51 protein-coding genes and 1 pseudogene (2 of these 52 running past the window's edge) are annotated in these 55,612 nt (G+C 68.7%); 34 read left to right on the top strand and 18 right to left on the bottom strand.

Annotated elements, in window-relative coordinates:
- Window positions 1-76, bottom strand: the 5' end (the start) of a protein-coding gene (gcvA, locus tag VXM69_RS04000; RefSeq protein WP_069704470.1) for a transcriptional regulator GcvA. It extends 818 nt beyond the left edge of the window; the window shows 76 of its 894 coding nt (coding positions 1-76); it begins with the start codon at window positions 74-76; its stop codon lies beyond the left edge, outside the window.
- A gap of 134 nt (window positions 77-210) precedes the next feature.
- On the opposite strand from gcvA, the gene VXM69_RS04005 reads away from it, so the two are divergent.
- Both VXM69_RS04005 and VXM69_RS04010 read left to right on the top strand, forming a co-directional pair.
- On the top strand, window positions 211-915 hold the full coding sequence (locus VXM69_RS04005; RefSeq protein ID WP_034188601.1) for an SDR family oxidoreductase: 705 nt from the start codon (window positions 211-213) through the stop codon (window positions 913-915).
- A 201-nt stretch (window positions 916-1,116) separates the two neighbouring features.
- Window positions 1,117-2,394 carry an epoxide hydrolase family protein gene (locus tag VXM69_RS04010; protein ID WP_034188412.1) on the top strand — a complete coding sequence of 426 codons (1,278 nt, stop codon included), beginning with the start codon at window positions 1,117-1,119 and terminating at the stop codon, window positions 2,392-2,394.
- A gap of 53 nt (window positions 2,395-2,447) precedes the next feature.
- Here the strand turns inward: VXM69_RS04010 and VXM69_RS04015 are convergent, their stop codons facing one another.
- Window positions 2,448-3,833 carry a PLP-dependent aminotransferase family protein gene (locus tag VXM69_RS04015; RefSeq protein WP_124608108.1) on the bottom strand — a complete coding sequence of 462 codons (1,386 nt, stop codon included), beginning with the start codon at window positions 3,831-3,833 and terminating at the stop codon, window positions 2,448-2,450.
- Window positions 3,834-3,996: 163 nt separating this feature from the next.
- On the opposite strand from VXM69_RS04015, the gene VXM69_RS04020 reads away from it, so the two are divergent.
- The 13 genes from VXM69_RS04020 (at window position 3,997) to VXM69_RS04080 (ending at window position 17,142) form a co-directional block, all read left to right on the top strand.
- Complete coding sequence (locus VXM69_RS04020; RefSeq protein WP_367189031.1) at window positions 3,997-5,283, top strand: hydroxymethylglutaryl-CoA reductase, degradative; 1,287 nt, start codon at window positions 3,997-3,999, stop codon at window positions 5,281-5,283.
- Window positions 5,284-5,363: 80 nt separating this feature from the next.
- On the top strand, window positions 5,364-5,861 hold the full coding sequence (locus VXM69_RS04025) for a hypothetical protein (RefSeq protein WP_034188410.1): 498 nt from the start codon (window positions 5,364-5,366) through the stop codon (window positions 5,859-5,861).
- Complete coding sequence (locus tag VXM69_RS04030) at window positions 5,861-7,240, top strand: tripartite tricarboxylate transporter permease (protein ID WP_301741185.1); 1,380 nt, start codon at window positions 5,861-5,863, stop codon at window positions 7,238-7,240. The genes VXM69_RS04025 and VXM69_RS04030 overlap by 1 nt, the downstream gene beginning before the upstream one ends.
- Before the next feature lie 258 nt (window positions 7,241-7,498).
- Window positions 7,499-8,542 carry an alpha/beta fold hydrolase gene (locus tag VXM69_RS04035; RefSeq protein WP_367189032.1) on the top strand — a complete coding sequence of 348 codons (1,044 nt, stop codon included), beginning with the start codon at window positions 7,499-7,501 and terminating at the stop codon, window positions 8,540-8,542.
- On the top strand, window positions 8,542-9,081 hold the full coding sequence (locus VXM69_RS04040; RefSeq protein ID WP_124608105.1) for a cytochrome P460 family protein: 540 nt from the start codon (window positions 8,542-8,544) through the stop codon (window positions 9,079-9,081). Before VXM69_RS04035 ends, VXM69_RS04040 begins: the two co-directional genes overlap by 1 nt.
- Window positions 9,082-9,367: 286 nt before the next feature.
- Window positions 9,368-9,694 (top strand): DUF4148 domain-containing protein, encoded by a 327-nt coding sequence (locus tag VXM69_RS04045; protein WP_367189033.1) that lies wholly within the window; start codon window positions 9,368-9,370, stop codon window positions 9,692-9,694.
- A gap of 84 nt (window positions 9,695-9,778) precedes the next feature.
- The gene (locus tag VXM69_RS04050) at window positions 9,779-10,570 is read left to right on the top strand and encodes an alpha/beta fold hydrolase (protein WP_367189034.1); all 792 of its coding nucleotides are present in this window, start codon (window positions 9,779-9,781) and stop codon (window positions 10,568-10,570) included.
- 76 nt (window positions 10,571-10,646) lie between these two features.
- Complete coding sequence (locus VXM69_RS04055) at window positions 10,647-12,047, top strand: amidase family protein (RefSeq protein ID WP_367189035.1); 1,401 nt, start codon at window positions 10,647-10,649, stop codon at window positions 12,045-12,047.
- 378 nt (window positions 12,048-12,425) lie between these two features.
- Complete coding sequence (locus VXM69_RS04060) at window positions 12,426-12,896, top strand: rhodanese-like domain-containing protein (RefSeq protein ID WP_049030959.1); 471 nt, start codon at window positions 12,426-12,428, stop codon at window positions 12,894-12,896.
- 28 nt (window positions 12,897-12,924) lie between these two features.
- A complete protein-coding gene (gene epsC, locus VXM69_RS04065) occupies window positions 12,925-13,866 on the top strand; it encodes a serine O-acetyltransferase EpsC (RefSeq protein ID WP_034188403.1) in 942 nt (313 codons plus the stop codon).
- A gap of 8 nt (window positions 13,867-13,874) precedes the next feature.
- The gene (locus tag VXM69_RS04070; RefSeq protein WP_034188402.1) at window positions 13,875-14,096 is read left to right on the top strand and encodes a helix-turn-helix domain-containing protein; all 222 of its coding nucleotides are present in this window, start codon (window positions 13,875-13,877) and stop codon (window positions 14,094-14,096) included.
- A gap of 138 nt (window positions 14,097-14,234) precedes the next feature.
- Entirely contained in the window at window positions 14,235-15,167 is a 933-nt protein-coding gene (locus tag VXM69_RS04075) for a family 2A encapsulin nanocompartment shell protein (RefSeq protein WP_034188401.1), read from the top strand.
- Window positions 15,142-17,142: a family 2A encapsulin nanocompartment cargo protein cysteine desulfurase gene (locus VXM69_RS04080; RefSeq protein WP_367189036.1), complete on the top strand. Its 2,001-nt coding sequence runs from the start codon at window positions 15,142-15,144 to the stop codon at window positions 17,140-17,142. The genes VXM69_RS04075 and VXM69_RS04080 overlap by 26 nt, the downstream gene beginning before the upstream one ends.
- A 69-nt stretch (window positions 17,143-17,211) precedes the next feature.
- Here VXM69_RS04080 and VXM69_RS04085 read toward each other — a convergent pair whose 3' ends face one another.
- From VXM69_RS04085 to VXM69_RS04115, 7 genes are all read right to left on the bottom strand, one after another.
- Complete coding sequence (locus VXM69_RS04085; RefSeq protein ID WP_367189037.1) at window positions 17,212-18,105, bottom strand: acetylglutamate kinase; 894 nt, start codon at window positions 18,103-18,105, stop codon at window positions 17,212-17,214.
- Window positions 18,106-18,154: 49 nt separating this feature from the next.
- Window positions 18,155-18,676, bottom strand: a complete 522-nt coding sequence (locus VXM69_RS04090) for a PTS sugar transporter subunit IIA (protein ID WP_367189038.1) — start codon at window positions 18,674-18,676, stop codon at window positions 18,155-18,157.
- A gap of 132 nt (window positions 18,677-18,808) precedes the next feature.
- The gene (locus VXM69_RS04095) at window positions 18,809-19,027 is read right to left on the bottom strand and encodes a hypothetical protein (protein WP_241013236.1); all 219 of its coding nucleotides are present in this window, start codon (window positions 19,025-19,027) and stop codon (window positions 18,809-18,811) included.
- Window positions 19,028-19,085: 58 nt separating this feature from the next.
- On the bottom strand, window positions 19,086-19,457 hold the full coding sequence (locus tag VXM69_RS04100; RefSeq protein WP_034188398.1) for a DUF6697 family protein: 372 nt from the start codon (window positions 19,455-19,457) through the stop codon (window positions 19,086-19,088).
- A 518-nt stretch (window positions 19,458-19,975) separates the two neighbouring features.
- Window positions 19,976-21,616: a chaperonin GroEL gene (gene groL / locus VXM69_RS04105; protein WP_034188397.1), complete on the bottom strand. Its 1,641-nt coding sequence runs from the start codon at window positions 21,614-21,616 to the stop codon at window positions 19,976-19,978.
- A gap of 12 nt (window positions 21,617-21,628) precedes the next feature.
- On the bottom strand, window positions 21,629-21,919 hold the full coding sequence (locus VXM69_RS04110) for a co-chaperone GroES (protein WP_034188396.1): 291 nt from the start codon (window positions 21,917-21,919) through the stop codon (window positions 21,629-21,631).
- Between the two features lie 149 nt (window positions 21,920-22,068).
- Window positions 22,069-23,028, bottom strand: coding sequence for a LysR substrate-binding domain-containing protein (locus VXM69_RS04115; protein ID WP_069704478.1), 960 nt, complete (start codon window positions 23,026-23,028; stop codon window positions 22,069-22,071).
- A gap of 184 nt (window positions 23,029-23,212) precedes the next feature.
- Between VXM69_RS04115 and VXM69_RS04120 the strand changes: the two genes are divergently transcribed.
- From VXM69_RS04120 to VXM69_RS04130, 3 genes are read left to right on the top strand one after another with little or no spacing between them, the layout of a single operon-like run.
- Window positions 23,213-24,334, top strand: coding sequence for a M20 aminoacylase family protein (locus VXM69_RS04120; protein ID WP_069704594.1), 1,122 nt, complete (start codon window positions 23,213-23,215; stop codon window positions 24,332-24,334).
- Between the two features lie 46 nt (window positions 24,335-24,380).
- A complete protein-coding gene (locus VXM69_RS04125) occupies window positions 24,381-25,163 on the top strand; it encodes an ABC transporter substrate-binding protein (protein ID WP_069704479.1) in 783 nt (260 codons plus the stop codon).
- A gap of 51 nt (window positions 25,164-25,214) precedes the next feature.
- Window positions 25,215-26,399, top strand: a complete 1,185-nt coding sequence (locus tag VXM69_RS04130; RefSeq protein WP_367189039.1) for a porin — start codon at window positions 25,215-25,217, stop codon at window positions 26,397-26,399.
- 44 nt (window positions 26,400-26,443) lie between these two features.
- Here VXM69_RS04130 and VXM69_RS04135 read toward each other — a convergent pair whose 3' ends face one another.
- Window positions 26,444-27,463 carry an NAD(P)-dependent alcohol dehydrogenase gene (locus VXM69_RS04135; protein ID WP_034188377.1) on the bottom strand — a complete coding sequence of 340 codons (1,020 nt, stop codon included), beginning with the start codon at window positions 27,461-27,463 and terminating at the stop codon, window positions 26,444-26,446.
- Between the two features lie 127 nt (window positions 27,464-27,590).
- Between VXM69_RS04135 and VXM69_RS04140 the strand changes: the two genes are divergently transcribed.
- The 7 genes and pseudogenes from VXM69_RS04140 (at window position 27,591) to VXM69_RS04170 (ending at window position 34,331) form a co-directional block, all read left to right on the top strand.
- Window positions 27,591-28,544: a LysR family transcriptional regulator gene (locus VXM69_RS04140; RefSeq protein ID WP_343726331.1), complete on the top strand. Its 954-nt coding sequence runs from the start codon at window positions 27,591-27,593 to the stop codon at window positions 28,542-28,544.
- Between the two features lie 8 nt (window positions 28,545-28,552).
- Window positions 28,553-28,975, top strand: a pseudogene (locus VXM69_RS04145) (SDR family oxidoreductase); the annotation flags it as partial.
- Between the two features lie 136 nt (window positions 28,976-29,111).
- Window positions 29,112-31,070 (top strand): arylsulfatase, encoded by a 1,959-nt coding sequence (locus VXM69_RS04150; protein ID WP_049031087.1) that lies wholly within the window; start codon window positions 29,112-29,114, stop codon window positions 31,068-31,070.
- Between the two features lie 16 nt (window positions 31,071-31,086).
- A complete protein-coding gene (locus VXM69_RS04155) occupies window positions 31,087-32,136 on the top strand; it encodes a formylglycine-generating enzyme family protein (RefSeq protein ID WP_049031086.1) in 1,050 nt (349 codons plus the stop codon).
- Window positions 32,133-32,945, top strand: coding sequence for a MetQ/NlpA family lipoprotein (locus VXM69_RS04160; protein WP_367189040.1), 813 nt, complete (start codon window positions 32,133-32,135; stop codon window positions 32,943-32,945). Before VXM69_RS04155 ends, VXM69_RS04160 begins: the two co-directional genes overlap by 4 nt.
- The gene (locus VXM69_RS04165) at window positions 32,939-33,928 is read left to right on the top strand and encodes a flagellin N-methylase (protein WP_367189041.1); all 990 of its coding nucleotides are present in this window, start codon (window positions 32,939-32,941) and stop codon (window positions 33,926-33,928) included. Before VXM69_RS04160 ends, VXM69_RS04165 begins: the two co-directional genes overlap by 7 nt.
- A 76-nt stretch (window positions 33,929-34,004) precedes the next feature.
- A complete protein-coding gene (locus VXM69_RS04170) occupies window positions 34,005-34,331 on the top strand; it encodes an antibiotic biosynthesis monooxygenase (protein ID WP_034188371.1) in 327 nt (108 codons plus the stop codon).
- A 10-nt stretch (window positions 34,332-34,341) separates the two neighbouring features.
- On the opposite strand, the gene VXM69_RS04175 is transcribed toward VXM69_RS04170, so the two are convergent.
- Entirely contained in the window at window positions 34,342-35,169 is an 828-nt protein-coding gene (locus VXM69_RS04175) for a hypothetical protein (RefSeq protein ID WP_367189042.1), read from the bottom strand.
- 155 nt (window positions 35,170-35,324) lie between these two features.
- Window positions 35,325-36,257 (bottom strand): LysR family transcriptional regulator, encoded by a 933-nt coding sequence (locus VXM69_RS04180; protein WP_011356169.1) that lies wholly within the window; start codon window positions 36,255-36,257, stop codon window positions 35,325-35,327.
- Between the two features lie 206 nt (window positions 36,258-36,463).
- Here VXM69_RS04180 and VXM69_RS04185 point away from each other — a divergent pair, with 206 nt between their 5' ends.
- The 4 genes from VXM69_RS04185 (at window position 36,464) to pdeR (ending at window position 44,948) form a co-directional block, all read left to right on the top strand.
- Entirely contained in the window at window positions 36,464-37,237 is a 774-nt protein-coding gene (locus tag VXM69_RS04185) for a putative hydro-lyase (RefSeq protein ID WP_034188369.1), read from the top strand.
- Window positions 37,238-37,321: 84 nt separating this feature from the next.
- Window positions 37,322-38,620 carry an MFS transporter gene (locus VXM69_RS04190; protein WP_034188368.1) on the top strand — a complete coding sequence of 433 codons (1,299 nt, stop codon included), beginning with the start codon at window positions 37,322-37,324 and terminating at the stop codon, window positions 38,618-38,620.
- Window positions 38,621-38,740: 120 nt separating this feature from the next.
- Window positions 38,741-42,385, top strand: coding sequence for a hydantoinase B/oxoprolinase family protein (locus VXM69_RS04195; RefSeq protein ID WP_367189043.1), 3,645 nt, complete (start codon window positions 38,741-38,743; stop codon window positions 42,383-42,385).
- A 559-nt stretch (window positions 42,386-42,944) separates the two neighbouring features.
- Window positions 42,945-44,948, top strand: a complete 2,004-nt coding sequence (gene pdeR / locus VXM69_RS04200; protein WP_034188366.1) for a cyclic di-GMP phosphodiesterase — start codon at window positions 42,945-42,947, stop codon at window positions 44,946-44,948.
- A 48-nt stretch (window positions 44,949-44,996) separates the two neighbouring features.
- Here pdeR and VXM69_RS04205 read toward each other — a convergent pair whose 3' ends face one another.
- Window positions 44,997-45,860: a crotonase/enoyl-CoA hydratase family protein gene (locus tag VXM69_RS04205; protein WP_034188365.1), complete on the bottom strand. Its 864-nt coding sequence runs from the start codon at window positions 45,858-45,860 to the stop codon at window positions 44,997-44,999.
- Window positions 45,861-46,280: 420 nt separating this feature from the next.
- Between VXM69_RS04205 and VXM69_RS04210 the strand changes: the two genes are divergently transcribed.
- Together VXM69_RS04210 and VXM69_RS04215 are read left to right on the top strand one after the other, a co-directional pair.
- On the top strand, window positions 46,281-48,206 hold the full coding sequence (locus VXM69_RS04210; RefSeq protein ID WP_367189044.1) for a DUF3857 domain-containing transglutaminase family protein: 1,926 nt from the start codon (window positions 46,281-46,283) through the stop codon (window positions 48,204-48,206).
- 69 nt (window positions 48,207-48,275) lie between these two features.
- Window positions 48,276-48,446 (top strand): hypothetical protein, encoded by a 171-nt coding sequence (locus VXM69_RS04215; RefSeq protein WP_167361897.1) that lies wholly within the window; start codon window positions 48,276-48,278, stop codon window positions 48,444-48,446.
- A gap of 59 nt (window positions 48,447-48,505) precedes the next feature.
- Here VXM69_RS04215 and VXM69_RS04220 read toward each other — a convergent pair whose 3' ends face one another.
- Window positions 48,506-49,555 carry an AraC family transcriptional regulator gene (locus VXM69_RS04220; protein WP_367189045.1) on the bottom strand — a complete coding sequence of 350 codons (1,050 nt, stop codon included), beginning with the start codon at window positions 49,553-49,555 and terminating at the stop codon, window positions 48,506-48,508.
- A gap of 70 nt (window positions 49,556-49,625) precedes the next feature.
- Here VXM69_RS04220 and VXM69_RS04225 point away from each other — a divergent pair, with 70 nt between their 5' ends.
- Window positions 49,626-50,828 (top strand): MFS transporter, encoded by a 1,203-nt coding sequence (locus VXM69_RS04225; protein ID WP_034188362.1) that lies wholly within the window; start codon window positions 49,626-49,628, stop codon window positions 50,826-50,828.
- A 49-nt stretch (window positions 50,829-50,877) separates the two neighbouring features.
- Here VXM69_RS04225 and VXM69_RS04230 read toward each other — a convergent pair whose 3' ends face one another.
- Window positions 50,878-51,756 carry an aldo/keto reductase family oxidoreductase gene (locus VXM69_RS04230; protein WP_367189046.1) on the bottom strand — a complete coding sequence of 293 codons (879 nt, stop codon included), beginning with the start codon at window positions 51,754-51,756 and terminating at the stop codon, window positions 50,878-50,880.
- A 101-nt stretch (window positions 51,757-51,857) separates the two neighbouring features.
- Here VXM69_RS04230 and VXM69_RS04235 point away from each other — a divergent pair, with 101 nt between their 5' ends.
- Window positions 51,858-52,757, top strand: a complete 900-nt coding sequence (locus VXM69_RS04235; RefSeq protein ID WP_069245831.1) for a LysR family transcriptional regulator — start codon at window positions 51,858-51,860, stop codon at window positions 52,755-52,757.
- Here the strand turns inward: VXM69_RS04235 and VXM69_RS04240 are convergent.
- The 3 genes from VXM69_RS04240 to VXM69_RS04250 all read right to left on the bottom strand — a co-directional run bounded on the left by VXM69_RS04240 (window position 52,691) and on the right by VXM69_RS04250 (window position 54,904).
- Window positions 52,691-52,996 (bottom strand): hypothetical protein, encoded by a 306-nt coding sequence (locus tag VXM69_RS04240; RefSeq protein ID WP_367189047.1) that lies wholly within the window; start codon window positions 52,994-52,996, stop codon window positions 52,691-52,693. The two genes, VXM69_RS04235 and VXM69_RS04240, sit on opposite strands and share 67 nt — an antisense overlap.
- Before the next feature lie 104 nt (window positions 52,997-53,100).
- Window positions 53,101-53,862, bottom strand: coding sequence for an isocitrate lyase/phosphoenolpyruvate mutase family protein (locus tag VXM69_RS04245; protein ID WP_367189048.1), 762 nt, complete (start codon window positions 53,860-53,862; stop codon window positions 53,101-53,103).
- Window positions 53,849-54,904 (bottom strand): saccharopine dehydrogenase NADP-binding domain-containing protein, encoded by a 1,056-nt coding sequence (locus VXM69_RS04250; protein ID WP_034188358.1) that lies wholly within the window; start codon window positions 54,902-54,904, stop codon window positions 53,849-53,851. Before VXM69_RS04250 ends, VXM69_RS04245 begins: the two co-directional genes overlap by 14 nt.
- Before the next feature lie 130 nt (window positions 54,905-55,034).
- On the opposite strand from VXM69_RS04250, the gene VXM69_RS04255 reads away from it, so the two are divergent.
- Window positions 55,035-55,612, top strand: partial view of a TetR/AcrR family transcriptional regulator gene (locus VXM69_RS04255; RefSeq protein WP_226251963.1) — the 5' portion only. Its footprint extends 4 nt past the window's final position; 578 of the gene's 582 nt are visible here — the first part of the coding sequence; its start codon is at window positions 55,035-55,037; its stop codon lies beyond the right edge, outside the window.

Here is a 55,612-nt window from a genome sequence, read left to right on the forward strand (position 1 = left end):
AATTGAGGTGCCGCGCGGATACCTCGAACGCGCGAAGCGCATTCAGCGGCGGCAGTCGGGAAGGGCGTGGCGGCATCGTCAGGCTGTAGAAAAACTATCGGCTGGCGGCAGAAATACTGGTTCGACAGTCGGATTCGATGCGCCTACATTACCACCATGGCGGGCCGAACGGCGGCTGCGCGGCAACGGAATCGGAACGAGGAGCAAATCGTGACTGTAGAAAAAGTGGCGTTGATCACAGCGGCAGGCAAGGGCATGGGCGCGGCGATCGCGCGCGAACTGGCGGCGACGGGCTATCGCGTCGCGCTGATGTCGCCGTCGGGCAGCGCGGTGGCGCTCGGCGAGGAACTCGGCGGCTTCGGCATCCAGGGCTCGGTGACGGAAGAAGCCGATATCGACAGGCTCGTGCAGGAAACGGTCGCCCGCTACGGCCGGATCGACGCGGTCGTGAACAACACCGGCCATCCGCCGAAAGGCGACCTGCTGGCGATCACCGACGACAACTGGCATGCGGGGCTCGACCTGATCCTGCTGAACGTGGTGCGCGTGATGCGCCGCGTGACGCCGATCTTCCAGAAGCAGGGCGGCGGCGCGGTGGTCAACATCTCGAGCTTCGCGGCGGATGCGCCCGAGCAGCCGATGCCGGTGTCGTCGGCGCTGCGCGCGGCGCTGAGCGCGTGGACGCGGCTGTACGCGGAACGCTATGCGGCCGAGAACATCCGGATGAACGCGGTGCTGCCGGGCTTCATCGACAGCTGGCCGGAAACGCCGGAGATCGTCGCGCGCATTCCGGCCGGCCGCTTCGGCAAGACCGGCGAGATCGCGAAGACGGTCGCGTTCCTGCTGTCGGACGGCGCGGGCTACATCACCGGGCAGAACATTCGCGTCGACGGCGCGATCGTCAAGGCGCTCTGAGCGTCGCGCGGGCGAGCGGGCGCGGCGCGGGCCGCTCGCCATGCAGCGACTACAAACGCGTACAAATCAGACAAATCCGGGATACATCAGACCTTTCAAATGGGCGACGCCGTGTGACGAGGGCGCGCCGGATCGAAAGCCTGGGCGCGATCCCGCGCGCGGCATGTTCACTTTCCACTTCACGAAAGGAGATGCCGAACGATGTCTTCCACACCGTTTTCCCCGCTGCGTCGCCACCTGCTGGCCACTTCCGTGGCCGCCGGCGTCTCGGCGATGCTGCCCACCGCGCTGCATGCCGCAACCGGCGCGAGCGGCATACGCCCGTTCACCGCGCACATTCCCGACGAAGCCGTGGCCGACCTGCGCCGCCGCATTGCCGCGACACGCTGGCCGGGCCGCGAGACCGTCGCCGACGAATCGCAGGGCGTGCGGCTCGCGCGCATGCAGGCGCTGTTGCGCTACTGGGGCACCGATTACGACTGGCGCAAGGGCGAGGCGCGCCTGAACGGTTTCCCGATGTTCATCACGGAAATCGACGGGCTCGACATTCATTTCATCCACGTGCGCTCGCGGCACGAGAACGCGATGCCGATGATCATGACGCACGGCTGGCCGGGTTCGATCTTCGAGCTGCTGAAGGCGATCGGCCCGCTGACCGACCCGACCGCGCACGGCGCGAGCGCCGACGATGCGTTCCACGTCGTCGTGCCGTCATTGCCGGGTTTCGGCTTCTCGGGCCGGCCGACGAAAACCGGCTGGGGCTCCGACCACATCGCGCGGGCATGGGGCGAACTGATGGCGCGGCTCGGTTATACGCGCTTCGTGTCGCAGGGCGGCGACTGCGGCTCGGTGATCTCGCACCGGATGGCGATGCAGCGCGTGCAGGGGCTGGCCGGGATTCACGTGAACATGCCGGCGACGGTGCCGCCGGATATCGCGACGCTGCTCGCGACCGATGCGCCCGCGCCGGCTTCGCTGTCGCCGAAGGAGCGGGCTGCGTACGAGCAGCTCGCGACGTTCTATCGCGACAACTGCGGCTACTCGGCGATGATGGTCACGCGTCCGCAGACGGTCGGTTATGCCCTTGCGGATTCGCCGTCCGGGCAGGCTGCGTGGATGTACGACAAAATTTCGCAATGGACGTACAGCGGCGGCGTGCCCGAACGCTCGATTCCGCGCGACGAGATTCTCGACGACATTTCGTTGTACTGGCTGACGAACACGGCGACGTCGGCCGCGCAGATCTACTGGGAGGATCACTCGAACAACTTCAACGCGGTGGATATCTCGTTGCCGGCCGCGATCACGGTGTTTCCGGGCGAGATCTATCAGGCGCCGCGCAGTTGGGCCGAGCGCAGTTATCACAACCTGATCTACTTCAACGAAGTCGACAAGGGCGGGCACTTCGCGGCATGGGAGGAGCCGGAGTTGTTTGCGCGTGAAGTGCGGGCCGGGTTCCGGCCGTTGCGGCGCGGGTAAGCGGGGTTGCACGACGAATGCGGGCCGGGCGGTGGTGCGGCCCGCATTCGTTTTCAGGCAACCGCCTGCAAGGCCTGCGCAAACCGCTTGTCCGCCAGATACGCAACGTTAAAGCGGCAATACTTCGACGGGCGATCGGCCTGCGGCGAAAACACCGCACCGGGCGCGAGGATCACGCCGCGCGCCAGCATCGCCTGCGCGAGCTGCATCGAATCGGGCCAGCCGGGCAGCGCGGCCCACAGATACAGGCTCTGGTCGCAGGACCGATAGACCTCCGCGCCAAGACGCCCGAGCGCATCGAGCGCGTTGCCGGTCGCGCGTCGCAGCTTCTCCTGAAGGTGATTCGTATGCCTGAGAAAGTGCCCGTCGCTGACGATCGCGTCGAGCGTGCGTTCGCAGTACTCGGAGCTGCTGACATGCGTCAGCATCTTCACGTCGGCCAGGTCGCTCGCAAGCGCCGCGTTGCACGCAAGGAACCCGACACGCAGCGCAGCCGACACCGATTTCGAGAAACTGCCGATATAGATGGTCCGGCGCAGCTGGTCGAGCGTCGCGATGCGCGTGAGCGAGCGCGGCCGCAGGTCGGCGAGCGCGTCGTCCTCGACGATGATCAGGTCGTGCGTATCGGCGAGTTGCAGAATGCGGTGCGCCTTGGCCGCGCTCGTATCGGTCGCGGTCGGGTTGTGGCCGACCGATTGCGTGAAGAACAGCTTCGGCCGGTGCGTCGCGACAAGTTCGGCCAGCTGCGCGACATCGGGGCCGTCGATCTCGCGCGGCACGCCGACGATGTTCGCGCCGCTCAGCTTCAGCTTGCCGAACAGCGGGTAGTAGCCGGGATCGTCGACGAGCACGGTATCGCCGGGGCGCACGAAGTAGCGCAGCACCAGGTCCATCGCCTGGTTCGCGCCGTGCGTGAGCACGATCTGCGCGGGCGGTGCCTCGATTTCGTAGCCGGCGAGCTTCTGCTGCAGCGACTGGCGCAGCGGCAGGTAGCCGAAGCGGCTGCCGTAGCGGAACAGCGACGCGGCGCTCGTGCGCATGATGCGCTGCTGGTACTGGTTCAGCCGCGTTTCCTCGAGCCATTCGATCGGCGGGAAGCCTTCGCCGAGGTTGAGCACATCGGGCTTCACGTGCAACTGCTCGCGCATCAGCCACACGATGTCCATCGCGCGGTCGAGCGAGCTCGGTTCGTCGATGTCGGGCGCGGCTGCCGCGCGACGCGTCACGAAGAAGCCCGAGCCGCGGCGCGGCTCGATCAGGCCGTCGGCCGCGAGCATCTCGAATGCACTGATCACCGTGTTCTTCGAGCAGCCGGACGCCTCGGCGTATTCCCTGATGGAGGGCAGTTTCGCGCCGGCCGGCAACACGCCTTCCTCGATCTGTCTGGCGAGATTGTCCGCCATCGCGCCAGACAGGCTGGCTCTTGCACGCTGTTTCATCGGCATGTTCCGTTGGGCCGGCCCACTGTCATGGGTACGGTTGGGTGACTGTCTGCGTCGTCTGTACCTTTTCAAAGGGTACAGCGTGACTATTATTCGGCTATCCGATGCCCGCCGCAAGCACCGACGGGCAATACCGCCACCCCGAGACAACCGACCCGTCATGCCCATCGATTCCGCCTTGCCGAACTTCCGCGCGCTCACGCCCGAGCAACGCCTGTCCCACCTGTCCCGCGCCGTCGGGCTCGACGATGCCGAGCATGCGCTGCTCGCGAAGCCGGGCGCGCTGCCGCTCGAGGTCGCCAACGGGATGATCGAGAACGTGATCGGCACGTTCGAGCTGCCGATGGCCGTGGCCGGCTACTTCCGGATCAACGACCGCGACGTGATCGTGCCGATGGCCGTCGAGGAGCCGTCGATCGTGGCGGCCGCATCGTATATGGCGAAGCTCGCGCGCGCGGCCGGCGGCTTCCGCACGTCGAGCAGCGGCCCGCTGATGCGCGCGCAGGTCCAGGTGATCGGCGTCGACGATCCGTACGGCGCGCGGCTCGCGATCCTGCGGCATGCGGCCGAACTGGTCGCACTCGCGAACAGCCGCGACAAGGTGCTCGTCGGCCTCGGCGGCGGCTGCCGCGACATCGAGGTTCACGTGTTTCCCGACACGCCGCGCGGCGCGATGATCGTCGCGCACCTGATCGTCGACGTGCGCGACGCGATGGGGGCGAACACGGTCAATACGATGGCCGAAACGGTCGCGACGCGCATCGAGGCGATTACCGGGGGCCAGGTACGGTTGCGGATACTGTCCAACCTCGCGGATCTCCGGCTGGCCCGTGCGGAGGTACGGTACGCGGCCGCCACGCTCGCGACCGACGCCTATTCCGGTGAAGACGTCATCGATCGCGTGATCGACGCCTACGTGTTCGCGGCGACCGACCCGTACCGCGCGGCGACACACAACAAGGGCATCATGAACGGCATCGACCCGGTCGTGGTCGCGACCGGCAACGACTGGCGCGCGGTCGAAGCCGGCGCGCATGCGTATGCGAGCCGCAGTGGCCGCTATACGTCGCTGACGACGTGGGAGAAGGCCGCGAACGGCGACCTCGTCGGCACGATCGAGATGCCGATGCCGGTCGGGCTGGTCGGCGGCGCGACGAAGACGCATCCGCTCGCGCGTCTCGCGCTGAAGATCATGAACGTGACTTCCGCACAGGAACTCGGTGAAATTGCGGTGGCGGTCGGGCTTGCGCAGAATCTCGGCGCGCTGCGCGCGCTCGCGACCGAAGGCATCCAGCGCGGCCACATGGCGCTGCATGCCCGCAACATCGCGGTCGCGGTCGGCGCGACCGGCGCCGACATCGACCGGATCGCGCAGCAGATGGTCGCGGCGAAAGACGTGCGCACCGACTTCGCGGTCGAATTGCTCGCGGGCCGCCGCGGCGGCTGACGCGCGGACTGCACGCCGCGTCACGCACGCGGCGCGCCACGCCGGCCAGGCCGGCGACATATCAATCCAGGAGGAGACACATGGAACAGACCGGTTCAAGCGCGCTCGCACGCGCGCCGCATCGTGCCGGGCCGTTGGCCGGTGCCGATGCGTCGGCCGCGACGCTCGTCGAGGTATGGGGCGACACGGTGGCGACGAAACATCTCGCGTGGTCGGTGCTGCTCGGCATCGCGATCAGCCTCGGAGCGTTCGAGATCGGCCGCGTCGTGCTCGCGTCGTTCGTCCACGACGTGGCGATCGCACGCGCTTACGCGATGCTGATCGGCCTCGGCGGCTGCCTGCTGGCCGGCACGATCTGCGCGGTGCTGTTCAAGCCGAAGCGCACGGTGATCGAACATGCGGCCGGCGGCGCCGAGCGTGACGCGGCATTGCGGCAGCTCGCCGAAGCGTCGGGCGGCCTGGGCTCGGCGAGCGACCTGTCGGCCAGCGCGCGTGCCGAGATGGAGGAACTCGGGCTGCTCGACCTGTTCGCGTCGTACGACGCATCGTCCGGACGCGCCCGCGCGGGAGGCCGCTGATGGACGCGCTGCTGCATGCATTGCCGGCCGCGTTCGCGATGGGGCTGCTCGGCGCGATCGTGTTCTCCGCCATTGGGCTGATCTCCGGCACCGACGAAACGACGACGATCGCGCCGCTCACGTTGCTCGTCGCACTGCTCGGCGTCCCGCCGGCCGGCGTGTTCACGTTCTTTCTCGCGGGCGCGGTGGCCAAGCACATCACGCATTCGATCCCGACCGCACTGCTCGGCATTCCCGGCGACACGATGGCCGCGCCGCTGCTGCAGCAGGCGACGCTGTTGCGCGCGCTGGGCGTGCCGCATATCGCGCTGCGCAAGATGATTTCCGGCGCGATCGTCGCCGCGTTCGTCGCGCTGCCGCTCGCGGTGCTGTTCGCGTCGCTGCTCGCGCCGTTCGGCGCGGCGATCGCCAAGGCCGCGCCGTGGGTGTTCCTCGCGGCGGCCATCGGCATCGCGTACTTCTCGGCGGGGCGCTGGGCGTCGGTGCTGCTGCTCGTGCCGTTCGTGGTGCTGGTGGTCGGGCTGCAGGCGCTGACCGGTCGTTACGGCGTGAAGCTGAGCGTCAGCTACTTTCTCGGGATCGCGATCGGGCCGCTCGTGGCCGACCTGTTCTCGATCCTGTCGCCGGCCGAGCGGCGGCGCATGCGCCGCGACGGGCCGTCGACGTTCGTGCTCGCGCCCGACGTGAAAAGCTGGCGCGGCTATTTCCCGAATCCGCTGCAGGTGCTCGACCGCGAGCAGGTCGCGTGGACGGTCGGCACGGCCGCGGTATCGAGCGCGACGTTCGTGTTCAGCCCGGTCGCGATGACGGTGCTGATGGGCGAGGTCGTCGGCGCGCGCGTGCGTCATGCGTACCAGCGGCTGACGACGGTGATCGCCGCGCGCAACGGCGTGACGGAGGCGACCTACATCGCCGAGGCGCTGATTCCGCTGATCGCGTTCGGGCTGCCGCTGAGCCCGGTGGCGGCCGGCCCGGCCGCGCCGCTGTTCAATGCGCCGCCGCGCTTCACGGTCGACGCGGCGAGCGGGCAGATCCACAACCTGCATACGTTGATGAGCTGGCCCGAGTTTCTCGGCTACGGGCTGCTGTCGATCCTGCTGGCCGCGCTGATCGCGTATCCGCTCGCGATGCACCACGCGCACCGCGCGGCATCGTTCGTCGCGCGCAAGCTGAGTCATGAAGCGATCATCGCGACCTTCGCGGGGCTGATCGTCGTGATCGGCGTGTGGGAAGGGCAGTTGCTCGGGCTGGCGGTGATCGTGACGATCGGCCTGTTCGGCGGGATGCTGTCGCGCCTGTTCGCGTTCAACACGGGCGTGCAGTTCATGGGCTACTACGTCGCGGTGCTCAGCGTGCCGGCGATCGCCAGGCTGTTCTGACGTACCGCCACACGGTGGCCGCGTGTGCCGCGCGGTCGCCCGAAAGCGTCGTTTCTCGCGCGATTTTTGAATCGCTGTGTGTCGGGTTCGCACGCGGATACGTTGGGATACAAAGCCTCCGGAGGGTTCGGATATAAAACCGGTGAAGCGATTCACACGGCGGCGCGGTGCCATGCGCCGCCGCTGCGAACGGCGACACCTGATTGCCCGCCTGTGCCGCGGGCCTCTTCCTTAGCGATCGACAATGGAGAACGAGTCATGCCCGATACCGTGAACACCCGCCGCCGCCTGATCCTGGGCTCGACGCTGGCGAGCCTGAGCCTGGCCGACCTCGGCTTCAGCGCGCTCGCGCATGCGCAGTCGGCGCCCGATGCATCGGGCGCGAAGCGCCCGGCCGGCAGCGCGTCGCTGGGCACGATCCACCAGATCGACGCGGGCGTGCTCAACGTCGGATATGCGGACCTCGGACCGAGGAACGGCCCCGTCGTGTTCCTGCTGCATGGCTGGCCGTACGACATCTACAGCTATGCGGACGTCGCGCCGCTGCTCGTCAAGGCCGGCTATCGCGTGATCGTGCCGTACCTGCGCGGCTACGGCTCGACGACGTTCCGCTCGGCCGACACGGTGCGCAACGGCCAGCAGGCCGTGACGGCCGTCGACATCGTCGCGCTGATGGATGCGTTGAAGATCGACAGCGCGGTATTCGGCGGCTACGACTGGGGCGCGCGCACGGCCGACATCATCGCGGCGTTGTGGCCGCAGCGCGTGAAGGCGCTCGTGTCGGTGAGCGGCTACCTGATCGGCAGCCAGGAGGCGAACCGCAAGCCGCTGCCGCCGCAGGCCGAATTCCAGTGGTGGTATCAGTTCTATTTCACGACCGAGCGCGGCGAGCTCGGTTATGCGGCGAATCGCGACGCGTTCAACAAGCTGATCTGGCAACTCGCGTCGCCGAAGTGGAAGTTTTCCGACGAGACGTATGCACGCACGGCCGCGTCGTTCCAGAACCCCGATCACGTGGCCGTCGTGATCCACAACTATCGCTGGCGCCTCGGGCTGGCGAAGGGCGAGGCGCAGTACGACGACATCGAGCGGCGCCTGGTGGCCGGGCCGGCGATCACGGTGCCGACGATCACGATGGAAGGCGACGCGAACGGCGCGCCGCATCCGGAACCGGCCGCCTACGCGAAGAAGTTCACCGGCAAGTACCAGCACCGGACGATCTCCGGCGGCATCGGCCACAACCTGCCGCAGGAAGCGCCGCAGGCGTTCGCCGATGCGATCCTGCAAGTGGAGCATCTGTGATGCGGGCACGCGTGAGGGTGTGGCGGCGCGGCGCGCGCCGTGCGCTCGTCGCGGGCGTACTGCTGGGTGGGGCGCTGTCGGCCGGCGGGCCGGCCGCGTTCGCGGAGCAGCCGAAGCCGGCGGCGGCATCGCCGATCTACGGCGTGACGATCCCGCCCGGCTACCGGAAGTGGGAAATGGTCGCGCCGGCCGAAGAGGCCGCACCGCTCGACGAGTTGCGCGTGGTGCTCGGCAACCCGGTCGCGATCCGCGCGCTCGAACAGGCGACGCTGCCGTTTCCCGACGGCACGATCCTCGTGAAGCTCGCGTACAAGCGCAGGCAGTCCGACGAGTTCGCGCCGGCGACGGTACCCGGCCAGGCGACGACCGTGCAGGTGATGGTGAAGGACGCGCGTCGTTATGCGTCGACGGGCGGCTGGGGCTTCGGGCGCTTCGTCAACGGCGTGCCGGCGGATATCGGCCAGCATCAGACGTGCTTTGCGTGTCACCAGGCGCGGGTGAAGAACCACGATTATGTGTTCACGCGACTCGCGCCCTGACGCGACGCGGCGGTGTGCGTTCGATGGAAAGGCGTGCCTTGCGAGGCACGCCTTTTTTCGTGGTGCGTGGCGCGCGTGGCGTGGCGGCATGCATCGGCGAGCGGGTTTGTATCGCACTGTATCTGCGGCCATTCCGGAAAAACTGGCATGCAGAAAGCACCGGTTCCGGAAACATTCGGGATACGTGGGCGGGTTCTACTGTCGACATGCAGCAAACGTTCGGTGCCAGACGTTCGCACCGGGCGCCCAGTGATCGACACCTCAACTTCCGTCAAGGAGAACCCTCATGAAAGCCGCTCGAATCCTCGCTGTCGCCGTCCTCGCCGTTGCTCCCGCGTTGTCGTTCGCCGATACCGGCCACGGCCTCACGCGTGCCGACGTGCGCGCCGACCTGGTCCGCCTCGAACAGGCCGGCTACAACCCGGCGCGTAGCGAACCGCACTACCCGGAAGACGTCATCGCCGCACTGCAGGTCGCGCGTTCCGACCAGAACGGCCCGTCGAAGTCGCAAGGCGACAACGTGGCCGATGCGTCGACGTCTGCCGGCCGTCGCGACGCGGCGCAATCGCGTGCCGCGCGAAACGCGGCCGACGACCTGTACGCGCATTCGTGACCCGCTGCCGCGCCTGTCGCAAGCAGGCGCGGCCTTCGTTGCAGCACTTCATTTGAACGACACGACAGAGAAAGGAGCATGGCGATGGCCGGTTTGATGAAACGCGTTCTGATGTCCGCCGCGGTGATCGGCGGACTGTCCGGTGCGGTCGCGGCGCAGGCCGCGCCGAAGGAAGACCTGAAGGGCACGAACGTCGTGCTCGTGCACGGCGCGTTCGCCGACGGGTCGAGCTGGAACCGCGTGATTCCGCTGCTCGAGGCGCGCGGTCTGCACGTGGTGTCGGTGCAGAATCCGCTGAGTTCGCTTGCCGACGATGCGGCCGCGACGAAGCGTACGATCGACGAGCAGAAGGGACCGGTCGTGCTGGTCGGCCATTCGTGGGCCGGCGTCGTGATCAGCGAGGCGGGCAACGACGACAAGGTGAAGTCGCTCGTGTACGTCGCGGCGTTCGCGCCCGACAACGGCCAGTCGATCGCCGACGTCACGCAGGGGCTGCCGGCCCCGGCGTGGGCCGGCGAACTGCGCCAGGACGCGGGCGGTTTCGCGCGGCTGTCGGACAAGGCGATCGCGCAGGATTTCGCGCCGGACCTGCCGCCCGCGCAGCAGCGCCTCGTCGCGGCGACGCAGGGGCCCTGGTACGGCGGGTGCATCTCGGAGAAGGTCGCGCAGGCCGCGTGGCATGCGAAGCCGTCGACGTTCGTCGTCGCGACGCAGGACAGGATGATCGATCCGGCACTGCAGGAAACGATGGCGAAGCGGATCGGCGCGACGCTCACGCGCGTGAACGGCAGCCACGTCGCGATGCTGAGCCAGCCGAAGGCCGTGGCCGACGCGATCATTGCGGCGGCCGAACGCGCGAAGCAGGCGGCGCAGTGAGTGAACACGGTGCCGCGCTTTCGCGAGGAAGCGCGGCGCCGCGCGCGTGTGTGATGTCTTTCCATCAGGAGAAGTCATGACCGAACTCTGGCAACTGCCGGCAACCGAACTCGCGAAGCGCGTGCGGCATCGCGACGTGTCCGCGCGTGAAGTGGCCGACGCCGTGCTCGATCGTCTCGATGCGGTGAATCCGGCGATCAACGCCGTGGTCGAACACCGCCGCGACGACGTGCGGCGGCAGGCGGATGACGTCGACCGCGCGATCGCGCGCGGCGACGATCCGGGCCCGCTCGCGGGCGTACCCGTCACCGTGAAGATCAACATCGACCAGGCCGATTTCGCGACGACCAACGGGACGCGCCTGCAGGAACACCTGATCGCGCACGCCGACAGCCCGGTGGTCGCCAACATCCGGAAGGCCGGCGGGGTTCTGCTGGGCCGCACCAATTCACCGACGTTCGCGCTGCGCTGGTTCACGTCGAATCTCGTGCATGGCCGCACGCGCAATCCGCGCAATCCGTCGTTGACGCCGGGCGGATCGAGCGGCGGCGCGGCGGCTGCGGTGGCCGCCGGGATCGGCCCGCTTGCCCTCGGCACCGACATCGGCGGCTCGGTGCGTTACCCGGCCTATGCGTGCGGCGTCCATGGAATCCGGCCGTCGCTCGGCCGCGTGCCGGCGTTCAATGCGTCGTCGCCGGAGCGTGCGATCGGCGCGCAACTGATGTCGGCGGCGGGGCCGATCGCGCGCACGATCGACGACCTGTCGCTCGCGCTGCGCGCGTTCTCCGCACCCGATCCGCGCGATCCGTGGAGCGTGGCGGCGCCGTTCGACTGGCGCGAGGTGCCGAAGCGTGCGGCGCTATGCGTGCGGCCGCGCGGCCTGGCGGTCGTGCCCGAAGTGGAGGCCGCGTTGCGCGATGCCGCGCGCCGGCTGGTCGACGCGGGCTGGAGCGTCGACGAGATCGACGAGACGCCGCCGCTGCGCGAGGCCGCGCTGCTGCAGGAACAGCTTTGGCTGGGCGACGGCTTCGATGCGCTGGCGAACGCGGTCGGGCAGGACGGCGATCCGGGCGCGGCCGCGGTGATCGAGGCCGTGCGCGGCAAGGTGCGCGATTTGCCCGCCGACGTGATCGGCCGCGCGCTGGTTCGCCGCACGACGCTGGCGCGGCAATGGCGGCTGTTTCTGGACGCGCACCCGGTGTTGCTGCTGCCGGTGTCGTCGGAACTGCCGTTCCCGGACGATCTCGACAGGCAGGGGCCGGACGGCTTCGACCGCGTGTGGGAGGCGCAGCTCACGTTGCGCGCGCTGCCCGCGATGGGGCTGCCGGGGCTGGCCGTCACGACGTCGGTCGTGAACGGCGTGCCGGTGGGCGTGCAGGTGGTGGCCACGCATCATCGCGAGGATCTGTGCCTGCTCGCGGGGCGCGATATCGAAGCGCGCGGTGCGCCGATTGTGCCGGTCGATCCGGTGGCCTGATTGATTTCACTGACGGGCGGATGCGTCGGCGAGGTGCGCTGGCCTCGTCGATGCATGGTGCCCCCCATGCCATTCTGGAATCCATGACAGCGCGCCGCATGCCGCGCTGATCGCCTCCCGCCTCCTTTCAATTTCCTTCGATGGCTGACATCGAACGGTCGTCGTCCTGCCTTTCCTGCCCGCCAGCGACCGCGCATGCATAGCGCGCGTCTGCTATTGCATTCCCCGCGGCGCTGATTAGGAAATGAATTTTTATTGGTTCTGCTTCCCCGGCGGCCCTCGCATAGTGGTGCTGACGGCTATAGACAGCACGCAAGCTGCGACGGCCGAATTCCCGGTGTTTTTGTTCATACGAATCAGCGAAAACAAGGAAGTGTCATGACGGTTGAACTGGAAGAACGAACCGCTGCGCAACAGGCGCTCGAAGACGCGCGCACGGCGGCCGCGGCGGCTGGCAAGTCCTATGCGGGCGGCGTGTCGCCGCAAACCGCGTGGGCGCTGTTCTCGGCAGGCGACGCATTGCTGGTGGACGTGCGCACGGCGGAAGAGCGGAAATTCGTCGGTCACGTGCCGGAATCGCTGCACGTGCCGTGGGCGACCGGCACGAGCCTGACGCGCAACCCGCGCTTCGTGCGCGAACTGGAAGCGAAGACCGGCAAGGACGCCGTCGTGCTGTTGTTGTGCCGCAGCGGCAACCGCTCGGCCCAGGCGGCCGAGGCCGCGGCGAAGGGCGGTTTCACACAGGTGTTCAATGTGCTCGAAGGGTTCGAGGGCGACCTCGACGAGCGGCAGCAGCGCGGTAGCCAGAACGGTTGGCGCTTCCGCGGCCTGCCGTGGGCGCAGGACTGATTCACGGCCGTTACGGGGAGAGGGCAGCATGGCCGCATTCGACATCGACGACATCGTTCAATCGCTGCAGACGGTGCGCCGCGCATGGCGCGAGAAGCAGCGGCGCTCGCTCGAACCCGGCGGGCGCGACCTGCCGGCGCGCGAGGCGCTTGCGCAGATCATCGGCGCGCTGAAGGGCGTGCTGTTCCCGATGCGGCTCGGGCCGCCCGACCTGCGGCAGGAGAGCGAGAACTTCCACGTGGCCCATGCGCTCGACGCGGCGCTCAATGCGCTACTCGCGCAAGTGACGCTCGAGTTGCGCTATGCGGCGCGTCACCGCCATACCGACGGGGCGCCGCCCGACAACATCGACGCAGTCGCGTCCCAAGCCGTGCAGGCCTTTGCCGCGCGATTGCCCGAGATCCGCCGGCTGCTCGACAGCGACGTGCTGGCCGCCTTTCACGGCGATCCGGCGGCCGGCAGCGTCGACGAGGTGCTGCTGTGCTATCCGGGCATCCTCGCGATGATCCATCACCGGCTCGCGCACGAGCTGTACGGCCTCGGCTTGCCGCTGCTCGCGCGGATCATCGCCGAGCAGGCGCATGCGGAAACGGGCATCGACATTCATCCGGGCGCGCGCATCGGCGCGGGCTTCTTCATCGACCACGGCACGGGCGTCGTGATCGGCGAGACGGCGATCATCGGCGAGCGCGTGCGCGTGTACCAGGCCGTCACGCTCGGCGCGAAGCGCTTCCCGCGCGATGCGGACGGCCATCTGGAGAAAGGGCTCGCGCGCCATCCGATCGTCGAGGACGACGTCGTGATCTATGCCGGTGCGACGATCCTCGGCCGCGTGACGATCGGACGCGGCGCGGTGATCGGCGGCAACGTGTGGCTCACGCAGGACGTGCCGCCCGGCGAAAACGTCACGCAGGCCGTGCTGCGCAGCGAAGCGAACGCCGCGCCGCGCGCGGCGGCGCGCGTCGCCTAGGAGGCGCGATGAGCGACCTCATCCATCACTTCGGCGCCAACGTGCGCAAGCTGCGCGAGGCGCGCACGTGGTCGCAGGAGCAACTGGCCGAGCATGCGGGGCTGAACCGCTCGTACGTCGGCGAGATCGAGCGCGGCGAGGCGATCGCGTCGATCGTCACCGCCGACAAGATCGCGCGCGCATTCGACGTGTCGATCTCCGCGCTGCTGCCGGGCGCGTACGTCACCTGAGGCTGCCTTATTTCGTTTCCCTTTCGGTTGTACGGGACCTGACGGCTATAGCATGTTGAGCCGGCAGGGGCGTGCTTCCGATAATCACCCAGCGTCATAAGCAATCCCGTTTTTCATCTTAAGAACCCGGAGCCACACATGTCGACCGTTGCAAGCGGCGCGGCTGCGCTGAGCGATCACGCCGCCCGCCAACTAGCGAACGCTACCAAGACCGTCCCCCAGCTTTCCACGATCACGCCGCGCTGGCTGACCCATCTGCTGCAATGGGTGCCGGTCGAGGCCGGCATCTACCGGCTGAACCAGGTGAAGAACCCGGAAGCCGTGCGCGCCGCGTGCACGCAGCTCGAGGACGAAAGCGTGCTGCCGCAGACCTTCGTGCCGTACGAGGAACAGCCGCGCGAATACTTCCTGAACGCGGTCAGCACGGTGCTCGACGTGCATACGCGGATCTCGGATCTCTACAGCAGTCCTCACGATCAGATCAAGGAACAGCTGCGCCTGACGATCGAGACGATCAAGGAACTGCAGGAAAGCCAGCTGATCAACAACCCGGACTACGGGCTGCTCGCGAACGTGACCGACGAACAGCGGATTTTCCCGCTGACGGGCGCGCCGACGCCGGACGATCTCGACGAGCTGCTGACGAAAGTGTGGAAGGAACCCGCTTTCTTCCTCACGCACCCGCTCGCGATCGCCGCGTTCGGCCGCGAATGCACGCGGCGCGGCGTGCCGCCGCCGACGGTCAGCCTGTTCGGCTCGCAGTTCCTCACGTGGCGCGGCATTCCGCTGATTCCGTCGGACAAGGTGCCGGTCGCGGACGGCAAGACCAAGATCCTGCTGCTGCGCGTCGGCGACAAGCGCCAGGGCGTCGTCGGCCTGTATCAGCCGGGTGTCGCGGGCGAGCAGGGGCCGGGCCTGTCGGTGCGCTTCATGGGGATCAACAACCAGGCGATCGCGTCGTACCTGATCTCGCTGTATTGCTCGCTCGCGGTCCATTCGCCGGATGCGCTGGCTGTCCTCGATGACGTCGAAATCGGCAAGTTCCATGACTATCCCGACACCTACCGTTAATCCCGGCCTGGCCGGCGGTGACGCGCAAGCGCTGCCGCACGCGCCGCTGCCGGCGGGGTTGCCCGACCCGGCGACGCTCGCGCGGCTCGCGTCCGAGTTCTTCGCGACGCCGCCCGGGCAGGCCACCGCGCCCGAGCTGTCGGCCGGCAGCGGCGCGGTCGGCGGCGTGCCGTCGGCGTTGCCGGCGGCCGCGCCGATCCTCGCGTCGGTCAGCAATCCGGTGCCCGGCGGCTCGCCGCTCGCGGGCCCGGGCGGGGCCGGCACCGGCGTGCCGGGGCTCGCGCTGCCGCAGGGCAAGGTGCCCGGCGCGAACCTCGCGCCGTCCGCGCCGACGCACGTGCTGTCGCTCGGCAACCGCGTGCCGGCGCTCGCGCCGCATGCGGCCGCGCAGAACGGGCTGCCCGACAACGCGGTGTCGATCGCGCCCGCGCTCGAACCGCGCGTCGGCGGCGCGGCGCTCGGCGTGCCGCAGGTGAATGCGCCGGCGCCGGAAGGCGCGGCGAAGGCGTCGCCGTACTACTTCACCGACGGTTCGCTGCAGGGCTGGCAGCGGACGCCGCAGGACATCGTCGTGCCGTCGAACGGCCTCGCGTCGCCGGAAGCGTTCGGGCTGCCGGGCGACGACGCTTTGCGCGAACTGCTCGCCGTGCATCGCGAAGTGCCGGTGTCGCGCGCGTCGGGCGCCGACGTGCCGCGCTACTTCGTCGACGATACGCATGCCGCCGAGCCGCAAGGTCAGTTGTATCGCGGCGCGCACCCGCCGTTCGACGTGAACGCGATCCGCCGCGATTTCCCGATCCTGCAGGAGCGGGTGAACGGCAAGCAGCTCGTCTGGTTCGACAACGCGGCGACGACGCACAAGCCGCAGGCCGTGATCGACCGGCTCGCGTATTTCTACGCACACGAGAACTCGAACATTCACCGCGCGGCGCATGCCCTGGCCGGCCGTGCGACGGATGCATACGAGCATGCGCGGGAAACGGTGCAGCGCTTCATCGGCGCGTCGTCGCCGGACGAGATCGTGTTCGTGCGCGGCACGACCGAGGCGATCAACCTGATCGCGAAGTCGTGGGGCGTGCAGAACGTCGGCGAGGGCGACGAGATCATCGTGTCGAATCTCGAGCATCACGCGAACATCGTGCCGTGGCAGCAGCTTGCCGCGCTCAAGGGTGCGAAGCTGCGCGTGATTCCGGTCGACGATTCGGGGCAGGTGCTGCTCGACGAATACCGGAAGCTGCTCAACGACCGCACGAAGATCGTGTCGGTCACGCAGGTGTCGAATGCGCTCGGCACGGTCGTGCCGGTGAAGGAGATCGTCGAGCTTGCGCATCGCGCGGGTGCGAAGGCGCTCGTCGACGGCGCGCAGTCGATCTCGCACATGCGCGTCGACGTGCAGGCGCTCGATGCGGATTTCTTCGTGTTCTCCGGGCACAAGATCTACGGGCCGACCGGGATCGGCGTCGTGTACGGCAAGCGCGCGATCCTCGACGACATGCCGCCGTGGCAGGGCGGCGGCAACATGATCGCGGACGTGACGTTCGAGCGCACGGTGTTCCAGCCGCCGCCGAACCGGTTCGAAGCCGGCACCGGCAACATCGCGGATGCGGTGGGGCTCGGCGCCGCGCTCGATTACGTGAACCGCATCGGTATCGAGAACATCGCTCGCTACGAGCACGACCTGCTGTCGTATGCGACGAGCGTGCTCGCGCCGGTACCGGGCGTGCGGCTCGTCGGCACCGCGCGCGACAAGGCGAGCGTGCTGTCGTTCGTGCTGAAGGGCTATGAAACCGAGGAAGTCGGGCAGGCGCTGAACGAAGAGGGCATCGCGGTGCGCTCCGGACATCACTGCGCGCAGCCGATCCTGCGGCGCTTCGGGCTCGAGGCCACGGTGCGTCCGTCGCTCGCGTTCTACAACACGTGCGACGAGGTCGATGTGCTGGTGCGTGTCGTGAAGCGGCTGGCGACGCGCCGTTGACGGTGATGTCGTTGTTGCCCGCCTGCGGCGGCCCTTGCGGGTCGCCGCAGGCGTTTTCCCGTTACGCGATCAGAATCGTACGACCGGCTTCTTCTCCACGCTGAACCCGTCACGCAGCACGCACGCCGAATCGGCGAAGTATCGGCGGGTTTCCGACAGCAGGTCGGTGTTGCCGCGCCGACAGAACACCACACCCGATCCTTCCTCCGTCAGCAGTTCGTCGATCAGCGATTCGGGTTGCCCGATATCGGCGAGGTGGACATTCTGCACGCCGTGCGCAAGCGCATCGAGCGCGTCCCGCACGCAGGGCGCCGCATCGGCGGCCGGATGCTCGGCGAGCCATTGTTCGAGTTCCATGATGCCGTACAGCCCGGCGAGCTCGCCGAGTTCGCGCAGCCATGCCCCGTCGACCATCATCACCAGCGTGACGGCACCGGTGCATTGCGCGAACAGGCTGCCGAGCCGTTCCGGGCGCAGCACGTGCGCGTGGCCCGCGTCGTCCGGTGCGACCGGCATCACGACGGGCACGAGTCCGTTTTCCAGGAAGGCGTTCAACGCGGTGCCGTCGAACCGTGCGACCGCGCTTGCCTGCGTGCGGTCGGGTGCCGCGCGGGCGACCAGCAGGCCGCCGTCGTGACCGTCGATGCCGATCGCCCTAGCACCGTGACCGCCAATCAGGCGCACCAGTTCGTGATTGACGCCGGCCATCGCGGCATGCGCGGCCTCGACCGATTGCGTATCGGCCGCGGCCGGCCCGCCCTGGACGACGACCGGACGAACGCCGGTGAGCGCAAGCAGCGCGACATCCTGTGCGAAGGCCGCACGGGTGCGTGCATCGCTCGCGGCGCCGCCATCGACGATGACGACGGTCTGCCCGTGCAGCGCCTGCATGAACGGCAGCGAGCGAGCCAGGCCGGCTGCGCGTCGCGACATGAGAGTGGGACTTTCAGGGTCTTGGAACATTGGAGTCCGAATGAATGGAGGGAGGTGCCTGTCGCCGTTCGACGCGGCGTCAGTGTGTGCGTTGCATCAGCAGGTGAAGCTCGCCGGGCGTTCGCGCATCGCGCGACGCGTGCCGGAACGCGCGCTCGCTGAAACACCGTGCCGCGTCGGCGAGCAGTTCGAGGTGCGTGCGGTCGTCCGCCCGCGGCAGGACCAGCACGATGAATTCGCCCACGGGCTTGCGGTCCGGCGCGTTGAACGCGAACGGATAGAGCGCGCGGACGAACAGCGCGACCGCCGAGTCGAGCCCGTCGACCCGCGCGTGCGGAATCGCGACGCCCTGGCCGAGACCGGTCGAGCCGAGCTGCTCGCGCCTGGCGAGTTCGGTCCGGATCCGTTCGGCGGATACGCCGCCGCTGCGCGCGATATGGCGCGCGACGAGGTCGAACAACTGGGTCGCGCTTTCGGCCGGGACGTCGAGCAGGATGTTGTCCACCGGGCAGGCGTCGGCGAGCCGGGCTTCGGACGGCGTGCCGCCGCGCGGGCGGGGAAGGTCGGGTTGGCCGCCCACGGCGGCCTGCTGCGTTTGCATGCGGATTGCTCCGTGTCGGGATGACAGGGAAATCCTAGACAAAGCCGCGTAAAGACGGTGTCAGAGACCGGGGGGCCGGTATTAAAATTTCGTATCGACCGTCGATGGAACCGGACCCGCTACGGACGAGGCTTACGTACCCGACAAAACGAACGGCAGCGTGGTCAGCAGGAAGACCGAAATGCCGACGACCGGCGCGCCGAACGCGATCGCCGCGAACGCCACGGCGGCGCTGGTCAGCACGAGCGTTCTCGATATCCGGCGATGCCGGTCGTGCGCCGTTGTCCTGCTGTCGCGGATTGCATCGGTCCGCGCGCCGATCACGTGTTTCCAGAACGTCAGGCCCAGCATGATTGCTCCTGTATGAAAGACGAACGGGACGCGGCGCGCGATGCGCCGCGCAAGCGTGTCAGCTGCGCTCGAGCTTGAGCACGCGCGAGATCTGCGCGGCGGTGAAGCCGCTGTTGCGCACGTAAGGCGCGCAGTCGAGCGGCGCCGTGAGCGATTCGCTGACGACGTACCGGCCGACGAAGCGGTAGGCGTCGGTTGCCGTCCTGATGAACACCGGAATCGCATCGCGTTGCGCGGCGAGCGTCCTGCCGGCCGAGCGCGCGGACGCGCTGCCGTCGCAAAGGATCACGTCGGGCGCGTGCGGATTGAGGTCCGTGCGAAGGCAGGCGGCCACGACCTTGCCGTTCTTCGTCGGCAGGAAACCCTGCTTGCTGCCGCCGCAGGCGGTGTGGATGAATTCGCGTGTGTACTGCTTGTCGATCTCGAACATGACCGGGCTCCGGTAACGGAAATTTCTCTGAAAAAAATTCAGGTATGCGTAGTAAATGAGTTGGACCGGCGGATCGATGACGCTTCGTTGTACAGGATGTGCCGCGCACACGCTCGAGCGCATGCATTCCCGATGCGCGGTGATCGCATCGACGTCGTGTTCAGGCGTGCACGGAGAGGACTACGGCGCGCACCGTCCGCCAGGCGGCAGGACGATGGCTCGGGAGGGAGGCACAGGCGTCCTGCCTGTCAGGCAGAAAAGCAACTCGGAGGACGAGGACTTCGGAGGCGCATGTCGCGTGCTCGGTGGTGGATGGCGAACCCATTCTAGTGAACGTATTCGCCGGCGCAAGTAAAAAGGTCGTAAAGGCGTGAGAGCGGTGTGTCGGTGCCCGGTTCGACCTGCCGGCCACCGCATTTCGCCGCTTCCATGCAACAACGCGTGACGACTTGCGTCGCCACGCGTTACGCGTCCTGCCCGGCTGCGCGCGCCGGTGAACCGGCGCGCACGGCCCGTCGTCAGAAATCGAAGCCCGGCCCGCCCGCACCCGGGCCGCCCGGTGCGGCAGCCGGCGCCGCATCCTTCGGCGCTTCGAACACGGTCGCATCGGTCGTCAGCAGCAGCCCGGCCACCGACGCCGCGTTTTGCAGCGCCGTGCGCGTGACCTTGGTCGGATCGAGCACGCCCGATTCGACGAGATCGCCGTACTCGCCCGTCTGCGCGTTGTACCCGAAGTTGCCCGTGCCTTCCGCGACCTTCGCGACGACGACGCTCGCTTCCTCGCCCGCGTTCGTGACGATCTGGCGCAGCGGTTCCTCGAGCGCGCGCAGCACGATCTTGATGCCCGCATCCTGGTCGGCGTTCACGCCTTTCAGTTCGCGGATCGCCTGCCGCACGCGGATCAGCGCGACGCCGCCGCCCGGCACGATGCCTTCCTCGACGGCCGCGCGCGTCGCGTGCAGCGCGTCGTCGACGCGGTCCTTCTTCTCCTTCACCTCGATTTCGGTCGCACCGCCGACCTTGATCACGGCAACACCGCCGGCCAGCTTGGCCACGCGCTCCTGCAGCTTTTCACGGTCGTAATCGGACGTCGCCTCGTCGATCTGCACGCGGATCTGCTTCACGCGCGCCTCGATGTTCTTCGCATCGCCCGCGCCGTCGATCACGGTCGTGTTTTCCTTGCCGACCTCGATGCGCTTCGCCTGGCCGAGCTCGGCGAGCGTCGCCTTCTCGAGCGTCAGGCCCGTTTCCTCCGCGATCACCTGCCCGCCGGTGAGGATCGCGATGTCCTCGAGCAGCGCCTTGCGGCGATCGCCGAAGCCCGGCGCCTTGACCGCGACCGTCTTCAGGATCCCGCGGATGTTGTTGACGACGAGCGTCGCGAGCGCTTCGCCTTCGACGTCTTCCGCGATGATCAGCAGCGGCCGGCCCGATTTCGCGACCTGTTCGAGCACCGGCAGCAGATCGCGGATGTTCGAGATCTTCTTGTCGTGCAGCAGGATGTACGGGCTTTCGATCTCGGCGATCTGCTTGTCGGGATTGTTGATGAAATACGGCGACAGGTAGCCGCGGTCGAACTGCAGCCCTTCGACGACGTCGAGCTCGTCGGCGAGCGACTTGCCGTCCTCGACGGTGATCACGCCTTCCTTGCCGACGCGGTCGATCGCCTCGGCGATGCGCTGGCCGATCGATTCCTCGCCGTTCGCGGAGATCGTCGCGACCTGCGCGATTTCCTTGCTCGTGGTGGTCGGCTTGCTGATCTTCTTCAGCTCGTCGACGGCCGCCGCGACGGCCTTGTCGATGCCGCGCTTCAGGTCGAGCGGGTTGAGCCCGGCCGCCACGTATTTCTGGCCTTCACGGACGATCGCCTGCGCGAGCACCGTGGCCGTCGTCGTGCCGTCGCCGGCGGCATCGCTGGTGCGCGACGCGACTTCCTTCACGAGCTGCGCGCCGATGTTCTGCAGCTTGTCCGCGAGTTCGATTTCCTTCGCGACCGACACGCCGTCCTTCGTGACGACGGGCGCGCCGAAGCTGCGTTCGAGCACGACGTTGCGGCCCTTCGGCCCGAGCGTCACCTTCACCGCGTTCGCGAGGATGTTCACGCCTTCGGTCAGTCTTGCCCGTGCGACGTCGCTGAAAATGATTTCCTTGGCTGCCATGATTGCGCTCCGTTATTGATTGACGACCGCGACGATGTCTTCCTCGCGCAGCACGAGAAACTCGTTGCCGTCCACTTTGACGGCCTGGCCCGCGTACTTGCCGAACAGCACGCGCTCGCCGATCTGCAAGTCGGGCACGATGCGCTGGCCGTCGGCATCCTTCCGGCCGGGGCCAACGGCGATCACTTCGCCCTGGTCGGGTTTTTCGGCGGCGCTGTCGGGGATCACGATGCCCGACGCGGTGGTGGTTTCCTGGTCGAGTCGCTTCACGATCACGCGGTCGTGCAAGGGGCGTAGGCTCATCTTTTCGTCCTGTGCTGATCTGTCGGAATTGGCTGGCACTCTTCAACAGAGCGTGCTGACGAGTATAAAAACGGGCAGCGGCGCGATCCAATAACGGATTCGGAAAAGCATTTGCGCGGATGCGCTATGGGCGAAGCGGCAAGTGGCCGTCAGATCAGCAGCGATACCGTCCTGAACAGCGCGAGATCCTCCTTGCGCGCCGAGCGCGCGTGCCGGCGGATCACGTACAGCAGGCATTCGATGAAGCAACGTGCGGCATCGCTCAGCGTGCTGCTGCGGCGCGTGACGATCCCGAGGTCGCGCGGCTCGAACGTCTCCGTCAGCGTCAACGGCCGCATCCGTCCGCCGAACGGCGGTACCGCCGCGAGGATCGTCGGGCACCACGTGCACATGTCGGCCTGTTCGAGCATCGTCTGCAGCATCGCGACCGACTGCGCGCGCACGATGCGCCGCTCGTCGATCCGCGCGCCGTGGCGCGTGAACAGGTAGTCGACGAGCGCGGCCTGCCCGTCGGCCGCGAAATTCAGCACCCAGTCGTGGTCGAGCAGATCGTGGATCGACCGTGCGCGTTCGCGCGGATGGCCGGCGCGCACCATGACCGCCGTGTCGTAGCGCAACATTGGCTCGAACGCGAATTCCTGCGTGCCGCCCGGCTGCACGTGTCCGAGCGCGAAGTCCATGCTGCCGTCGCGCAACAGCGGCTGCGCAACGGCCATCAGCGCTTCGTAGAGTTCGAGTCGCACGTCGGGCATCCGCTCGCGAAAACGCAGTACCGTTTCCGCGAGGAACGTCACCGTGAGCCACGGTGTGACGCCGACGCTCAGCCGGCCCTCGACGCGGCCGCGCATGCGCTCGAGATCGCTCCGCGCATGCTCGAGCTGCTTCAGCACGAGCTTCGCATGCGTGAGCAGCGTTTTCCCGTAGTCGGTGAAGCCGATGCCTTCCGGCGCACGCACGAGCAGCGGCAGGCGCTCGCTCGCTTCCAGCTCGCGCAGCGCACGCGTGACGGCCGCTTGCGACAGCCCGAGCGCGCGTGCCGCACCACGGATGCTGCCGGCCTCCGCGCTCGCGACGAGTGCCTGCAACTGATGCAGCTTGATGGTGCTCATGACGCGATACCCGACAACGAAAGGTTGTCATCATAACGAAACCGCGGCTGTTCGCCTGGATTTTCGCTGCATACGATCCGGTCACGATCGATCATTCGGGCGATCGGCAACCGGAACGTGTCAGGGGGAATCGGGGTTGGAACGGAACCATATCCATCCGGAAATATCGGCGATCGAGGCGGAGATGATCGCGCTGCGGCGCAGGCTGCATGCGCATCCGGAGCTCGGCTTCGACGAGCATGCGACGAGCGCCATCGTCGCCGATTGCCTGACAACATGGGGTTATCAGGTCACGCGCGGGCTCGGCGGCACCGGCGTGGTCGGCACGCTGACGCGCGGCCCCGGGAAACGGCTCGGGTTGCGCGCGGACATGGATGCGCTGCCGATCCGCGAAACGACCGGGCTGCCGCATGCGAGCCGGCATGACGGCGTGATGCACGCGTGCGGCCACGACGGCCATACGGCGATGCTGCTCGCGGCGGCCCGCTGTCTTGCCGGGCGGGCGCGCTTCGCCGGCACGCTGAACCTGATTTTCCAGCCGGCCGAGGAAGGGCTCGGCGGCGCGAGGCGGATGATCGACGACGGACTGTTCGTACGATTTCCGTGCGACGCCGTGTTCGCGATGCACAACGTGCCGGGCTTGCCGGCCGGTGTGCTCGGTTTCTGCGACGGCCCGGCGATGGCGTCGGCCGACGAGGTGCGCGTGCGTGTGATCGGGCGCGGCGGGCACGGCGCCGCGCCGCATACGACGATCGACCCGGTGGTCGTGTGCGCGTCGATCGTGATGGCGTTGCAGACGGTCGTGTCGCGCAACGTGAATCCGCAGGAGCTGGCGATCGTTTCGGCCGGCTCGATCCACGCGGGAACCGCATCGAACGTGATTCCGCCCCACGCGGACCTGACGCTCAGCGTGCGTGCGTTGTCGCCGGACGTGCGTGCGCTGCTGGAGCGGCGCATCCGCGAGATCGTGCACGGACAGGCCGCGAGCTATGGCGCGACGGCCGAGATCGACTACCGGCACGATTATCCGGTGCTCGTCAATCACGCGGCGCAGACGGCCTTCGCGCGCGAGGTGGCGCGCGAATGGGGCGGCGATGCGGCGCTGATTCCGCATCTGCGGCCGATCGCGGCGAGCGAGGATTTCGCATTCATGCTGGAGGAATGCGCCGGCAGCTACCTGTCGATCGGCAATGGCGACGGGGCGTCCGGATGCGGGCTGCATCACCCGGGCTACGACTTCAACGATGCCTGCCTCGCGACGGGCGCGAGCTACTGGATCGCACTCGCCGAGCGATATCTCGGATGACGCGGCCGCACGATTTCGATTCACGATTCACACAAGGAGACAGGCAATGAAACAGTGGATGGCGGTACTCACGGTCGCGCTGGCGGCAGGCGCGGCGCATGCCGGCGACTGGACGGGCAGGGAGATTCGGCTCGCGGTCGATCCGACTTACCCGCCGCTCGAATACAAGCTGCCGGACGGCACGCTGACCGGCTTCGGGATCGACATCACGAACGCGTTGTGCGCGGAACTGCATGCGCGCTGCGTGTGGGTCGAGTCGAGCTTCGACGGGATGATTCCGGGGCTGCTCGCGCGCAAGTTCGACGTGATCGCGTCGTCGATGACGATCACGCCGAAGCGGATGCAGCAGATCGCGTTCACGAACCGCATCTCGAACGCGCCGGCGCGGCTGATCGCGCGCAAGGGCTCGCCGCTGCTGCCGACGGCCGAATCGCTGAAGGGCAAGCGCGTCGGCGTCGAGCAGGGTTCCGCGCAGGCCGACTATGCGGTCGCGAACTGGCAGCCCGCGGGCGTGCAGATCGTGTCGTACCCGAACCAGGACCAGGTGTATGCCGACCTGGTAACCGGGCGGCTCGACGCGGCGTTCCAGGCGTCGATCGCGGCCAGCGACGGGTTTCTGAAGAAGCCGCAGGGCAAGGATTTCATGTTCGCCGGCGCGCCGATCGACGACGTGAAGTACTTCGGGCAGGGCGACGGCCTTGGCTTGCGCAAGCAGGACAACGACCTGCGCGACGCGTTCAATCGCGCACTCGCGACGATTCTCGCGAACGGCACGTACGGGAAGATCAACCGGAAGTATTTCGACTTCGACATCTACGGCGCGAAGTAAGCAGCGGCGTACCGAAATGACGCATTCGAAAAATATCAATAAGGATTACGAATGAACTGGAGATCGATTGTTGTTGCGCTGCCGGCGCTGTGCGCGGCGCCCGCATTTGCGCAAGGCAGCGTGACGCTGTATGGCCTCGTCGATGCAGGCATCGACTATACGAACAACGTCGGCGGCCATGGCGCGTGGCAGATGGCGAGCGGCTTCGCGCAGGGCAGCCGCTGGGGGATGAAGGGGACGGAGGATCTGGGCGGCGGCTACAGCGCGCTGTTCCAGATCGAGAACGGCTTCAACGTGAACAGCGGCACGCTGGCGCAGGGCGGCCGCCTGTTCGGGCGCCAGGCCTACGTCGGGCTCGGCAGCACGCGTTTCGGCACGCTGACGCTCGGCCGGCAGTACGACTCGGTCGTCGACTATCTCGCGCCGACGACCGCGAACGGCAGTTGGGGCGTTTATCCGTTCTCGCATCCGCTCGACAACGACAACACCGGCAACACGTTCCGCACGAACAACACCGTGAAGTATGCGAGCCCGGACTTCTCCGGCTTCTCGTTCGGCGGCACGTACAGCTTCAGCAACGACCCGGGCTTCGCGAACAACAGGCAGTGGAGCGTCGGCGCGCAGTACGAGCAGGGCGGGTTGCTCGTCGGCGCGGCCTTCCTGAACGCGGACAACCCGGGCGCGACGTCGGGTGGCGCGATCGCGGGCTCCGGGGCGGTCGGCGCGGATGCGAACTTCGTGTCGGCGCGGCTGCGGATCTTCGGCGCGGGCGTCAACTACACGGCAGGGCCCGCGACGATCGGATTCGCATACACGAACAGCAACGTCACTCGACCGACCGCGAACGTCGGCTACCTGTTCGGCGACGAGACGATCGAGCCGTCGACCGGGCCGCTCGCGGGCGGCACGGTGACGTCGATCAAGTATCAGAACTTCGAGATCAACGGCAAGTACCAGTTCACGCCGGCGTTGTTCGTCGGCGCGCAATACGTGTACACGACGGTCCGCTACGACGCGACCACCGGCACCGCGAAACCGAAAATCCATTCGTTCGGGCTGATGGCCGACTACAGCCTGTCGAAACGCACGGACGTGTACCTGACGGGCGCGTACCAGCGGGTTGCCGGCGATGCGACCGGTTCGTCGCTGGATCACGCGTATATCCCCGGCGCGGCCGATCTGTCGTCGAACGGAAAACAGTTGATGGTGCATGCGGGGATCCATCACAAGTTCTGACGGAACGGGCGGGAACGCAGGCGGCCGCCCGCCGCCTGCGTTGCTTACGACGCGACGCGGATCACGACTTTCCCGAAATGCTGCCCCGACTGCAGGTACGCATACGCCTGCGGCGCTTCGTCGAAGCCGAACACGCGATCGACCACCGGCTTGATGCGCTTCGCATCGACGAGCCGCACGACGTCGTCGAGCATCGCGCGGCTGCCGACCATGAACCCGTGCAGTCGCCGGACGCCGCCGATCAGCGACAGCAGCCCGAGTTCGGGCCCGCCGAAGCTGCTGAGGCCGCCGATCACCGACACGATGCCGCCCATCTTCGCCGCCGCCACCGAGCGCGGCAGCGTATCGCGGCCGCCGACTTCGACGACCAGATCCGCGCCCGCGCCGTCGGTGAGCCGCAGCACCTCGTGTTGCCACTCGGGCGTGGCGCGATAGTTGATCGTTGCGTCCGCACCGAGCGCGCGGGCGCGTTCGAGTTTCGCGTCGCTCGACGAGGTCACGATCGTGCGCAGCCCGGCCGCATGCGCGAGCTGCAGCGCGATGATCGACACGCCGCCCGTGCCGAGCAGCGCGACGGTCGCGCCCGGCGCCAGTCCGCCGTCGACGAACAATGCGTTCCACGCGGTGATGCCCGCGCACGACAGCGTCGCGGCTTCGTCGTAGTCGAGATGAGGCGGGATGGCGACCAGCGCGGCTTCGTCGGACACGAAGCGTTCGGCGAGCACGCCGTCGAAATGGGAACCGGCCGATCCGGAGACTTTCTGCGGCGTGACCGGCCCGTCGATCCAGCGCGGGAAATACGTGTTGATCACGCGGTCACCCGGCTTGAACCGCGTGACGTCTCGGCCGATTTCGACGACTTCGCCGGCGCCGTCCGCGACCGGGATCAGCGCTTCGGTGCCGATGCCGAGATAGTCGCCGCGCGCGAACATCAGGTCGCGATAGTTCAGCGAGGCCGAGTGGATCTTCACGACGACGTCGGTCGGCCCGACCGGGTGCTGCGTCGCGTCGATGCGCCGGAGCCCGGCAATGCCGTCGCCCGGTTTGATTTGCCATGCATGCATGTTCGCTCCTGTTCAGAGATAGTCCGGACTATCATAGTGTTGCGCCGGGGGACGCATTGGCGAGAATTTGGCCAATGATTGTCGCTAGTACGGACACAAACCAGTCATTCCACCGGAGCGGACTTGCATGGATGAGCGGTTGAGGGGCGTTGCCGAATTCGTCGACGTCGTGGAGTCGGGCAGCTTCGCGGCGGCGGCGCTGCGCCTGGGCATGACGCGCTCGGCCGTCGCGAAGATCGTCGCGCGGCTCGAACAGCGTCTCGGCGCGCGGCTCCTGCAGCGCACGACCCGCCAGATCGGGTTGACCGACGAAGGGCTCGTCTATTACGAGCAGTGCCGGCGGCTGCTGGCCGAACTCGGCGAGACGGAAGCCGCGCTCGACGCGGGCCGCCGCGAGCCGGCCGGGCGCGTGCGGATCAGCGTGCCCGTGCTGTTCGGCCGGCAATGCGTGGCGCCCGTCGTGCGGCGGCTCGTCGAGCGTCATGCGCGGCTCGAAATCGACATGTCGTTCAGCGATCGCGTGGCCGACCTCGTGAACGACGGTTTCGACATCGCGGTGCGCATCGGCGTGCTGGCCGACACGAGCGCGCTGGTCGGCCGGAAGCTGGGCGTGCAGCGCATGGGCATTTGCGCATCGCCCGCGTATCTCGCCCGTCACGGGCGGCCGTCGGGGCTTGACGAACTGGCGGCGCACGTCGGCATCGCGTATTCGCGCGGCGGGCAGCCGACGCCGTGGCGGGTCATCGGCGCGGACGGCGCCGTGCACGATCATCGTCCGTCCGGCCGCCTGAGGTTGGACGACCTGCTGGCGATCGCCGATGCCGCCGCCGCCGGGGCGGGCCTCGCGTGGTTGCCGTGCTGGCTGATGGCGCCGTATGTCCGTGACGGCCGTCTCGCGCTCGTGATGGACAGCGACAGCGTGTCGGGTGCCGAGGTGTACGCGGTGCGGCCGGCATCGCGCCACGTGCCGTCGAAGGTGCGGGTGGTCGTCGACGCGCTGATGGACGAGATTCCGGGCATGCTGGCGTCCGATGACGCAGATGGCGAGCGCGTGCCGCAGCGCGGCGCTCATGCTTCGTAGCGGCCCCGCACGTCCGGGCGGCGATCCAGGTCACGCGGCACGTTGCCGACGCGATGAAGGCGCTCGGCTACGGGCGCATCGTCAACATCTGCAGCCGCGCGATTTTCGGCAGCCTCGATCGCACCGCGTATTCCGCCGCGAAGAATGCGCTGGTCGGCTGCACGCGCACCTGGGCGCTGGAACTGGCCGAGCATGGCGTGACCGTCAACGCCGTGGCGCCGGGCCCGATCGAGACCGAACTGTTCCGCCAGACGCGGCCGGTCGGCAGCGAAGGCGAGCGCAGGGTGCTCGCGACGATTCCCGCGCGCCGGCTCGGCACGGCCGACGACGTCGCGGCGGCGGTCGCATTCTTCCTGTCCGACGAAGCCGGCTTCGTCACGGGGCAGGTGCTGTCGGTGGACGGCGGCGGCAGCCTCGGCGGGCGCGGCTGAAGCAGGGCGGCGCGATACGTGCCGGGCGGCGCGCATCGCATATTCCTGCATCCCGTTAGCATGTGACGAATCCGACTTTGGCCGCCGCGCGCGCGCGGCTAAGATCGCCGATCCCGTAGATCGAGCGTCAACAATAATGAAAAAGTCCGCGTCGCCGTTGCATGCTTTCCGTTTCCGTGTCGTCTGTGCCGCGATTGCCGGCGCGGTGTCGCTCGCCTCGTGCGGCGGCGTCGACAGCAATTCGCCGCCGCCGCAGGCCAACACGACGCCGCCGCAGGCCGCGAAACGCCCGAACATCCTGTACATCATGGCCGACGACCTCGGCTATTCCGACATCCATGCATTCGGCGGCGAGATCAACACGCCGAACCTCGACGCGCTCGTCGCATCGGGCCGCATCCTGTCGAATCACCACACGGGCACCGTCTGCGCGATCACGCGCGCGATGCTGGTGTCCGGCACCGATCACCATCTCGTCGGCGAAGGCACGATGGGTGTGCCGACCGACGAGCGGCGCGGCTTGCCCGGCTACGAGGGCTACCTGAACGACCGCGCGCTGTCGTTCGCGCAACTGCTGAAGGACGCCGGCTATCACACGTATATCGCGGGCAAGTGGCACATCGGCTCGGGGATCGTCGGCAGCGCGACGGGCAGCGGGCAGACGCCCGACCAGTGGGGCTTCGAGCGCAGCTACGTGCTGCTCGGCGGCGCGGCGACGAACCACTTCGCGCACGAGCCGGCCGGCTCGTCGAACTACACGGAAGACGGCCGCTACGTGCAGCCGGGCCAGCCCGGGCAGCCGGGCGGTACGGGCGGCAGCCCGGCCGTGTTCTATTCGACCGACTTCTATACGCAGAAGCTGATCTCGTACATCGATTCGAACCAGCGTGACGGCAAGCCGTTCTTCGCGTATGCGGCCTACACCTCGCCGCACTGGCCGCTGCAGGTGCCCGAACCGTGGCTGCACAAGTATGCGGGCGTGTACGACGCCGGCTACGACGCGATCCGCAACGCGCGGATCGCGCGGCAGAAGGCGCTCGGCCTGATTCCCGCCGACTTCAAGCCGTTCGACGGCCTGCCCGAAACGACGGCCGCGTCGCCCGCGACCGCGAACAACGGCACCGCGAACGCGAAGTACATCAGTGCCGTGCATTCCGCCGCGGACGGCTACAGCGATTACGGCCCCGGCAAGGTCGACAAGCTGTGGTCGAGCCTGTCGCCGGCCGAGCGCAAGGCGCAGGCGCGCTACATGGAGATCTACGCGGGGATGGTCGAGAACCTCGACTACAACATCGGCCTGCTGATCCAGCACCTGAAGGACATCGGCGAATACGACAACACGTTCATCATGTTCCAGTCGGACAACGGCGCGGAAGGCTGGCCGATCGACAGCGGCGCGGACCCGACGGCGACCGATACCGCGAACGCGCAGGAGCCGGTCTATTCGGCGCTCGGCACCGACAACGGCAAGCAGAACGCACAGCGCCTGCAGTACGGGCTGCGCTGGGCCGAAGTGAGCGCGGCGCCGTACCGGCTCACGAAGGGCTATTCGGCCGAAGGCGGCGTGTCGACGCCGACGATCGTGCGCCTGCCGGGCCAGTCGCAGCAACTGCCGACGCTGCGCGCGTTCACGCACGTGACCGACAACACGGCGACGTTCCTCGCGATCGCGGGCGTCACGCCGCCGTCGCAGCCGGCGCCGCCGCTCGTCAACACGCTGACGGGCGTCGACCAGAACAAGGGCAAGGTGATCTACAACAACCGCTACGTGTACCCGGTCACGGGCCAGTCGCTGCTGCCGGTGCTCACGGGCTCGGCGACGGGCGAGGTGCACACCGCGCCGTTCGGCGACGAAGCGTACGGCCGCGCGTACCTGCGCAGCGCCGACGGCCGCTGGAAGGCGCTGTGGACCGAGCCGCCGCTCGGGCCGCTCGACGGTCACTGGCAGCTGTACGACCTCGCGTCGGATCGCGGCGAGACGACCGACGTGTCCGCGCAGAACCCGTCGGTGATCAGCACGCTCGTCGACCAGTGGAAGACCTACATGAGCAACGTCGGCGGCGTCGAGCCGCTGCGTCCGCGCGGCTACTACTGATCGCGGGGACGACACGATGCGGTTCCGCTTCTGGACGACCGGCGCGGCGCTTGCCGCCACGCTGTTCGCCGCCGCGTTCGCGGTGGGCTATGCGAATTCGGCGGCGCCGGCAGGCGGCGCGTTCGACGACCTGAATCGCGGCCGCGCGCTTGCGCCGCTCGGTTCGGAACACCAGTGCGAACGCTATTCGGGGCTGCCGGCGAAGTGGCGCGACGATCCGCAGGCCGGGATGGTGCACCTGCGCGGCGGCGCGTTCGTGTTCGGCAGCACGCGCGGCTATGCGGACGAGCGTCCGGTCGGCGACGGCCGCACGCGCGTCGGCGGCTTCTGGATCGACCAGACCGACGTGACGATCGCGCAGTTCGCCGCGTTCGTGCAGGCGACCGGTTACGTGACCGAAGCCGAGCAGCAGGGCGGCGCGGCGGTGTTTCATGTGCCGACGCGCGACGAGATGAATGCGCGCGACCTTGCGTGGTGGTCGTGGGTGAAGGGCGCGTCGTGGCGCCATCCACGCGGGCCCGGCAGCGACGTGGAAGGGCGCGGCAACCTGCCCGTCACGCTCGTCACGCAGCGCGACGCGCTCGCGTATGCGCGCTGGCTCGGCCGCGACCTGCCGACCGAAGCGGAATGGGAATACGCGGGCAAGGCTGGCCGCGACGACGCATCGCTCGATGCGGCGCCGCGCGACGCGCGGGGCAAGCCGGCCGCGAATTACTGGCAGGGCGCGTTTCCGGTGCTCGACACGGCCGAGGACGGGCATGCGGGGCTCGCGCCCGTCGGCTGCTACGCGGCGAACGGGTTCCGGCTCTACGACATGATCGGCAACGCATGGGAATGGACGAAGGACGCGTACACGGGCCCGCACCAGTCGCATACGAACGGCGACACGGCGGCCGTCGCCCCGCCGACGCGCCGGCACGATACGCCGATGGTCATCAAGGGCGGCTCGTTCCTGTGCTCGCGCGATTACTGCGTGCGTTATCGCGCGTCGTCGCGCGAACAGCAGGAAGCCGATCTCGGGGCGTCGCATATCGGCTTTCGCACGATCCTGAGGGACGCGTCATGACGAAGGGTTTCGTGCGCTGCGTGGTCGTATGGCTGCTGGCCGCGTGGGGTGTCGCGCATCAGGGATCTGCAGTGGCGGCCGACACCGCTGCGCCGGCGGTACGCGTCGGCGTCACGCGCGGCGTGCATGCGCAGATCCTGGACGAAGTGAAGCGGGTTGCCGCCGCGCGCGGGCTGGGTGTCGACGTCGTCGAATTCGACGATGCGTCGCGCATCGACGCGGCGCTTGCCGACGGCCGGATCGACGCGGCCAGCTTCGAGGATGCGCAGCAGCTCGCGGCGACGCGTGCGCGCAAGCGCTACGCGCTGACCGAAGTCGCGCCGACCGTCACGCTGCCGATGGCGTTCTATTCGCGCAAGCTGAAAAGCCTGAACGAACTGCGACCGGGTGCGACGGTCGCGCTGCCCGCCGATCGGCGCGGGATGGCACGCGCGCTCGTGCTGCTGCAGAACGACACGCTGGTGACGTTGCGCGAACAGGCCGGCCTGCACGCGACGCTGCGCGACGTGACCGGCAACCGGCTCGGGCTGAAACTCGTCGCGCTGCGCCGCGACCGTCTGTATGCGGCGCTCGATACGGCCGCGTTCGTCGCGATCGACAGCGAGGACGCCGCCCGCGCCGGGCTGCAACCCGCGCGCGACAGCATCAGCCTCGAGGACGCCCGCTCGCCGTATGCGAACGTGCTGACGGTGCGCGACGCCGATCGCGCGAAACCGTGGGTCGCGCAGCTCGTCGCCGCGTATCACTCGGACGACGTCGCGCGCTTCATTCTCACGCGCTACCAGGATTCGGTGCGGCGGCCGTGGTAGAGACCTATTCGCTTGCCTGCCACGCATGCGGACGCTGCTGCAACAGCGCGCCGGCGCTGTCGTTGCGCGAACTGTTCCGGCATCGTCATCGCTTCGTCGGCGCGCTGACGATCCGTCGCGTGCCGAAGCGGCGGATCGGCGAACGCTGGCGTGCGGGCGGGCGCGAGCACGTGCTCGATGCGGATGATGTCGCGGCGTCCGATGCGCTGGCCGACCGGCTGTTCCATCGCATCGGCGGCGTGAACGGCGAATGGATCGCGGTCACGCTGCAGGGCTACGACTATCCGTCGCTCGGCCGTTGCGCGGCGCTGGCCGACGACGGCCGTTGCAGCGTGCAGGCGAGCAAGCCGTCGATCTGCAGCGCGGTGCCGCTCGATCCGATGCTGCCGGACCGGTTGCAGTCGCGCGTGCTCGCCGCGCGGCGGGACGACGCGGCATGGCTGGGCGCGAACTGCATCATCGTCGAGGCGGGCGCCGCGCAGGCATCCGTCGACGCTGCATTCCCGATTCCGCTGGTGACGGCCGGGCAGGTCGCGGATCGCGCGGCGCTCGACGCACATCGCGATGCGCTCGCGTTCGAGCGCGCGGTGTGGCGCGACGCCGTGTTCGCCGCGTTGAGCGATGGCGGGCAGGACGTGCGTCATGCGCTGTCGCGGCTCGCGCCGGGCGGCTACCTGACCGTGTCGATCGTGCCCGTGCTGCTGGCCGTCGCAGCGGTTTCCGCGCATTGCCGCGCGCTGTGCACCGACTTCATCGACGCGCAGCTTGCATTGATCGGTGCCAACATCGAAGCGGCGCTCGTCCGCCGGCGTGCCGACGACCGGCCCGCGACGCAGGAGTTGCGCGGTTTCGCGCAGGCGCTTGAACGCGCACGACACGCGCTGGCCGCGATGCCTTCGCCTGCTGTCGGAACGCGTGACGACGCGCCGCGCATCGATGCATGGCTCGACGACCGGCTCACCGCCGGCCCGCTCGCCGCGTAAGCGCCGCATGACGATCGCGGCACGCCGTGCGTGCCGTACACTTGGCGCTCTTTCAACCGTTCTCGATGGAGCGTGCATGTACGCGTCGACCTTTATTTTCCGTGCCGGGCGATACGACGACGAATTCCACCGGCTCGACCGGCAGATCGCCGACATGGCGCGCGCGACGCCCGGCTATGTCGGCGAGGAAACGTGGGAGAACGCCGAAGCGGGATTGATCCAGAACGTCTACTACTGGGAATCGGAGGCGGCGCTGCAGCAGTTGATGCAGCATCCCGCGCACCTCGAGGCCAAAGCGAAGCAGGCTCGCTGGCTCGACGGCTATCGCGTCGTGATTTCGAAGGTGCTCCGCGAGTACGGTGACGGCAAGCTGACGCAGCCGCACGCGGGGCAACCGGCGTAAGCGTCGCCGCTCAGGCGGTCGCTTCGGTTTCACCCGGCGTGGCCGGGTCGCCCGCCGTGCGTTCCCAGATCGGGAACGTCGCGTTCTGGATCGACGTCTGCGCGTCGACGACCTTGCGGTGATCGATGCCGGGCAGGTCGAGCAGCCGGTCGACCGCCGCCTTCGCGCCTTCGGCATCCTGCGGGAATCCGCACGCGAACTGCTTGCGCGTATCGAACAGGAGCCACCAGACGTCCGACACGAACGGGCCCTGGTCGTTGGTTTCGATCACGACCGCACCGAGGTCGGACAGCGCGATCCCGCGCGTTGCACCGGTCTGGTCGGTCGCTTCGATGCGCGTGCCGGCCGCCGTGACGGTCCAGCCCGTTTTCCGGCCGGGCGGGCGGGCTGGTGACGGCGCGGCGGCGACCGCCGCCATGGCCGCCGCGCCGTCCTTCCGCTGGCGCCCGTCGATCCACGGCAGCGCGGCGCCGCCCGCCATCGCCACGATCCACAGGTAGTACCCGGCACCGAACGTGGTGATCTTTTCGTAGTTCGCGTCGGTCGGGATCGTGTGCCACCCGATCGCAAATACCACGACCACGGCGAGCAGCGCGGACACGGTGCGGTTCGGCCTGATCAGCGCGGCGATCAGCAGCGGATTGCCGAGCCACGCGAACTGCAGGTCGAGGATCGCGAGCCCGCCGAGCGCGAGCACCGTGTACCCGTGCCACCAGCTCACCGCGCCCGCGGCATTCGGCGGTTCGGCCGCGACGGGCAGCAGCAGCGACGCGACGTACAGCGCGACGATCACGGCGCGCGCGAGATTCAGGCGGGTGGAGGCGGAGCGGATTGGCATGTTGCCCTCTGGTCGTGCAGGAGCATGCGAAGCGATGAATGCCGGCCGGCCGTGCCGTCATTCTCGATGGAGGGCGCGATGGTGCGGACGCGCCGAAGGCGATTGTGGGCGATTCCCGCGGCGATGTCGAACGCGCGTCATCGGCCGCTGCAACGTCACAGCGCTTCGACCAGCAACCGCTTGCTCTTCTCGCAGTACTCGTGACACGCGGCTCGCGCGGCGATCGACGCGCCGTGCACGAATCGCGGTGCGTCCGCGCGTCGCGACATCGACACGACGATCGACGGCGGCGACGGCTGCAGCGGCAGCTCGACCACTTCGCCGCTCTCGATCAGCGCGTCGACGAACAGCACCGGAATCGCGGCGACGCCGAAACCGTCGCGCACCAGCTGCACGATCACCGAGATCGACGGCGAGCCGGTGATGCGCGTGTCCGACAGCGGCACGCCGTGCGCATGCGCGAGCGTGCGCACGATGTCCTCCAGCGCGCGATGGGGCGCGGTGCCGCGCCCGTACGTGAGGATCGGCTGGCGCAGCACCTGCCGCGCGAGGCCCGTGCGCGTGTTCGGCAGCAGCCCCGCGCGGGCGATCCAGCGCACCGGGTAGTTCGCGAGCGCGTCGCACACGACCGACGCCTCGTCGCTGCCCTCCACACGGATGATCAGGTCGAGCTCGCCGGCCATCAGCCGGCGCTGCAGCACGACGCTCACGTCGACGGTCAGGTCGATCTCCAGCTGCGGGTAGTCGGCCGCGAGCCGCCGCATGTAGTGCGGCAGCCAGCTGTGCACGACGGTCTCGATCACGCCGAGCCGCAGCTTGCCGCGCAGCGCGCTCTCGCCCGAGGCGGCCGCCTGCAGTTCCTGCGTGGCCTCGACCACGGCCTTCGCATAGCCGAGCAGGTACTCGCCGTTCGGCGTGAGCCGGAATTCGCGACTGTCGCGATCGACGAGTACCGTCTGCAGTTCGTCCTCGAGCGCCTTCAGGCGCTGCGAGATCGCGGCCGGCGTCGCATGCAGCGCGGCCGCCGTCGTGCGGAAGTTGCGCAGCTTCGCGAGCGTGACGAAGGTTTCGAGAAAACGCGTGTTCATGGCGGATCGGGCGAAGGGGCGATGCGCAGCTTGCCGCTGAGGAAAAGTGAACGGGACCGGGGGAAACCCGAGGGTGCGTTAAGAAATTCTATACAAGAAGTGCAAAAAAACTCGTTGGCGGTCAATTTTTTTCCTTTCTATTCTTCGCCGTAACCGATGACACATCACCGTCATCCCGACGACAACCCGATCCTCGACAGAACCTCATGACGCCTTCCGAATTCCGCCAGTCCGTGCGCAGCGGCGCATTCCGCGGCCCGACCGCCGGCCATTGCGGCCCGTTCGCGCAAGCGAACCTCGCGATCCTGCCCGACGCGTACGCGCACGATTTCCTGCGCTTTTGTCAGGCGAATCCGAAAGCCTGCCCGCTGCTTGGCGTCGGCGAACCGGGCGCGTTCCGGATCGACGCGCTCGGCGAGGATCTCGACATCCGCACCGACGTGCCGAGCTACAACGTCTACCGCGACGGCCGCCTGACCGAGCGCGTCGAGTCGCTGGAAGCGCTGTGGCGCGACGATTTCGTCGTGTTCGCGATCGGCTGCTCGTTCTCGTTCGAGGACATGCTCGCCCGCGAGGGCATCGGCCTGCGCCACGTCGAGGAGGGGCGCAACGTGCCGATGTACCGCACGTCGATCGCGAACCGCCGCGCGGGCATCTTCGGCGGCCAGCTGGTCGTGTCGATGCGGCCGATGCGCGGCGCCGACGCGATCCGCGCGGTGCAGATCACGAGCCGGTTCCCGGGCGTGCACGGCGCGCCGATCCATATCGGCCACCCGCGTGCGCTCGGCATCGCCGATCTGGACGCCCCCGAATTCGGCGACGCGGTGACGATCCGCGACGACGAACTGCCGGTGTTCTGGGCATGCGGCGTGACGCCGCAAACCGCGCTGATGGACGCGAAGCTGCCGATCGCGATCGCGCATACGCCCGGCCACATGCTGATGACCGACATCACGAACGCATCGCTGGCCGTTTTCTGAATTCAGGGGCCGATGGACGGCCCAAGCCCGATACCCCGCACGCCCGATCGCCATTCGAACGCGCATAACGACAGGAGCACCACCATGGAAAGCAAGACCCTCGCGGCACCCGCCGCGGAGCCCGCGAGCCGAGCGCGCAGCGGCCTGTTCTCGTGGTACGCGGACGCACAGTCGCGCGAGCGCCGCGCATTCTGGAGCTGCAAGGTCGGCTACATGCTCGACGGGATGGATACGCAGATGCTGTCGTTCGTGATTCCGACGCTCGTCGCGACGTGGGGCATCTCGCTCGCGGACGCCGGCTTCATCGGCACGGTCACGCTGCTCGCGTCGGCGGCGGGCGGCTGGATCGCCGGCATCCTGTCCGACCGGATCGGACGCGTGCGCACGCTGCAGCTCACGGTGCTGTGGTTCGCGGTGTTCACCGCGCTGTGCGGGCTCGCGCAGAACTACCACCAGCTGCTCGCGGCGCGTGCGCTGATGGGCTTCGGCTTCGGCGGCGAATGGACGGCCGGCGCGGTGCTGATCGGCGAAGTGATCCGCGCGCGCGACCGCGGCAAGGCGGTCGGGCTCGTGCAGTCGGGCTGGGCGATCGGCTGGGGGCTGTGCGCGCTGCTGTATGCGCTGCTGTTCTCGGTGCTGCCGGCCGAGCAGGCGTGGCGCGCGCTGTTCCTCGTCGGGCTCGCGCCCGCGCTGCTGGTCGTCGCGATCCGCCGCTACGTGAAGGAGCCGGACGTCTACGAGAAGGAGAAGGCCGCGCAGGCACAGGTGGCCGACGCGCCGCGCCTGACCGAGATCTTCGCGCCGAAGCTGATCACGACGACGCTGCGCGCGGCGCTGCTGACGACCGGCGCGCAGGGCGGCTACTACGCGATCACGACGTGGCTGCCGACCTTCCTGAAGACCGAGCGTCACCTCACGGTGATGGGCACCGGCGGCTATCTCGCGATGATCATCTTCGGTTCGTGGGTCGGCTACCTGACGAGCGCGTACCTGACCGACCGCCTCGGCCGCAAGCCGAACTTCATCCTGTTCGCGGTCGGCTCGATGGTGATCGCATTCGCGTACACGTCGCTGAACCTGACCAACGCGTCGATGCTGTGGCTCGGCTTCCCGCTCGGCTTCTTCGCATCGGGCATCTTCTCGGGGATGGGCGCGTTCCTCACCGAGCTGTTCCCGACCCGCGTGCGCGGTTCCGGCCAGGGCTTCTGCTACAACGTGGGCCGCGCGATCGGTGCGCTGTTCCCGTTCCTGATCGGTGCGCTGTCGAAGCAGTACGGGCTCGGCACGAGCATCGGCATCTTCGCGGTCGCCGCGTACGGCGTGGTGATCGTCGCCGCGCTGACGCTGCCCGAGACCCGCGGCCGCGAACTCGACGCCGCGTAAGCGGACGGGCGGCCCGCCCTTCGTCCTGCTTCCCCTTTCATCGAGACCGTGACACGGCGTGCGACGCGCGCCGTGCGGCGGCGCTCGTCCCTCGATTCAACGACGCCTCGACCCGACATCATGACTGACCGACACCTTTCCTCCGTTCCCTCCGACGCCGCGCGCTGGCAATTCTGGATCGACCGCGGCGGCACCTTCACCGACATCGTCGCGCGCCGGCCCGACGGCACGCTCGTCACGCACAAGCTGCTGTCGGAGAACCCCGAGCAGTACCGCGACGCGGCCGTGGCCGGCATCCGCCACCTGCTCGGCCTCGCGGCCGGCGAGCCGATCACGCCCGCGCGCGTCGACATGGTGAAGATGGGCACGACGGTCGCGACCAACGCGCTGCTCGAACGCAAGGGCGAACGCACCGCGCTCGCGACGACGCAGGGCTTTCGCGACGTGCTGCGCATCGCGTACCAGAACCGGCCGCGCCTGTTCGATCTCGACATCGTGCTGCCGGACGCGCTGTACGAGACCGTCGTCGAGATCGACGAGCGCGTCGGCGCGCATGGCGACGTCGTCGTGCCGCTCGACGTTCAGGGTACCGAAGCGTCGCTGCGCCGCGTGTTCGACAGCGGCGTGCGGGCGCTCGCGATCGTGCTGATCCACGGCTACCGCTACACCGCGCACGAACGCGCGCTGGCCGAGCTGGCGCGCCGCATCGGCTTCACGCAGGTGTCGGTGTCGCACGAGGTGTCGCCGCTGATGAAGATGGTGTCGCGCGGCGACACGACCGTCGTCGACGCGTACCTGTCGCCGATCCTGCGCCGCTACGTCGAGCAGGTCGCGCACGAGATGCCGGGCGTGAACCTGCAGTTCATGCAGAGCAGCGGCGGCCTGACGCGCGCCGACGCGTTCCAGGGCAAGGACGCGATCCTGTCGGGGCCGGCCGGCGGCATCGTCGGGATGGTGCGCGCGGCGCGCGCGGCCGGCTTCGGCCAGGTGATCGGCTTCGACATGGGCGGCACGTCGACCGACGTGTCGCACTACAACGGCGAGTTCGAGCGCGAGTTCGAGACGCAGGTGGCCGGCGTGCGCATGCGCGCGCCGATGATGAGCATCCATACGGTCGCGGCCGGCGGCGGGTCGGTGCTCGGCTTCGACGGCGCACGGCTGCGCGTCGGGCCCGAATCGGCAGGCGCGAACCCGGGGCCGGCCGCGTACCGGCGCGGCGGCCCGCTGACGGTCACCGACTGCAACGTGATGCTCGGCAAGATCCAGCCCGATTACTTCCCGCGCGTGTTCGGCCCGCACGCGGACGAACCGCTCGACCGCGACGGCGTGGTCGCGAAATTCGCGGCGCTCGCCGACGAGATCCATGCGGCGACGGGGCGGCGCGAGACGCCCGAGGCGCTGGCCGAAGGCTTCCTGGAGATCGCGATCGGCAGCATGGCGAACGCGATCAAGAAGATCTCGGTGCAGCGCGGCCACGACGTGTCGCGCTACGTGCTGACGACGTTCGGCGGCGCGGGCGGCCAGCACGCGTGCGGCGTGGCCGACGCGCTCGGGATGACGCAGGTGTTCGCGCATCCGCTCGCGGGCGTGCTGTCCGCGTACGGGATGGGCCTGGCCGACCAGACCGCGATGCGCGAGCGCGCGGTCGAGGCCGTGCTGTCCGACGCATCGCTGCCCGCGTTGAACGCGGCGCTCGACCGGCTGGCCGACGAGGCCGTCGGCGCGCTGCTCGAACAGGGCGTCGCGCCGGAGCGGATCGCGACCGAGCGGCGCGTGCACCTGCGCTACCAGGGCACCGATTCGGCGCTCGACGTGCCGGCCGGCAGCGTCGACGCGATGCAGCAGGCGTTCGAGGCCGCGTACCGGCAGCGCTACGCGTTCCTGATGCCCGGCACGCCGCTCGTCGCCGAACTGGCGTCGGTCGAGGCGATCGGCCGCTCGGACGCGCCGGTCGACATCGCGCCGCTCGCGCCGCGCGGGGCGGGCGACGGCACCGCGCCGCGCGCCGATTGCGCGGTGCGCTTCCATTCCGGCGGCCAGTGGCACGACGCGGCGCTCTACGTGCGCGACACGCTGCTGGCCGGCGACGCGATCGACGGCCCGGCGATCGTCGCGGAGCAGAACGGCACGACCGTCGTCGAACCCGGCTGGCGCGCCGAGATGACCACGCAGGGCAACCTCGTGCTGACGCGCACGACGCCGCTGCCGACGCGCCGCTCGCTCGGCACCGACGCCGATCCGGTGCGGCTCGAGATCTTCAACAACCTGTTCATGTCGATCGCCGAGCAGATGGGGCTGCGGCTGCAGAACACCGCGTACTCGGTCAACATCAAGGAGCGGCTCGACTTCTCGTGCGCGATCTTCGACGGCGACGGCAACCTGATCGCGAACGCGCCGCACATGCCCGTGCACCTCGGCTCGATGGGCGAGAGCATCCGCACGGTGATCGAGCGCAACCGCGGCCGGATGCGCGACGGCGACGTCTACATGCTGAACGACCCGTATCACGGCGGCACGCACCTGCCGGACGTGACGGTCATCACGCCGGTATTCGCCGACGGCTCGGACGCGCCGCTGTTCTACGTCGGCTCGCGCGGCCACCACGCGGACATCGGCGGCACGACGCCCGGCTCGATGCCGCCCGATTCGACGCACATCGACGAGGAGGGCGTGCTGATCGACAACTGGCAGCTCGTGTCGGCCGGCGTGCTGCGCGATGCGGACACGCGCGCGCTGCTCGCATCGGGCCGGTACCCGGCGCGCAACGTCGAGCAGAACATGGCCGACCTGCGTGCGCAGATCGCCGCGAACCAGAAGGGCGTCGACGAATTGCGCCGGATGGTCGCGCAGTTCGGCCGCGACGTCGTGCTCGCGTTCATGGGGCACGTGCAGGACAACGCGGAAGAAGCGGTGCGGCGCGTGATCGGCGCGTTGCAGGACGGCGCGTACCGCTATCCGCTCGACAACGGCGCGGAGATTCGCGTCGCGATCCGCGTCGACCGCGCGGCGCGGCGCGCCGAGATCGATTTCACCGGCACGTCCGCGCAGCTCGACAACAACTTCAACGCGCCGAAGGCCGTCTGCATGGCCGCCGTGCTGTACGTGTTCCGCACGCTGGTCGGCGACGACATCCCGTTGAACGCCGGCTGCCTGAAGCCGCTGACGGTGATCGTGCCGGCCCGCTCGATGCTGAACCCCGAGTATCCGGCGGCCGTCGTGTCGGGCAACGTCGAGACGTCGTCGGCGATCACCAACGCGCTGTACGGCGCACTCGGCTGCGTCGCGTCGAGCCAGGGAACGATGAATAACTTCACATTCGGCAACGATCGCTACCAGTACTACGAGACGATCGCGGGCGGCAGCGGCGCAGGCAACGGTTTCGCGGGCGTCGGCGCGGTGCAGACGCACATGACGAACTCGCGGCTGACCGATCCGGAGGTGCTCGAATGGCGCTACCCGGTGCGGCTCGACTCGCACCGGATCCGCGCCGGGTCGGGCGGCGGCGGCCGCTGGCGCGGCGGCGACGGCGCGGTGCGGCGGATCCGCTTCCTCGAGCCGATGACCGCGTCGATCCTGTCGAACAACCGGATCCACGCGCCGTTCGGTGCGGCGGGCGGCGAAGCCGGCGCGCTCGGCCGCAATACGATCGAGCGGGCGGACGGCACGGTCGAGGCGCTCGACCATATCGGCCGCGCGCAGATGGCGCCGGGCGACGTATTCGTGGTCGAAACGCCGGGCGGCGGCGGGTACGGCGCGGCGGGCTGATTCGTGCGACCCGGCGCGGGCGGCCGCGCCGGGCTGAAATCATTGCAACGGACTGTGGAATAAAACAACGAATTCACGCACAAACGGAATCAAAAATGGCCGAAATCCGGTGCGCCGGCATGCGATCCGACCCTGTCTGAGCGGTGCCGCCAGTGCCATGCCGCGATCGCTCCGCGTCGACCGCAAACCCATGACCAGCAAGGCATTCAGCCGATTCCGCCACGCCGTTTCGCCGTGCCGCACTGGGTCTTTCGCCGGCCGCAAATCATGAAAAATCCGGCTTGCCAATCGAGTCCCGATTCCTTGACACTCTGCTCTAAATGTGAGTGCCAATCCTCATCGTCATTTGATAAGATGGCTCTCATCATTCGTTTGGCAAAACCTGCGCGCGTCACGCGCGAACGCCGGTCGCAGTAGCTGGAAACAAGTACGGGACGAGGCCCGCTGTCACGGCAATCACGGCTGACCTGCCGGAACGCGCTCGGCGCGGCCCGGGCAGGGCGGTCGGCCCGCTCGCCTCCGTCTACACTGTGCGTTTTTTCTGGATCGGGGCGTGTCCATGGATGACGAAAACGATAGCGCGGTGCTCGAGGCGCATGTCGGTACGCGCAGCCCCTGCTGGCGTCTCGGCAGCGACAGCAACGCGCTCGAGCTGGCCGCCGTGCGCGGCCTGACCAACGTGGCGGTTGCGCTGACGGTCGAGCAGGCCGCGCGCGTGCGCGCGCTGACCGGCGTCACGTCGCATCTCGTGCTCGACATCGCGCTGTTCGGCAATCCGGTCAGCCTCCATCTGGTCGGCAGGAAGGTCAACACGACCGACTGGGCCGGCACGGCGTCCGCCTATTCCGATACCGCATCCGTCGCCGACGATCTGTCGCACGGGCTCGCCTTCGCCGAGCAGGTCGTGTCCGAAGTCAATTCGCTCGTCGTGATCCTCGATCGCAACGGGATGGTGCAGCGCTTCAACCGGCTGTGCGAGGAAGTAACGGGCAAGCGCGAGGTCGACGTGATCGGCCGCAGCGCGTTCGAGCTGTTCATGAGCCCCGAGCAGGGCGCGCAGTCGCGCACCAACATCACCGGCTTTTTCGCGAGCAACCAGTCGTACGCGGTCGAGCGCTACATCAACACGGTCAACGGGCCGCGCCTGTTCCAGTTCCGCAACAAGTTCGTGCAGAGCGGCAGCGGCATCGACGAGCAGTTCCTGATCTGCTCGGGCATCGACATCACCGAGGAGCGCAACGCGCAGCAGCGGCTCACCGAGCTGGCGAACACCGACGTGCTCACCGGGCTGCCGAACCGCCATGCGATCAGCGAGCGGATCCGTGCGGCGATCGACGCGGAGAGCCCCGACACGCGCGGCCAGGTCGGGATCCTGTTCCTTGACCTCGACAACTTCAAGCGCGTCAACGATCACTACGGTCACATCACCGGCGACCGCCTGCTGCAGGACGTGTCGTCGATCATCAGCGGCTGCCTGCCGTCCGGCGCGACGCTCGCCCGGCTCGGCGGCGACGAGTTCCTCGTGCTGTTCGAGCACGGCACGCGGCCGCTGCTCGAGGCGACCGCGCAGATCATCCTCGAACGGCTGCGCACGCCGATCCACCTCGGGCTGATGGAGGTCTACACGAGCTGCTCGATCGGCATCGCGATGCATCCGCAGCATGGCGATTCGCTCGAGACGCTGATCCGCAGCGCCGACACCGCGATGTACGTCGCGAAGGAGGAAGGCAAGCACACGTACCGCGTGTTCTCGCTGGAGATGAACCAGAAGGTCGCGAAGTACATGTGGCTCGACACGAACCTGCGCAAGGCGCTCGAGGAAGAGCAGTTCGTGCTGCATTACCAGCCGGTCGTCGATATCGCGACGGGCGACGTGCACGGCGTCGAGGCGCTGATCCGCTGGCAGTCGCCCGATCGCGGGCTCGTCGCGCCGATCGAGTTCATTCGTTTCGCGGAGGAGTCGGGGCTGATCGCGCCGCTCGGGCGCTGGGTGATGCGCACCGCGGCCGCACAGGCCGCCGCATGGAAGGCGAAGGGGCTCGGCATCCGGATCGCGGTGAACGTGTCCGCGCGGCAGTTGCAGGACATGAACATCGTGCACCAGTTCGCGTCGATTCTCGACGGCGCGGGGCTGAAGCCCGGCCTGCTCGACATCGAGCTGACCGAAAGCTGCTTCATCGAGGACGAGGATTCCGCGATCGGGCTGATGCGGCAGTTCCGCCAGCTCGGCGCGGAGATCCATCTCGACGATTTCGGCACCGGCTATTCGTCGCTGTCGCAGCTGTCGCGCCTGCCGCTCGATGCGATCAAGCTTGATCGCACCTTCATCACGGGCATCGACCGCAACCCGCGCTCGCAGGCACTGGTGCGCTCGGTCGTGTCGCTCGCGAAGGCGCTGAATTTCGCGGTGATCGCCGAAGGCGTCGAAACGCATGCGGAAGCCGATTTCCTCAAGCAGCTCGACGTCGATCACGCGCAGGGCTACTACTACGCGCGGCCGATGCCGGCGCAGGCGTTCGAGGCGTGGCTCGCGGAGACGCGGAAGCTCAGGCTGATCGCCTGAGCCTCGTGCCCGCCCAGGCGCCGCCGCGTACCGGCGGCGCCGGTTCCATTACACCGTGCGCAGCTTCGACACGCGGCGGTTCTGCAGCATCACCAGGCGTTCCATGTACGCGAGGTCCTTCGGCTCGATCGTGAACGCCGCATGCACCCACGCTTCCGTGATGTCCATCAGCTCCGAGCGCGACAGCTGGAACACGCGCTCGCGGGCGCGCAGCATCGCGCGCACGCCGTTCAGCTTCGGTTTCGTCACGTCGATGAAGGTGCGCGTCGCGAGATACGCGTCGCCGGCGTCGAACGTCTGGTCGATCAGCCCGCGATCCTCGTACCACTCGGCCGCATGCGCCTCGCCGGTCGCGATCAGCGATTCCGCGAGGCCGCGGTTCGCCTTGCGCGCGACGAGCGAATAGCCGCCCATGCCCGGGAACAGGTTGAACGCGATCTCGGGAAACCCGAGCTTCACACCCTTCTGCGCGAGCACGTAGTGGTGCGCGAGCGCGGCCTCGAAGCCGCCGCCGAGCGCGCTGCCCTCGACCATCGCGATCGAGATCGCGCCGGTGCCGAAGCCCGTGTAGATCTCGTACACGCCGTCGATGCACGAGCGCGCGTAGGCCATCAGCTGGTCACGCCGGCCGCTGCGGATCGCGTCGACGAAGAAGCTCAGGTCGCCGCCGACGTTGAACAGCTCGGGGACGAGCGAGCCCGTCACCCAGAAGTCGAACGTGAGGCCCGAGTCGCGTGCGACGCGCGCGAGATGGATGATGTCGGTAACGAGTTGTTGGTTGAAGCACGGCCGCGGCTCCGATCGCAGCATCATCCACATGACGTTACGGCCTTCTTCGTAGAAGGCGGTCAGTTGCGACAGTTCGCCGGCTTCGTAAAACGGGCGGCACGCCGGATGGGATTGGAGTTGCATGGTATGTCCTCGTGAGATGTGGTTCTTGAAGACCATCGCGCCCGGCGCCACGCGGGGAATCGGGTTGCCCGCCGGGCGCCGGGCGCGAGGCATCGCCATTGTTGCGCGCGCACAAAAGACGAACTGCGGGGAACAACGCACGACCGGGACGCGGGCATCGATGGCGTTCGGACGGATAGGGCGGGCGAACGGATCGGGATCGGGAGGCGACGGCCGGCGTGCCGGACGGCGCCGATACGCGCGGAAAGTCGGAAGACGGCGATGGGCCGCACGGCTTGACGCTCGCCGGCACGTCACCCACACTGGATCGCACGACGGCCATCGGGCGGGTGGTCCGTCATGCGCGTGTCATGCGGGTACGACCTGTCGCGTGGGCGCGCAGTCCTGACGCCCGGTAACGAACGCGCGGAGAGTCGCGACGTGGCACGTTTTGCTTCCCGATGGGCCGGCTGTCTGTTCGCCTGCGCCGTTGCGCTCGGCGCGGGAATCGCCGCGGCCGGCACGCACGACTCGCACGACTCGCACGACTCGCGCGAGTCGTCCGGCGCGGAAGACGAAGCCCCCGTCACGCTCGTCAGCGACGTCCACGAATTCGTGATCCAGCACGACGGCTCGCTCGACGAGCACGACGATTCGATACTGCGCGCGAACAATGCGAACGGCATCGACGCGGTCGCGCAGCGCTACGTGTGGTTCGACAAGCATCTCGAGCAGGTCGATCTGCTCGCGGCCGAGACGATCGATCGCGACGGCGTCGCGCATCCGGTCGGCGCGGACGGCATCCGCGACGTGCAGGAGCCGCGCTCGGCCGGCGCGCCGACGTTCCAGGACGGGTTGTTGCGCACCGTCGTGTTCCCCGGCGTCGAAGCCGGATCGAGCACGCGCGTGGCGTTCCGCAAGACGCGCACGAAACCCGTCAATCCCGGCTACTTCGGCTACTACGTCGAGCCGTCGCGCGAGCCCGTCGACAGCCAGCGGCTGATCTTCGACGTGCCGGCCGACATGCCGCTGCATGCGGACGCGCGCGGCTACGTCGCGCTGCCGCCGGTCACGGCGAACGGCCGCACGCGTTATGAATTCGATTACCGGCACGGCCCGTACGACCGCATCGAGAGCGGCGCGGTCGGCTATCCGACCTACGGCGACCGGCTCGTCGTGTCGACGCTGCCCGACTACGCGGCCTTCGCCGCCCGCTACCGCAACGCGGCCGTCGACCCGAGCGCGGGCGATCCGACCGTCGTGCAACTGGCGCGCGCGCTCACCGCGGAGGCCGCCGATCCGCGCGACAAGGCGCGCATCCTGTACGACTGGGTGCAGGCGAACGTGCGCTATGTCGGGCTGTTTCTCGGCGAAACGGCCGCCGCGCCGCATCGCGTGACGGACATCCTGCGCAACCGCTACGGCGACTGCAAGGATCATGTCGCGCTGTTCGGCGCGCTGCTCGCGGCGGTCGGCATTCGCAGCGAGCCGGTGCTGATCAATCTCGGCGCCGTCTACACGCTGCCGTCGGTACCCGGTTACGGCGGCGGCGCGATCAATCATGCGATCACGTGGCTGCCCGACCTCGCGCTCTATGCGGACACGACGACGGCCGGCATCGCGTTCGGCTACCTGCCGCCGATCGTGATGGATCGTCCCGCGCTGCTCGTCGACACCGGTGTGCTGTCGCGCACGCCGGCCACGCAGCCGCGCGGCCGCATCGCGCGGGTCGGGATCGACGCCGCGCAACCGGGCGCCGCGCGTTTCAATGCATACGTCGAGGACAGCGGCTGGACGGCCGAACTCGAGCGGAACCTGTTTCGCCGGGCGCCGCACGATCGCATCGACGCGCTGGCGACCGAGCGTCTGAGGCAAAGCGGCCTGCGCGGCCGCGCGCAACTGTCGACCGGCGACCGGCGCGTGACCGAGGGGCCGTTCGACGTGACGGTCACCGGCACGCTCGATCATTTCGTGTGGCCCGACGGCACGACCGCGTTGCCCGCGCTGTCGAGCCTCACGGGCGGCATCGCGACGCAGGTCGAGAACTGGCTGGCCGAACCCGTGCGTACGCAGCCGTGGGGCTGCGTCGGCGGCACGTTCGACGAGACCGGGCAGATTGCACTGCCGGCGGATGTCGTCGTCACCGACCTGCCGACGGATGCGGACGTGCACGACCGCTTCGTCGCGTTCACGTCGCATTACGTGTTCGATGCGGCCGCGCGCATCGTCCAGGTCACGCGGCGGATGAAGGCGGATTTCGGTCGTCAGGTGTGCACGCCGGACGAATTCGCGGCGCTGCGTGGGGCGCTCGAACGCATCGAACGCGACACGCAGGCGCAGATCGTCGTGCGGGCGAAGCCGCGTTGAGCGGCGCGGGCACGACGTTCGCTACGCACGGGCGAATGGCCGCAACCGGCCAGCGTGCGGGAGGACATCATGACGGAACGGGATCACGAGATCGCCGAGCTCTCGAAGGATTTGCTGGGCCGGATCGTGCAGGGCACGATCGCGACCGGTGCAACGGTGAATGCGCAGCAGTGCGCGGCGCTTGCCGTGCAATGCGCGACGGCGCTGGTCGACAGGCTCGACGCGCGCAGCGGCGGCTGAACGCCGAAGTGACGCCAACCTGACGCCAGGCGACAATGCATGGCGCCGCGCGTCAGGCGTTACGCTTCGACACCGAGATCGCTCTCCGCGCGCACCGCGCCCGGCGGCTTGCCCACCACGCGCTTGAACGCGCGGCTGAACGCGGCCAGCGAACCGTAGCCGAGCCGGTACGCGACGGCTTCGATCGTCTCGCGGTCGCGCGCGATCCACTGCGCGGCGAGCCGCATCCGCAACTCGGTCAGGTAGCGCACGGGCGTCATCCCGGTCGCCGCGAGAAACCGCTCGGCGAACACCGAGCGCGACACGCCCGCTTCGGTCGCGAGCTCCGCGACGCTCCAGTTGCGGCCCGGCTCGCGATGCAGCGCGACGATCGCGCGACCGAGCTTCGGCTCGCGCAGCGCCTGCACCCAGCCCGTTGCGTCGCCGCAGCCGCACTCGACCCAGCCGCGCACGATGAACGCCGCGACCACATCCGCGAGCCGCGCGAGGATGCCCGCGAAGCCCGCGCGCGCCGTGCATGCTTCGCGCTCCATCGCATCGAGCATCGGGCGGATTTCCGGGTAGCGCGCGAGCAGCGTGCCGACGTGCATGAACTCGGGCATCGTGCCGACCAGCGGCTGCATGCCGCCGAGATCGAGCTCCATGCACGCGCTGAAGATCAGCGCATCGCCGGCGCCCGGTTCCGTCGTCGCGCAGGTCGCGGGCGACACGCCGGCCGACGCCACCGACGCCACCGTATCGCAGAGCGTCGCGACCTCGAAGCCGTTGATCTCGCGGCACGGCACATCGGGATCGGATACCAGCGCGTGCATGCCGCCATGCGGCAGCAGGATCGCGTCGCCGCCCTCGAGCCGCATCGTGGCGCCCGACGCGTCGCGCAGCAGCACGGGCCCGCGCACGACGAAATGGAACTGCGCGCGGCCCGGCGCATGGCCGAAGTTCAGCCCGAACGGCCGCGCGACCTGGATGCGGCGGTACTGCACGCCGCTCAGGCGCATCCCCAGCAGCAGCTCGCTGACGAGGTCGTGCGTGTCGGGAATCGGGGGCAGAAGGGGCTCGGACATAGCGAGATTCGGACGTTCGATCAATAAGCACGGATTGTATGTCATAGACCGTCCTGGCGTGGTTCCTTACGATACGCCCTCATCAGTACTTTCCCTAACCGACACGGAACCACGCATGAATCCCGGAATCTCCTCGGCCGCCTCGACGGCGGCCCCCCGCGAACCGGCCTGGGGCGCGGTATTCGCGATGGCGCTCGGCGTGTTCGGGCTCGTCACGGCCGAATTCCTGCCCGCGAGCCTGCTGACGCCGATGGCCGACAGCCTCGGCGTGACCGAAGGCGTGGCCGGGCAGGCCGTCACGGCCACCGCGACGGTCGCGCTCGTCACGAGCCTGCTGATCTCGGCACTGACGCGCACGATCGACCGGCGGCGCGTGCTGCTCGTGTTCTCGGTGCTGCTCGTCGCGTCGAACCTGGCGGTCGCGTTCGCGCCCAACCTGACGATGCTGCTGATCGGCCGCGTCGTGCTCGGCATCGCGCTCGGCGGTTTCTGGACGATGGCGACGGCCACCGCGATGCGGCTCGTGCCGACGTCGATGGTGCCGCGCGCGCTGTCGATCATCTTCAGCGGCGTGGCGGTCGCGACGATCGCGTCCGCGCCGATGGGCAGCTACTTCGGCCACCTGATCGGCTGGCGCAACGTGTTCCTGATCGCGGCCGTGCTCGGCGGCGTCGCGTTCGTGTCGCAACTCCTCACGCTGCCGTCGATGCCGCCGAGCGGCACGACGCGGCTGCGCACGCTGATCGACGTGCTGCGCCGGCCGACCGTCGGCCTCGGGATGTTCGCGACGATCCTCGTGTTCACCGGGCATTTCGCGTTCTTCACGTACCTGCGGCCGTTCCTCGAGCAGGTGGCCGGTGTCGGCGTGAACGGGCTGTCGGCGATCCTGCTCGGCTACGGCATCGCGAACTTCGTCGGCACGTCGCTGGCCGGCCGCGTGCTCGAACACCGGCTGCGGCCGATGCTGATCGGCATGCCCGCGTTGATGGTCGTGCTGGGCATCGCGCTCGTCGTGCTCGGCCGCGCGCCGGTGATCGACGCGGTGCTCGTCGCGTTGTGGGGGATGGCGTTCGGCGGCGTGCCGGTCGCGTGGTCGACGTGGGTCACGCGCACCGTGCCCGATGAAGCGGAGAGCGCGGGCGGGCTGATCGTCGCGGCGATCCAGCTGGCGATCGCGACGGGCGCGGCGGTCGGCGGCGTCGTGTTCGATGCGAACGGCGCGGCCGGCGTGTTCGTCGGCGCGGCCGTCGTGCTGGCGGTCGCGGTCGCGACGATCGTGACCGGCGTGCCGAAGCGCGTCGGCGTGGTCGCGTCCTGAGCGGCCGGGCGGCGCGCGCGGCACGGGCCGCCCGGCGATCGTCCACGCGTCAGGCGGCGCCGGCACCCGCGATGCGGTCGAGCGCCGCGAGCGCGTCCGCCGGCAGATCGAGGTCGGCTGCCGCGATGTTCTCGCGCAGATGCGCGACCGACGACGTGCCGGGAATCAGCAGGAGATTCGGCGCGCGGCGCAGCAGCCACGCCAGCGCGACCTGCATCGGCGTCGCGCCGGTACGGGCCGCCACGCCGGACAGCGTCGACGACTGCAGCGGCGAGAAGCCGCCGAGCGGAAAGTACGGCACGTAAGCGATGCCGTCGCGGGCAAGCGAGTCGATCAGCGCATCGTCGCCGCGATGCGCGATGTTGTAGTGGTTCTGCACGCAGACGATGTCGCAGAGGCGCCGGCCCTGCGCGACCTGCGCGGGCGTGACGTTGCTCAGGCCGATGTGCCGCACGAGCCCGCGCCGCTGCAGTTCGGCGAGCGTGGCGAGCGGCGCTTCGATCGATCCCTCGGCCGGCCCGTGCGGGTCGAACATGATGCGCAGGTTGACGACGTCGAGCACGTCGAGCCCCAGGTTGCGCAGGTTGTCGTGCACGGCCCGTTCCAGTTCGTCGGGTGCGAACGCGGGCAGCCACGACGCGTCGTCGCCGCGTCGCGCGCCGATCTTGGTGACGATCACGAGATCGTCGCGATACGGATGCAGTGCTTCGCGGATCAACTGGTTGGTCACGTGCGGGCCGTAGAAATCGCTGGTGTCGAGATGATCGACGCCGGATTCGACGGCTTCGCGCAAGACCTTCAATGCCGCGTCGCGATCCTTCGGCGGGCCGAATACCCCGGGCCCCGCGAGCTGCATCGCGCCGTAGCCGATGCGTTTGACGTGGCGATCGCCGAGCCTGAAGGTGGCGGTGGGGTGAATGTCGGGCATGACCGTACTCCTGTCGATGAGATGAATGCGCCCAGCATAGGGACGAGTCGTCTGCGCGATAAGCCGTCATAATCCGTACGGGCTGTACGAAAAGGCGAACAATGCAAACCGATCTGGGCGATCTGAACGCGTTCATGGCCGTGGCACGCGCCGGCGGATTCCGCGACGCCGCACGCATGACGGGCCTCAGCGCATCGGGGCTGAGCGAGGCCGTGCGCCGGCTGGAAGCGCGGCTCGGCGTGCGGCTGCTGCATCGCACGACGCGCAGCGTCGTGCCCACCGAAGCCGGCGAGCGCCTGCTCGCGCGCCTCGGGCCCGCGCTGACCGAAGTGGCGGCGGCGCTGGACGATATCGACGAATTCCGCGACCGACCGGCCGGCACGCTGAAGCTCAACGTGCCGGTCAGCGCATCGCGGCTCGTGTTGCCCGCGATCGTGCCGCGCTTTCTCGACGCGTACCCGGATATCCGGCTGGAAGTGATCGCCGACGAGAGTTTCGTCGACGTGCTGGCGGCCGGCTGCGACGCGGGCATCCGCTACGACGAACGGCTCGAGCAGGACATGATCGCGGTGCCGATCGGGCCGCGCGTCCAGCGGTTCGCGACCGCGGCGGCGCCCGGTTATCTCGACCGGCACGGCCGGCCGCGGCATCCGCGCGACCTGCTCGACCACAAGTGCCTGCGCGGGCGCTTCGCGAGCGGCGCGATGCTGCCGTGGGAGTTCGAGCGCGACGGCGAAGTCGTGCGGGTCGAGCCGGCCGCCGGGCCGCTGCTGGTCCAGATCGGCGGCGCGTCGGAGTTGCTGGTCGATGCGGCGCTCGCCGGTACGGGCATCCTGCATCTGTTCGAAGAGTGGGTGCGCCCGCATTTCGACAGCGGCGCGCTCGAACGGGTGCTCGAACCGTGGTGGCGGCCGTTCCCGGGGCCTTTCCTGTACTACCCGGGGCGGCGGCTCGTGCCGCCGGCACTGCGCGCGTTCATCGATTTCATCAAGGCATCCTGAGTATTGCCCGGTGCATCCGCGCGTGCGTCGAGCAACTGCCGGGCTGCGTCGTCGATCGCGCGGCCGACCGATTCACGATGCACGCGCCGCAGCAGGCTGCGCGACACGACGCCCCGGTCGGCGACGAACGGCTGCATGCCGAGCCGAGCGAACCTCGGATGCGGCAGGTTGCGTGGCCCTTCGCGCGGAGCCATGTCGATGCCACAGCCGAAACAGCCCGGTGCCGCATCGTTGGTCATCGGCACGTCCCGGTGGCGGCCCATCACGATCGCCCGAATGGCTGCGCGGCACCACCCGCAGCGTAGGCGGTGCGCACGCCGTGCGCGACCGTCCCGCGCATCCGCTAGCGGCTTTCCTTGATCATCGACGCGAGCGTCTTCATGGCCTGCAGGTACGGATACGGCCCGTGGCTGATGCGCGCCACGCCGTAGTCGGCGAGTTCCGCGAGCGTCGGCGCTTCCGACACGCGCATCACGTTCACGGGCAGCGGCGATGCGGCCGTCAGCGCGCGGATGAGCGCCGGCGAGCGAAGACCCGGCACGAACAGGCCGTCGGCACCGGCCGCCGCGTAGGCACGAGCGCGCGCCAGCGTTGCCTCGAGCAGGCGTTCGTCGTGCGCCTCGGCCGCGGCCGTGAAGAACACGTCGGTGCGCGCGTTGATGAAGTAATCCGCGCCCGCGCGATCGGCCGCCTGCCGTGCCGCCGCGAGACGGGCTGCCGCTTCGTCGACGTCGCGCAGTGCGCCCGTCGCGGGAATACTGTCTTCGAGATTGCAGCCGATCGCGCCGGCCTGGATGCTCAGCGTGATCGTGTCGCCGACATCCTCCGGCCGCTCGCCGTATCCGCTTTCGAGATCGACGGTGACGGGCAGGCTCGTCGCGCGCGTGATCCGTTCGAGCACCTCCATCATCAGCGCGCGCGGCATCTGCTCGCCGTCGGTGAAGCCGTTCGCCGCCGCGACCGACCAGCTGCCGGTCGCCAGCGCGACGGCGCCCGCGTCGGCCGCCGTGCGCGCGCTGCCGGCATCCCACACGTTGAACAGCGCCAGCGGCTGGCCCGCGCGGTGTAGCGACCGGAACGTCGCGCCTTTCTCATTGCTGCCCATGCTTGCTCCTCCTGGTGAAAACCGGATCGGTCGTCGTGCCGAACGATACTGCCACGGTATCGAGCGCCGCGAGGAAATCGCGCGCGTCGAACAGTTCGCCGAGGCTGCGCACGCCGCCTGACACCCGCGTCTTGCCGGTGACCAGGCGCACGGCCGCCTCGACGATGATCGGCGCGCTGACCGCGTAGATGTCGCGGCCCGACGCGATCGCGCGATGCGTCGTGCCGCCCTGCGCGACGATCGCGTCCATCGCGAATTGCTGGGCCGAGCGGCCCAGTGCGTCGGCCGGCGCGGGCGGCGGCGTGGCGGCATCGCGCACGTCGCGCAGCGCGCGCGTCGCGAGCCAGGAATCGATCGTATCGATACGCAGATGACGCGCCAGTGTCATGACTTCCGAAAACGGCAGCAGCGTCACGTCGACAGTACCGATCGGCGGCGGAAACGGCCACACGCGCTCGCGTGCGGCCGATGGCACCGGCGTCGGCTTTCCGCCTTGCTGCACGAGCCTCACCGCGCGATTGCGTTCGCCCGTCACGCGCGTGCCGCGCGTCGGGTGCCAGCGGTCGAGCCCGGTCGCGATGTCGACGCGGTCGATCGGCCGATCGCGGTCGGCGACCGCCGTGACGAGCAGGTCGGCCAGGCCGCCGTAGAACGCGGCGGCCGGCACGACGGTCAGGTTCGCGGCCCGCGCGCGGGCGTCGACGTGTTCGGTCAGCGCCAGCACCGACGGCTGTTCGGCCGTCAGGTCGAGATAGGGGATGCCGGCGCGCAGCGCCGCCTCGGCCAGCGGCAGCGCGGTATCGAGGTAGGGGCCCGCGCAGTTGATCAGGGCATCCGCGCCGCGCAACGCGGCGTCGAGCGCGGCCGCATCGTCGATCGCGGCGACGCGCGCCGGCGCCGCATCGGCGCCGTCTTCGGCAAGCCGCGCGGCGTCGCGGCCGACGCGGAGCGCGCGAAGGCCGCGCCGGGCCAGCTCGGCCACCACGAACCGCCCGGTGTGACCGGCGGCGCCATAGACTGCAACCGTCATTCGATCGTCCATGACCCAATCCGATACAGAACGGTCTGTTTTATAGTACAGACCTGTAGCGTCGTCAAGATCACGGTGCTATGATCGGAGCCCCTGTTGCGGTAACGGCGGCCAGGACGGCCGGGCTTCGATGAAAAAGGACATGGATGCACACGGGAGCGTGCCCGATACGCGCGAACGCATTCTGCAGACGGCCAGCGCGCTGTTCTACCGGGAAGGCACGCGCGCGGTCGGCGTGGACCTGATCGTCGCGCAGGCGGGCGTCGCGAAGACGAGCCTGTATCGTCATTTCGCGACGAAGGACGACCTGATCAAGGCGTTCCTGTTGCGCGAGGACGCCGATTTCTGGGCGCATTGGGATGCGGTGGCGCAGCGCTACAAGCGCACGCCGCGCGAAGAGCTGGACGCGCAGCTTCAATGGCTGGGCGAGCGCATCGAGCGGCCCGGCTATCGCGGCTGCCCGCAGATCAACATCGCCGCGGAATACGCGGACGACAGTCATCCGGCCCGCAAGGTCGCGGTCGCGCACAAGCAGGAACTGCGGCGCCGGTTGACGGAGCTGGCGGGCGCGCTGCGGGTCGACGACCCGGAAACCTTCGCGCTGCGGCTCGCGACGGTCATCGACGGCGCGCTGAGCAGCGGTCGGGCGCTGCACGCGTACGGGGCCGCGCGGTTCCTGCAGGAATTCGCGCAACTGCTGTTGCCGAAGAAGGGCAGGAA

Source organism: Burkholderia sp. Ed8, from assembly GCF_040761425.1.
Lineage (GTDB): Bacteria > Pseudomonadota > Gammaproteobacteria > Burkholderiales > Burkholderiaceae > Burkholderia > Burkholderia seminalis.

What these genes read in the sequence shown, in the direction of transcription:
- VXM69_RS04075 (WP_034188401.1), top strand. Translation starts at nt 14,235, where the DNA reads ATGTCGACCGTTGCAAGCGGCGCGGCTGCGCTGAGCGATCACGCCGCC.
- VXM69_RS04135 (WP_034188377.1), bottom strand. Translation starts at nt 27,463, where the DNA reads ATGCATGCATGGCAAATCAAACCGGGCGACGGCATTGCCGGGCTCCGG.
- VXM69_RS04120 (WP_069704594.1), top strand. Translation starts at nt 23,213, where the DNA reads ATGATCGCGCTGCGGCGCAGGCTGCATGCGCATCCGGAGCTCGGCTTC.
- VXM69_RS04220 (WP_367189045.1), bottom strand. Translation starts at nt 49,555, where the DNA reads ATGACATACAATCCGTGCTTATTGATCGAACGTCCGAATCTCGCTATG.
- VXM69_RS04125 (WP_069704479.1), top strand. Translation starts at nt 24,381, where the DNA reads ATGAAACAGTGGATGGCGGTACTCACGGTCGCGCTGGCGGCAGGCGCG.
- VXM69_RS04130 (WP_367189039.1), top strand. Translation starts at nt 25,215, where the DNA reads ATGAACTGGAGATCGATTGTTGTTGCGCTGCCGGCGCTGTGCGCGGCG.
- VXM69_RS04070 (WP_034188402.1), top strand. Translation starts at nt 13,875, where the DNA reads ATGAGCGACCTCATCCATCACTTCGGCGCCAACGTGCGCAAGCTGCGC.
- VXM69_RS04025 (WP_034188410.1), top strand. Translation starts at nt 5,364, where the DNA reads ATGGAACAGACCGGTTCAAGCGCGCTCGCACGCGCGCCGCATCGTGCC.
- VXM69_RS04095 (WP_241013236.1), bottom strand. Translation starts at nt 19,027, where the DNA reads ATGCTGGGCCTGACGTTCTGGAAACACGTGATCGGCGCGCGGACCGAT.
- epsC (WP_034188403.1), top strand. Translation starts at nt 12,925, where the DNA reads ATGGCCGCATTCGACATCGACGACATCGTTCAATCGCTGCAGACGGTG.
- VXM69_RS04055 (WP_367189035.1), top strand. Translation starts at nt 10,647, where the DNA reads ATGACCGAACTCTGGCAACTGCCGGCAACCGAACTCGCGAAGCGCGTG.
- VXM69_RS04115 (WP_069704478.1), bottom strand. Translation starts at nt 23,028, where the DNA reads ATGAGCACCATCAAGCTGCATCAGTTGCAGGCACTCGTCGCGAGCGCG.
- VXM69_RS04050 (WP_367189034.1), top strand. Translation starts at nt 9,779, where the DNA reads ATGGCCGGTTTGATGAAACGCGTTCTGATGTCCGCCGCGGTGATCGGC.
- VXM69_RS04190 (WP_034188368.1), top strand. Translation starts at nt 37,322, where the DNA reads ATGGAAAGCAAGACCCTCGCGGCACCCGCCGCGGAGCCCGCGAGCCGA.
- VXM69_RS04010 (WP_034188412.1), top strand. Translation starts at nt 1,117, where the DNA reads ATGTCTTCCACACCGTTTTCCCCGCTGCGTCGCCACCTGCTGGCCACT.
- VXM69_RS04030 (WP_301741185.1), top strand. Translation starts at nt 5,861, where the DNA reads ATGGACGCGCTGCTGCATGCATTGCCGGCCGCGTTCGCGATGGGGCTG.
- VXM69_RS04235 (WP_069245831.1), top strand. Translation starts at nt 51,858, where the DNA reads ATGCAAACCGATCTGGGCGATCTGAACGCGTTCATGGCCGTGGCACGC.
- VXM69_RS04080 (WP_367189036.1), top strand. Translation starts at nt 15,142, where the DNA reads ATGACTATCCCGACACCTACCGTTAATCCCGGCCTGGCCGGCGGTGAC.
- VXM69_RS04060 (WP_049030959.1), top strand. Translation starts at nt 12,426, where the DNA reads ATGACGGTTGAACTGGAAGAACGAACCGCTGCGCAACAGGCGCTCGAA.
- VXM69_RS04195 (WP_367189043.1), top strand. Translation starts at nt 38,741, where the DNA reads ATGACTGACCGACACCTTTCCTCCGTTCCCTCCGACGCCGCGCGCTGG.
- VXM69_RS04160 (WP_367189040.1), top strand. Translation starts at nt 32,133, where the DNA reads ATGACGAAGGGTTTCGTGCGCTGCGTGGTCGTATGGCTGCTGGCCGCG.
- VXM69_RS04230 (WP_367189046.1), bottom strand. Translation starts at nt 51,756, where the DNA reads ATGCCCGACATTCACCCCACCGCCACCTTCAGGCTCGGCGATCGCCAC.
- VXM69_RS04155 (WP_049031086.1), top strand. Translation starts at nt 31,087, where the DNA reads ATGCGGTTCCGCTTCTGGACGACCGGCGCGGCGCTTGCCGCCACGCTG.
- VXM69_RS04090 (WP_367189038.1), bottom strand. Translation starts at nt 18,676, where the DNA reads ATGCAAACGCAGCAGGCCGCCGTGGGCGGCCAACCCGACCTTCCCCGC.
- VXM69_RS04085 (WP_367189037.1), bottom strand. Translation starts at nt 18,105, where the DNA reads ATGTTCCAAGACCCTGAAAGTCCCACTCTCATGTCGCGACGCGCAGCC.
- VXM69_RS04170 (WP_034188371.1), top strand. Translation starts at nt 34,005, where the DNA reads ATGTACGCGTCGACCTTTATTTTCCGTGCCGGGCGATACGACGACGAA.
- groL (WP_034188397.1), bottom strand. Translation starts at nt 21,616, where the DNA reads ATGGCAGCCAAGGAAATCATTTTCAGCGACGTCGCACGGGCAAGACTG.
- VXM69_RS04175 (WP_367189042.1), bottom strand. Translation starts at nt 35,169, where the DNA reads ATGCCAATCCGCTCCGCCTCCACCCGCCTGAATCTCGCGCGCGCCGTG.
- VXM69_RS04215 (WP_167361897.1), top strand. Translation starts at nt 48,276, where the DNA reads ATGACGGAACGGGATCACGAGATCGCCGAGCTCTCGAAGGATTTGCTG.
- VXM69_RS04045 (WP_367189033.1), top strand. Translation starts at nt 9,368, where the DNA reads ATGAAAGCCGCTCGAATCCTCGCTGTCGCCGTCCTCGCCGTTGCTCCC.
- pdeR (WP_034188366.1), top strand. Translation starts at nt 42,945, where the DNA reads ATGGATGACGAAAACGATAGCGCGGTGCTCGAGGCGCATGTCGGTACG.
- VXM69_RS04040 (WP_124608105.1), top strand. Translation starts at nt 8,542, where the DNA reads ATGCGGGCACGCGTGAGGGTGTGGCGGCGCGGCGCGCGCCGTGCGCTC.
- VXM69_RS04250 (WP_034188358.1), bottom strand. Translation starts at nt 54,904, where the DNA reads ATGGACGATCGAATGACGGTTGCAGTCTATGGCGCCGCCGGTCACACC.
- VXM69_RS04140 (WP_343726331.1), top strand. Translation starts at nt 27,591, where the DNA reads ATGGATGAGCGGTTGAGGGGCGTTGCCGAATTCGTCGACGTCGTGGAG.
- VXM69_RS04150 (WP_049031087.1), top strand. Translation starts at nt 29,112, where the DNA reads ATGAAAAAGTCCGCGTCGCCGTTGCATGCTTTCCGTTTCCGTGTCGTC.
- VXM69_RS04180 (WP_011356169.1), bottom strand. Translation starts at nt 36,257, where the DNA reads ATGAACACGCGTTTTCTCGAAACCTTCGTCACGCTCGCGAAGCTGCGC.
- VXM69_RS04240 (WP_367189047.1), bottom strand. Translation starts at nt 52,996, where the DNA reads ATGACCAACGATGCGGCACCGGGCTGTTTCGGCTGTGGCATCGACATG.
- VXM69_RS04185 (WP_034188369.1), top strand. Translation starts at nt 36,464, where the DNA reads ATGACGCCTTCCGAATTCCGCCAGTCCGTGCGCAGCGGCGCATTCCGC.
- VXM69_RS04100 (WP_034188398.1), bottom strand. Translation starts at nt 19,457, where the DNA reads ATGTTCGAGATCGACAAGCAGTACACACGCGAATTCATCCACACCGCC.
- VXM69_RS04020 (WP_367189031.1), top strand. Translation starts at nt 3,997, where the DNA reads ATGCCCATCGATTCCGCCTTGCCGAACTTCCGCGCGCTCACGCCCGAG.
- VXM69_RS04225 (WP_034188362.1), top strand. Translation starts at nt 49,626, where the DNA reads ATGAATCCCGGAATCTCCTCGGCCGCCTCGACGGCGGCCCCCCGCGAA.
- VXM69_RS04110 (WP_034188396.1), bottom strand. Translation starts at nt 21,919, where the DNA reads ATGAGCCTACGCCCCTTGCACGACCGCGTGATCGTGAAGCGACTCGAC.
- VXM69_RS04205 (WP_034188365.1), bottom strand. Translation starts at nt 45,860, where the DNA reads ATGCAACTCCAATCCCATCCGGCGTGCCGCCCGTTTTACGAAGCCGGC.
- VXM69_RS04015 (WP_124608108.1), bottom strand. Translation starts at nt 3,833, where the DNA reads ATGAAACAGCGTGCAAGAGCCAGCCTGTCTGGCGCGATGGCGGACAAT.
- VXM69_RS04245 (WP_367189048.1), bottom strand. Translation starts at nt 53,862, where the DNA reads ATGGGCAGCAATGAGAAAGGCGCGACGTTCCGGTCGCTACACCGCGCG.
- VXM69_RS04035 (WP_367189032.1), top strand. Translation starts at nt 7,499, where the DNA reads ATGCCCGATACCGTGAACACCCGCCGCCGCCTGATCCTGGGCTCGACG.